We start from the raw sequence: 54,745 nt of genomic DNA on the forward strand, positions 1-54,745 counted from the left end.
GCAGTGACGAGCAGAAGCAGCAGTGGCTGCCGGACCTGGTGGCCGGCCGGGCGCTGGCCGGGTTCGGGCTGACCGAACCGGATTCGGGATCGGACGCCGGCGCGACCAGGACCCGGGCCGTGCTCGACGGCGACGAGTGGGTGATCGACGGCGCGAAGCAGTTCATCACCAACTCGGGGTCCAGCATCACCTCGTGTGTGACGGTGACCGCGCGGACCGGCGAGAGGCCGGACGGGAAGGCCGAGATCTCCGCGATCATCGTCCCGAGTGGTACGCCGGGCTTCGTGGCCGAAGCGGCGTACGACAAGCTCGGCTGGCACGCCTCCGACACGCACCCGCTGTCGTTCACCGGCTGCCGCGTGCCGGCGGCGAACCTGCTGGGTGAGCGGGGCAAGGGGTTCGCGCAGTTCCTCGCCACCCTGGACGACGGCCGGGTCGCGATCGCGGCCGTCGCGCTCGGGTGCATCCGGGCCTGCCTGGAGATGTCGATCCAGTACGCCGGTGAGCGCAGGACGTTCGGGGTTCCGATCGGGCAGAAGCAGGGGGTGGCGTTCCAGATCGCCGACCTGAAGGTGATGGCGGACGCGGCCGAGCTGCTGGTCTACCGGGCCGCGGCGCTGAAGGACGCGGGCGCGCCGAGGCAGGAGTTCAAGCAGGCGGCGTCGGTGGCGAAGTTGTACGTGACCGAGTCCGCGGTGACCGCTACCCGGATCGCGACCCAGGTGTTTGGCGGCTACGGCTTCATGGAGGAGTACCCGGTGACCCGGTTCTACCGGGACGCCAAGATCCTCGAGATCGGCGAGGGCACCTCGGAAGTCCAGCGCATGCTGATCGCCCGGGCCCTCGGCCTCCCAGTGGAATGATGGCCGCATGACCGTACTGATGCCACGCCTCCGGCGCGGCGGGTCATGGGGCTCTGGCTCCCGGCCTTCCCTCGTCGCATCGCTCCTCAGTCCAGGCCGGGAGGCCCCATGACCGGCGACCACTGGACCGAGGTCAAGGTTGCCCGGGAAGCGACATTGGCTCCGCCGGAGAAGGCGGCGGCGAAGCTCGCGGCGCAGAACAAGCTCTACGTGCGGGACCGGATCGCGCTGCTCGTCGACGAGGGCAGTTTCGTCGAGGACGCCCAGCTCGCGAACGCGCTGAAACCCGGCCTGCCGGCCGACGGCGTGGTCACCGGCCGCGCCCTGGTCGACGGCCGCCCGGCGCTGATCGTGGCCAACGACCCGACCGTGAAGGCCGGCTCGTGGGGTGCCCGGACGGTGGAGAAGATGGTCCGGATCACCGAGGTGGCGATCCGCGACGAGCTGCCGATCTTCTGGCTGATCGACTCCGCCGGCGCGCGGATCACCGACCAGGTGGAGCTTTTCCCCGGTCGTCGCGGCGCCGGGCGGATCTTCCACAACCAGGTCGCGCTGTCCGGCAAGGTGCCGCAGATCTGCTGCCTGTTCGGCCCGTCCGCCGCCGGCGGGGCGTACATCCCGGCGTTCTGCGACGTCGTGATCATGGTCGACGGCAACGCCTCGATGTACTTGGGGTCGCCGCGGATGGCCGAGATGGTGGTCGGCGAGAAGGTGACACTGGAGGAGATGGGCGGCGCCCGGATGCACACCACGGTGTCCGGCTGCGGCGACCTGCTCGCGGCCGACGACACCGAGGCGATCGAGCTGGCCAAGCAGTACTTCTCCTACCTGCCCGGTTCGTGGCAGTCGCGGCCGCCGTCGTACGACGCCTCGCCGCCGGCCCGGGACTTCACCCGGGACCTGGTGCCGGCCGAGGAGAGTGTCGGGTTCGACATCCACGACGTGATCGACGCGATCGTCGACGCGGACACGTTCTTCGAGGTCAAGCCGTCGTACGCGCCGGAGATCGTCACCGGGTTCGGGTTGCTGGCCGGTCAGGTGATCGGGATCGTGGCGAACCAGCCGGCCGTCAAAGGCGGTGTGCTGTTCGTCGACTCGGCGGACAAGGCGGCCCGGTTCATCTGGTTGTGCGACGCGTTCAACGTGCCGCTGGTGTACCTGTGCGACGTACCGGGGTTCATGATCGGCAGCGAGGTCGAACGGGCCGGGATCATCCGGCACGGCGCGAAGATGATCACCGCGGTGTCGGAGGCGACGGTACCGACGGTCTCGGTGATCGTGCGGAAGGCGTACGGCGCGGGGCTCTACGCGATGTGTGGACCCGGCTTCTCGCCGGACGCCTGTGTCGCGCTGCCGACCGCGAAGATCGCGGTGATGGGTCCGGAGGCGGCGATCAACGCCGTGTACTACAACAAGATCCAGGAGATCGCGGACGACACCGAGCGGGTCGAGTACGTCTCCCGGTTGCGCGAGGAGTACGAGACCGACATCGACATCCTGCGCCTGGCCGCCGACCTGGTCATCGACGCCATCGTCGAACCGGAAGACCTTCGCACCGACCTGATCGCCCGCCTCGCCGCCGCCCAGTCCAAAGACCGCCACTTCAGCACCCGCCGCCACGGCGTTCCCCCGGTCTGAGCCGCCCGCGCTCCGGCCACGGCGGCGTTCGAGGGGGTTGATGACGCCGCTGCAGTTCCGTAGGTGGTCACGGACCGCTATCTTGTGTTGTCACAGTCCGCCGGGCGGCAGCGACTCTGTGCGATGGGCGCTGGTGCTCGGCCGCCGAGCGTTGTCTGCCGTTTCACACCGAGGAGTTCGCCATATGACCGAGGACGTCATCCCGAAGATCCGCACCGACATTCCCCACTCGGCCCGGATCTGGAACTACTGGATGGGCGGCAAGGATCACTACGAGGCCGACCGCGTCGCCGGCGACGCCGGATCGGCCGTCGACCCCGACATCTCCGCGATGGCGATCGAGTCGCGGAAGTTCCTCGTGCGGGCTGTGCGCTACGTGGCCGGCGAGGCCGGCGTCCGCCAGTTCCTGGACATCGGCACCGGTCTGCCGACGATGCAGAACACTCACGAGGTGGCCCAGAGCGTCCACCCCGACGCCAGGATCGTGTACGTCGACAACGACCCGATGGTGCTGACGCACGCTCGCGCACTGCTGGTCAACACCACCCCCGAGGGCGTGACGAGCTACGTCGACTGCGACTACCACGAGACCGAGCAGCTCGTCGCCGACGCCCGGAACGTGCTGAACTTCAACGAACCGATCGGCGTCATGTTCATGGGCGTGCTCGGCCACGCGCGCACGTACGACGACATGCGCCGGATCGTCTCCACGGTGATGGACGCGGTGCCGTCCGGCAGCCACCTCACCCTGTGGGACGGCACGATCGACAGCCCCTACTACGTGAAGATGTGCGAGAACTACGCGAAGACCGGCGGCACTCCCTACATCCCGCGGCCGCAGGAGGAGATCAAGGCGGTCTTCGACGGCCTCGAACTGGTGGACCCGGGCTTCGTCGCGATCACCGAGTGGCGCCCGGATGCCGACAAGGTGGAGTACCCGCGGCCGATCGCGGCCTACGGCGCCGTCGCCCGGAAGCCTTAGGGTGGTGCCGAAGGAGAACGTGTGAGCGCACAGGAGTTCGCCGGCAGGATCCGGGCGCGGGAGAAGCTGGTCGGGTATTGGGTCGTGCTGGATGCGCCGGTGGCGACCGAGCGGATCGCGCGGGTCGGGTACGACTACGTCGTGCTGGACGGGCAGCACGGGCTGATCGGGTATCAGGGCCTGCTGACCGGGTTGCTCGCTGTGGACGCGGGCGCCGCGCTCGGGAGCGGGTCGGTCGGGCTCGTGCGGGTCGAGGCGAACCACCCGACGCCGATCGGCCGGGCGCTGGACGCCGGAGCGGCCGGGGTGATCGTTCCGCTGGTGGACACCTCCGAGGACGTGACGCGGGCGGTGCAGGCGGCCAAGTACCCGCCGACCGGTGTTCGCTCGTACGGCCCGATGCGGTCGGCCCTGCGGGTCGGTCCGGTCCCGGCCGACGCCGACGCGGCGACCGTCGTACTCGCGATGATCGAGACCCCGCTCGGGTTGAAGAACGTCGCGGAGATCTGTGCGACGCCCGGTCTGGACGGCGTGTACGTCGGCCCGTCGGACCTCGGCCTGTCGGTCGGGGCGCGGTACCCGGGCGATCCGGACGTCGCCGGGCCGTTCGAGGAGGCGGTGGAGTTGATCGCGCGGACGGCGCGGGAGACCGGGATCGCGGCCGGGATCCACACTCCCGACGGCGAGACGGCACAACGCCGGCTGAGCCAGGGTTACACCTTCGCCACCGTCTCCTCCGACCTCACCCACCTCGAGGCCGCCGCGGCCTCGCACCTCGACATCGCCCGCTCGTAGGAACACACCGGACCGTTCTCGGGTTACGTTCGGAGAGGAGCGCGGACCGAGGAGGGTGGTATGAGGGCGCCCGAGCGAGGAGCACTGCCGCTGCAGTTGGCTGCGACGCTGGGTCGGACGTACGGCCGGATCACCGAGACCGTGCACGGCCTGAACGATGCCGACTTCGACCGCCCCACCCGCTGCCCGGAGATGGCCGTCGGGCCGCTCCTGGTCCATCTCCTGTACGACGCCCAGCGCGCGCTGGTGGGGTTCGCCAGCCCCGCCGCCGCACCGCCCGACCGGGACTTCGTGACCTACTGGCAGGATTTCCCGCCAGGAAGGCATGGTGACACCCGCTTCGTCCGGACCGTCGCGTCGGCGTACCGGAAACCGGCTCTGCTCGTGCAGCACTGGCGTGAGCTGTCCGAGGCCGCCGTCCGCGCGGCCACCGCGGGCTTGGTGGACAAGGGCCGGCGAGTCGAGACGCAGGGGCACGTGCTGCGCGCGCGCGACTTCGTCGCGACGTTGGTGCTGGAGGCAACGGTTCACCACCTCGACCTGATCGTCGACCTGCCGGGCGCGCCGGAACCGGATCCCGAAGCGCTGCAGGTCACCGCGCGGACGCTGGACGGTCTGTTCGGCCCGGAGGCGTGGGACGTGATCGCCTGGGACACCACGACGTACGTGCTGAAGGCGACCGGCCGGCTGCCGCTCGACGAGGACGACCTCGACATGCTGGGCCCGTACGCGGACCGCCTTCCACTGCTCGGCTAAAGCACGCCCGCGAACGGGTCGTCGAGGTCCTGCCAGTTCAGGGTGGCCAGCTCGGACTCGGTCAGCAGGCAGGCGTCCAGGATCGCCTGCAGCCGCGCCGGGTCCAGCCCCATCCCGGTCGCGACCACGGTGCACTCGGCGAGGTGCTCGGTGTCGGCCCACTCGCCGATTGTGCCGAGCGAGGCGCTGTACCCGGCGGACTCCCACCGCACCCGCTGGGTAGGCCGGTTCGCCAGCCAGACGACACCACGACTCCGTACGACGCCGTCCACGATGTCCTCGAGTGCGTCGTTCAGCCGGGTCGGGTGCAGCGGCCGAGTCGACCGCCACAGCACTGTCGTCACACCGTCCCCGCTGGGCTGCAACCGGTCCGACGTGGCGAGCTCGCCGGCCCACGCCTCGGCCCCTTCGAAGTCGAAGAGCCCGGTGCGCGCGACCGGACTGTTCGGCACACCACCCGGATCGGCTGGGACGACCGTCGTACGCGGGTTCAGATGCACCAGCAGGTTGTGCAGCCGCTCCGGCGCCTTGCTGCGGTGTGCGTTGGCCAGCACGCACACGTCGGCGTACTCGATCTGCCGTGCGGTCAACTCGGCCACGTTGCGTCGATCCGGCGCACCGAGGGCCAGGCCGCGCTCGTCCAGGAGTTCGTCACCGGAGAGTTGCTCGACCAGCAGTACGGCGTCGACCACACAGGTGACCGTGTCGACCGCGATCTCGGGCATCGACGTCACCAGGGTGGTCACCAGTGGCCGCGCCTCCATCGCCGGTGGAGCAGCCAGTACGACGTGATCCCAGTGCCGGCGTGCGACCAGGGTCTCGAGCAACGGCAGCAGCGACTCGATCAGCTGGCAGGCACCACAGTCGTCGCCCACGGTGAACTCACCGGAGTCGATCGGGCCGGACGCGTCGGACACCCGCCAGGACAGCACACCCCGCCCGGGCAGCTCGTCCTGGTCCACCACGACGGCCACGGTGGTGGCGTCCACCATCGCCTCGAGCACGGGTTCGCGCAGCGTCGTCGACAGGCCGACCAGCAGCGACAACGACGTTCTCGGTTGGGCGGTCATGGGGACGAGTATATGAAAACGGTTTTCATCAGTCCAGGCAAAGGGGAGGTGCTGGGCCCTGGTCGTCTGGTAGGCAAGGGGGATGGCGATCGAGATCGGGCGGTTCGAAGGTGACTGGGGTGAGCTCGTGGAGCTCGTCGACCTGGCGTTCGCAGCGCCCTGGAACGAGGCTCAGCTGGAGGCCGAGCGCCAGGTGTGGGAGCCGGAGCGAAGTACGGTCGCGGTCGACGAGAAGCAGCTCGTCGGACACACCGGCACCTTCTCGTTGGCGATGACCGTGCCGGGTGCGCAGATCCCGGTGGCCGGGGTGACGCTGGTCGGCGTCCGGCCGACCCACCGGCGCCGCGGCATCCTGCGTGACCTGATACGCGCCCAGCTGACCGAGATCCACGAGGCCGGCGCCGAGCCGATCGCCGCGCTGACCGCGAGCGAGCCGGTCATCTACGGCCGGTTCGGGTACGGTCTCGCCTCGGACCACCAGGCGATCGTCGTACCGAAGGCCTCGCGCGAGTTGCGGCCGGTGGCCGGGGTGGACGACGTACGGATCAGATCCGTCGACCTGCGCGAGACGCTCGGGTTGTGCTCGGACCTGCGGAACCGGTTGGCAGCGAACCGGCCGGGGATGTTCCAGCACGACGAGCGGTGGCAGGCGTACGTGAGTGGCGACAATGTCACGACCGGCCCGGCGAACGCGTCCGCGCTGCGTTGTGTGCTCGCCGAACGCGACGGCGAGGTGACCGGCTACGCGCACTATCGGAGCAAGCGGGAGGACAAGGGCTACATCCAGGTCAGGCGCGTTCATGCGGCAGATCTCGCCTCCCATGCCGCGCTCTGGCGATTCCTCCTGGAGCCGGACCTCCTGGTCGAGACGCGGTACGAGCAGTTGCCGTCGGACGATCCGCTCCTGGACCTGCTGCTCGATCCCCGGGCGCCGTCGCCGATCACGCGGGACGGGCTCTGGGTCCGGCCGGTCGACGTCCGCCGAGCCCTCGCGGCCCGGACGTACGCGCGGGACATCGACCTGGTGCTCGCGGTGACCGACGGCTTCCTGCCCTGGAACGACGGGAGTTGGCATCTGGCCGGTGGACCTGACGGAGCGACCTGTGAGCTGACCTCGCGGCCGGCTGACATCACCATCGACGTACGCGAGTTGGGGGCCGTCTACCTCGGCAAACCCTCGCTGGTCCGGCTCGGGGCCGCAGGCCTGGTGCAGGAGCACACGTCCGGGGCGCTGGCCGCCGCGTCGGAAGCGTTTTCCGCCGGCCGCCTTCCGTGGCTCGACACGGGCTTCTGATCGGCTAGCCTTCCGGGATGCAGCGGAGCCGCCGGGGAGCGCTGACGCTGGCTGTCGTGCTCTTGCTTGGGCTCGCGGCGGCCGGATTCGTGGTGCTCGCTTCCGCCGGCGGTCCGGTACGGCCGGTCAGCGAGAGCACCCTGCGCTCGACGCCAAGGCCGGAGCCGACCGAGGCGCCCAGCGAGACCGTGTCGGCGCCGAACCCGAGTCCTCCGCCGCCCTCCCGGGAGCCCGAGCAGCGGCCGTTCCCGGAGTGGCTGAGTGCGCTGTGGCAGGCGCTGATCTGGTTGGTCATCGCGTCCTGCGCGCTGTTCCTCGGCTGGTTGATCTATCGGGTCCTCAGCAGGGTCAAGCTGCCAACGGCCGAGACCGAGGACACCGACTGGGAGCGTGTGAAGGCCGACCGGCTCGCGGAGGCGGTCGACACCGGACTGTCCAGGATCGAGTCCGGTACGGCGACCGACGCGGTGATCGCGTGCTGGGTCGCCCTCGAGGAGGCGGCTGCGTCGGCCGGTGTGGCACGCGATCCGTCGGAGACACCGGCCGAGTTCACCGTCCGTGTGCTCGGCATCGGCGGAATCTCCGAGCCGCAACTCGTCCGCCTCGGCGAGCTGTACCGCGAGGCGCGCTACTCGACCCACGGCTCGACCGAGCAGGCTCGCACCGAAGCCCGATCGGCCCTGCTGCGCCTGCGCGACGAGCTGGCCGCGGCTCAGGCACCCAGCGGGGTGGGCGGATGACGTCGTACCGGTGGACGCCGTTGGAGGAGTCGGAACGGCGGGGTGAAGGACAGCCGCGGGGCCGGTCGATCCGGCTCGACAAGATGCTCGTGCAGCACGTCGGGATCACTGTGCTGGTGAGTCTGCTGCTGGTCGGCGTGTTCGCTGCGGCCGGGATGGCGCCGCGGCCGCTGTGGTTCGTCGCGACGGCGCTGGCCATCGGGTTCGGGTCGCTGGCGATCCGGTTGATCATGCCGCAGGTGCTGGAGACCCACTGGCCGGGCCGGCACGACGAGAAGCTGGCCTCGCTGCGGACCCGGAACAACGACAACCGGACCCAGTTCATCGCGACCTGGTTGCTGGAGGCCGGCCGGGAGCGCCGCGCGGGGGAGGGCTCCCGGACGTTCGTCCGCCGGATCCAGCCGCTGCTGCTGGAGCTGACCACCGACCGTTTGGTACGTCGTTACGGGATCGACCCGGTCCGCGAGCCGGACCGGGCGCGCGAGATCACCGGCGACCAACTGTGGGACCTGATCACCGGCGACGACAAGCTCACCGCGTCCTTCGACGAGATCGAGTACGCCGTCCAGACCATCGAGAAGCTGTGAGGAACCGTGACTGACCCAGGACTGCATCCGGTCGAGCCGGTCGGCGCCACCGAGGACGCCGGGCGGGAGCTGCGGGTGGAGGAGGTCTCCGCGCTCAGCCGCGAGGTGCTCAACCGGGTGAGCGAGGCGGTGGTCGGGAAGTCCGGTGCGCTGGAGTTGGTGCTGGCCGGGATTCTGGCCGGCGGCCATGTGCTGCTGGAGGACTATCCCGGGTTGGCGAAGACGCTGGCCGCCCGGTCGTTCGCGCAGGCGCTGGGGCTGGAGTTCCGCCGGGTGCAGTTCACGCCGGACCTGTTGCCGTCCGATGTGACCGGCGCCTTCGTGTACGACCAGAAGGAGTCCGAGTTCGCCTTCCGGCCGGGCCCGATCTTCACCGGCCTGCTGCTCGCCGACGAGATCAACCGGACCCCGCCGAAGACGCAGGCGGCGCTACTGGAGTCGATGCAGGAACACCAGGTCACCGTCGAGGGCCAGACGTTCCCGCTGCCCACGCCGTTCCACGTCCTCGCGACCGCGAATCCGGTCGAGTACGAAGGCACCTACCCGCTGCCCGAGGCCCAGCTCGACCGCTTCATGCTCCGCATCGGCTTCGGCTACCCGACCGCCGACGAGGAGTGGGAGGTGCTGCGCCGCCGGATGAGCCGCCGCCAGGAGGACCAGACCGTCGAGGCCGTCACCGATGCGGCCGGTCTGCTCGCCGCCCAACGCGCGATCGAGACGGTCACCGTCGACGACACCGTCGGTCAGTACTGCGTTGACCTCGCAGCCGCGACCCGTCGCGACTCGCAGGTCCTCGTCGGTGCGTCCCCGCGGGGTTCACTGGCGCTGTTGCTGACGTCCCGCGCGTACGCCGTGATCCAGGGCCGGGACTACGTCGTACCGGAGGATGTGAAGGCGGTCGCCGTGCCGGCGCTGGCGCATCGCATCACGGTCCGCCCGGAGCTGTGGCTGCACGAGGTGACCGGCGCGACCGTCGTACGCACGGTCCTCGGCTCGGTCCCGACCCCGCCCACCGTCGCCGGTACACGCAGGTGAATTCGCAAGGGCGGTGGCGGCCGACGCACGCGCAGATCCGGGCGGTCTGCGCGGCGGGGCTCTTGCTGCTCGTAGCGGTGCTGGTCCGGAGGCCGGATGCCGCCGTACTCGGGCTGCCGCTGGCGTTCGTCGCCGTGTGGGGCCGGTACTTCCGGCCGCGCGAAGAGCCGGACCTGCACACCGAGCTGGACTCGGACGTGCTGTTCGAGGGGCAGGCGACGACGTACCGGCTGCGGGTGGCCGGGACGATCGATCCGGACATCGACCTGATCGTGGCGGCGTTGCCGCGGAGCCAGTGGTTCCAGTACGACCCGGCGCAGGCCGCGGTCGCGGAGCCGGTGACCGACGGCGTGGTGACGCTCGAGGTCGGGCTGCGGTCGAAGCGGTGGGGGATGCGCGCGCTGGAGCGGCCGACCGTGGTCGCGACCTCGGTCCTCGGTGCGTATCGGGTCCCGGTGACCTCGGCCGAGCCGCTGTCCGTGACCACACTGCCGTTGCGGGAAGGCTTCGAGGCGGTCGACGCCGTACCGCGGCCGGCCGGCCTGGTCGGGTTGCACCGGTCGCGGCGGCCGGGTGAGGGGACCGAGTTGGCCGGCGTGCGGCCGTTCCGGACCGGCGACCGGCTGCGGCGGATCAACTGGGCGGTCTCGGCGCGCACCCGCGAACTGCACGTCACGTCGACGTGGTCGGATCGCGACACCGAGGTGGTGATCCTGCTCGACACCGGTGGCGAGATCGGTGTCAGCGAAGGGATCGACGGACGGTCGAGCAGTCTCGACACCGGCGTCCGGGCGGCCGCGTCGATCGCCGAGCACTATCTGCGCCACGGCGACCGCGTCCGGCTGATCGACACCGGGAACCTGGTGCGCGGCGTACGGTCCGGCAGCGGCCGTGGCCACCTGCGCAGGATCCTCGACGCGCTCGTCCACGCGGACCGTCGCGGCCGGCAGCAGGACGAGCGGCAACTCGTCCGCCGCAACCGGATCCGGTCCGACAGCCTCGTCGTCGTACTCAGTCCACTGCTCCGGCAGGTGATTCTCGGGTACGTCGTGACCCTCGTGCACTCCGGATGCACGGTCATCGCCGTGGACACGCTGCCACCGGACGTGGAGTCCGTGATCGACGTGGCCGAGCACGACGTCCGCGCCTGGCCGCTCGCGTGGCGGCTGCGGATGCTGGAGCGGCGGCGTGAGCTCGACCGGCTGGGTGACCTGGGGGTTCCGACCGTTCCGTGGCGCGGTGCCGGGACGCTCGACGAGGTACTGCGGGACGCATCGCGACTGTCCGCCGCGCCGAGGATCCGTTCATGACCCTGTCCGAGAAGATCAGCTTGTGGCTCGCGCAGCTGCGGGCTTCGGGACGGGCCGTGGTGATCGCGCGGCTGACCATCGCGGCTGCGGGAGCCGTGGCGTTGCTGGTCTCGGCGGTGCAGTCGTGGGATCAACTGGACCTGGTCCCGCTGGTGACGATTCCGATGCTGTTGGCAACCGTCGTGCTCCCGGACTCGCTGGCGGGACTGATCTTCCTGGTCGTGGTCGCGGGCGGGTGGCTGATGCGAGCGCCCGCCGAGGTGAGCTGGAGTCTGGTGCTGACCGGGATCGCGTTGACGGTGGTGCACCTGGCGACCGCGTTCAGCGCGCAACTGCCGTCGTACGCGACCGTCCACCGGCAGGCGCTGCGGCGCTGGTTGTTGCCTGGAGCAATCGCCTTGCTCGCCGGACCGGTGGTCGCGATCGCGGCCGCGCTGATCCAGGGCGCCGGAATCGCGGGGTCGATGTACGTCACCGCCGCCGCACTGGCGCTGTCCACGGCAACCGTCTGGTTCGCCGCCGGCCAGAAGATCGGCCGGGACTAGGTTCCCAGCGTCGAGACGAGTTCCTCGGCCCAGGGGGCGTGGATCGCGGTGGGGCCGAGGACCTGCATGGCGGTCATGACGGTGAGGAGCATGCCGGTGGAGAGGAACTCGCGGGTCTCCGTGGGGGACGCGCCGGTGAGGTCGCGGACCAGGCGGTAGATGCCGCCGAAGCGTTCGCGGACCACGTCGCCGATCGCGGGGTCACTGCTGGCCGAGAAGCCGTGCAGCAGGACCAGGAGGAGCTCCCGCTCGGACAGGAACCGCTCGTAGCGGCCGCCCAGGCTGGCGAGTGTGGGTTCCTCCGCGGCGGCCTCCCGGAAGGTCTGCTCGATCCGGTCGCACACCGTCTGCAACACGGCCAGGAACAACTGCTGTTTGGTGCCGAACAGGCGGATCACGTACGGCTGCGAGACGCCCGCCAGCCGGGCGATCTCGTCCGTCTTCGTGCCCGCGTAGCCGGATGCCCCGAACGCCTGCACCGCCGCCTGCAGGACCTCCTCCCCACGCTCCGCCGCCGTCAGCCGCACTCGCGCGCCCATGCTTCTCCTTCCGCCGTCCCTTGACATGTTATCAGTCGATGCATACTTTATGTCCCAGGACTTGTTATCAGTGAATTACAACTAGGAGCTCATGATGTCGTCGACCGCTCTCGAGGAGAGGCGCGAACCTGCTGGATCACCGGCTCGCCGGGCCGGGCTCGGCGCCGTACTGACGGCGGTGGGGATACCCACCTTCATGGTCACGCTGGACAACCTGGTCGTGACGAACGCACTGCCGGTGATCAAGGCCGAGCTGGGCGCGACCCTGTCCGACCTGCAGTGGTTCGTGAACGCGTACACCCTGGCGTTCGCGGCGCTGCTGCTGACCGCGGCCGCGATCGGCGACCGGCTCGGCCGCCGGCGGATCTTCCTGGCCGGGATCGTGCTGTTCACGCTGGCCTCGGCTGCTTGTGCGCTGGCCACCGAGCCGTGGATCCTGATCGCCGCCCGGGCGATTCAGGGCATCGGTGCGGCCGCGGTCATGCCGTTGTCGCTGACCTTGCTGGCCGGTGCCGTACCCGACCGCGCCCGCAGTGCCGCGATCGGCGCGTGGGGCGGCATCTCCGGGCTGGGCGTGGCCGTCGGTCCGGTCGTCGGCGGCGCCGTCGTCGACGGGCTGAACTGGCAATGGATCTTCTGGCTGAACGTGCCGATCGGTGTGGTCGCCGTACTGCTCGCCTCGCGCGTCCTGAGTGAGTCCCGGGGTACGGCGAAACGGCTGGACCTGACCGGTCTGGCGCTGGCGACTGCCGGCGTACTGGCGATCGTCTGGGGTGTCGTGCACGGCGCCGACGACGGCTGGACGTCGGGCGGCGTCCTCGGGTCGCTGATCGCCGGCGTGGCGCTGCTCGCCGTGTTCGTGGCGTGGGAGCGTCGTACGACGGAACCGATGCTGCCGCTGCGGTTGTTCTCGGTCCGGGCGTTCAGCGTCGGGAACTTCACCTCGTTCACCTTCTCGGTCGGCGTGTTCGGCGCGGTGTTCCTGCTGGCCCAGTTCTTCCAGGTGGTGCAGGGCTACAGTCCGCTGGAGTCGGGCGTCCGGACGATGCCGTGGACGATGGCGCCGATGGTGGTCGCGCCGATCGCCGGCATGATCGTCGACCGCGTCGGCCCGCGGATCCTGATCGCGACCGGGCAGGTGTTCCTCGCTGCGGCCCTCGGCTGGATGGCGTTGATCACCACGGCTTCGACGCAGTACGGCGAACTCGTGCTGCCGTTCCTGCTGGCCGGTGTGGGGATGGGCCTGACGTTCGCACCCGCGGCCAGTGTCGTGATGGCAAGCGCACCGGACGCCGACCGGGGTGTGGCGTCCGGCACGAACAACACGATCCGCGAAGTCGGCGTGGCGATGGGAGTCGCCGTCCTGGCCTCGGTCTTCGCCTCGGCCGGCTCGTACGAGTCCCCCGCCAGCTACGCCGAGGGTCTCGTCCCCGCGGTCTGGACCGGCGCCGCCATCGTCGCCGTGGGCGCGGTCGCCGCCCTGCTCCTGCCAGGTCGTCGGCGTTGACCGGCCGACCTGGTCATGTGTGCTCGGTACGGCGGAAGCGGACCAACGGGTAGAGCGGAGAGCGGTCGGTGTTGCGAGGTGGGCCGGGGAAGGTGGTGGCGGCGTCGAGGGTGAGGCCGTAGCGGGCGGCGGTGGCCACCAGGTGGGAGAGGGCGTCCTGGGAGCGGGTCTCGCTCGGGCCGCGACCGTCGGCGTAGCGGCCGGCGTCGGACTTCTCGGTGGTGGTGACGAAGACGCCGTCCGGGCGGAGGACCCGGGCGGCCTCGGCGATGATCGGTTCGCTGTCGTCGAGCAGGTGCAGCAGCCAGACGGCGACCACCGCATCGCAGCGACGGTCGGCGATCGGCAGCCGGGCCGCGTCGGCCGCGGCGACGTGACCGGGGAGCCGGATCCGCGCGTGCCGCAGCATCGCGGTGGACACGTCGACGCCGTGCACAAGATTGCCCAAGGCAACAAGCTCGGCTCCGACGATCCCGGTCCCCACCGCGAGCTCCAGCACCCGACCGCCCGGTGGCAGGAGCGAGTGGACGGCGCGGGCGGCGGCCTGGGCTCGGGCCGGGCCGCCGCGGGTGTCGTCGTACCGGGCGGCCTCGGTCTCGTCGTACTCGATCCGCGCGGACGAGCGCCACAACTCCGGCCAGCTGATGCCGACCTCGGCCAGCATCCGGCGCAGCAACGGCAGCGACACCCCGACCACGTTGTGGTAGTCGCCCTCGATCCCGGTGACGAACGGACCACCGAGCCCGTCGACCGTGAAGGACCCCGCCACCACGAGCGGTTCGCCGGTGGCGACGTACGCGTCGATCTCCTCGTCGGTGAGGTCGGCGAAGTACACCGTGGTCGACTCGAGTTCACGCAGTTCCTGCTTCGACGCGGTGTCGAACAGGCAGTGTCCGGTGTGCAGTACGCCGGACCGGCCGCGCATCGCGCGGAGCCGGTCGCGGGCCGCGTCCGGCGTACCGGGTTTGCCGTAGGCGACCCCGTCGATCTCCAGCACCGAGTCGCAGCCGAGCACGGTCGCGTGCTCGGTCAGGTTCGCGACCACGGCCCGCGCCTTCAGCGTCGCCAGCAGGCGGGCCAGCTCGCCCGGGCTCTCCGCGGTGACGTTCTCCTCGTCGACACCGGAGACGATCACCTCCGGTTCGACCCCGGCGCCGCGCAACGTCTTCAGCCGCGCCGGTGACGCCGACGCGAGCACGAACCGGACGCTCACAGCTTGGCGAGGGCGCGCCGCAGCGGGTCGAGCCCGATCGAGCCGAGGTTCAGTGCCTCGGAGTGGAACGCGCGCAGGTCGAACGCGGATCCCTGCCGTTGCTTTGCCTCGTCCCGGGCCTGCAGCCAGATCCGCTCGCCGACCTTGTACGACGGTGCCTGCCCCGGCCAGCCGAGATAGCGGTTGAGCTCGGCGCGCAGGAACTCGGTCTCCATCCGGCAGTGCGCACGGAGGAACTCGAACCCGAGCTCGGCGTTCCACCGCTCGCCCCGCCGCCAGCCGAACGGGTTGTCCCGCGGGATCTCCAGCTCCAGGTGCATGCCGATGTCGACGATCACCCGGGCCGCCCGGAACCCCTGCGCGTCCAGCATGCCGAACCGGGCGCCGGGGTCGTCGAGGTACCCGAGCTCCTCCATCAGGCGCTCGGCGTACAGGGCCCAGCCCTCGCCGTGGCCGGACACCCAGCAGGCGATCCGCTGCCAGCGGTTCAGCAGGTCGGTGCGCAGCATGGTCTGCGCGCACTGGAGGTGATGGCCGGGCACGCCCTCGTGGTAGACGGTGGTGACCTCACGCCAGGTGGCGAAGTCCTCGACGCCGTTCGGCACCGCCCACCACATCCGGCCGGGCCGGGTGGTCAGGTCCTCGCTCGGCGGCGTGTAGTAGATCGAGCCGTCCGAGGTCGGCGCGATCATGCACTCCAGCGTGCGGATCTCGTCCGGGATGTCGAAGTGCGTGCCACCCAGCTCGGCCACGGCCCGGTCGGACATCTGCTGCATCCAGTCCCGGAACGCCTCCTTGCCGTGGATCTTGCGGCCCGGGTCCGCGTCCAGCAGCGCGGCGGCCGCCTCGATGCTGCGGTCGCCGTGGTTCAGGCCGCCCGCGATCGCCTGCATGTCCGCCTCGATCCGGGCCAGTTCCTCCCAGCCCCAGGCGTAGGTCTCCTCCAGGTCGATGGTGGCGCCGAGGAAGTTGCGCGAGGCAAGCTCGTACACCTCGCGGCCGCAGGCGTCCTGCTCCGGTGCCCGCGGCGCGAGCTCGGACGTCAGCCAGGCGCCGAACTGCTCGTAGGCCTTCCGGGCCGACGCGGCCGCCGCCTCGACGGTCGCCTTCACCGGGCTGTCCGGCGCCTGCGCGGCGAGGCCGGCGAAGAAGTCGTCGCCGTCGGCACCGGTCCAGCTGGCGATCCGCCCGGCCAGGTCGTTCACCTGCCGCAGCGCCGACACCCGGCCCTTGCCGGCCTGCTCGAGCAGCGTCTCGCGGTAACCGTCCAGCGTCGTACCGACCTGGTTGAGCCGGATCGCGATGATCTCCCAGTCCTGCTCGGTCGCGGTCGGCATCAGGTCGAAGACCTGCCGGATCTCGGCGGGGACGGAGGCGATCGCGTTCAGCTGGTGCTGCGGAACGCCGGCCTCGTACGTCTCCAGCTCCAACCCGAGCCGCTCCAGGAACGCGTCCTTGGCGACCTCCTCCCGCGGGCTGCCGGCCGGGATCGCCTCGGCCTCGGCGACGGACCGCCGGGTCAGGTCGATCAGTGCCTCGAACCCGGACGGGGTGTAGTCCGGCAGTTCGTGGTCGTGGCCCTCGATCCCCATGAACGTCGCCGCGGTCGGCGACAGCGCGACGTACTCCTCGAGGTATCGCTCGGAGAGCTGGTCGATCGGGCTGTTCGGTGTGGTGGCATCGGTCACCTGGCCGACCCTACCCCGCAGGCCCCCGGCAGGGCTGACCTGTTTCTGCCGATACTGTGGCCGTCGCTGTCGAAGAAAGGAACGGGTTGAGCCAGACACCGTTCGGCGGTCCACAGGGCCAGAATCCGCCGTACCCGCCGTACCAGCAGCCCCTGCCGCCGCAGCCTTACGGACCGCCACCCGGCCAGTACGGCGGGCAGCCGCAGTACGGGCCGGTGCCACCGGCGCCGCAGCAGGGACCGGGGTTCGGTTGGGGACCCAGCTTCGGCCCGCCCGGGCCGGGTGGCCCTGGATTTCAGCCTGGTTGGCAACCGCAGCAGCCGAAGAAGAAGTCCAAGGGCCTCGCGGTCCTGATGCTCGGGGTGCTCGCGGTGGCGGTCGCCGGCGTGGTCGTCTGGAGCGAGGTCGGCAACAACGCCGCCGACGACTACACCCCGCCGGTCAGCTCGGGTCGCTACACGCCGACCCCGACCACCACCTCGGAGCCGACCGCCGAGCCCACGTCGGAGCCGACCGAGGAGCCGACCAGCACCACCACGACGGCGCCGGGGCCGAAGGCCATCGACGTGGTCGCGAAGAACCGGCTCTACCGGGCCGGCCAGATGGCGGCGACGAACTGCCGGGAGCCGCGGGTGCGCCCGACGACCAACCGCAACGCCGCCGCGTACTGGGCCGCGATCAAGCCCTGCCTGGACCGCGGCTGGGCTCCCCTGGTCGCGAAGGCCGGCTACCGGTTCGAGCCCCCGAGGATGACGTACTGGGCGGGCACCAGCACCAGCACGCCGTGCGGCAACGGACCGGTCTCGGTGCCGTTCTACTGCCCGTCGAACCAGATGATGTACATGAAGGTCGACGTCTTCGTGAAGACCTACCAGGAGTACCCGGACGCGGAGTCCAAGGCGTACTCGCGGATGTGGTACACCCGCTCGATCGCGCACGAGTACGGTCACCACATCCAGGAGCTGACCGGCATCCTCCAGGCCGCCCACGAACTGGAGTACGACGCCGGGTCGTACGACGACCGGCTCCGGATGAACCGCCGGACCGAACTCCAGGCGAACTGTTTCGCCGGGGTCTTCCTGGCCGTGAACAGGCGCAGCTACCCGATCAATGGGCTGATGCTGCAGGTGTGGAACAAGTGGGTCGTCACCGCCGGCGACAAGCCGAACCAGGGCACCCACGGCAGCGCGGCGAGCCAGGCACGCTTCATGGGTCAGTCCTTCCGGACCGGCAACCCGGCGACCTGCAACACCTTCACCGCGTCGCCGAACAACGTCAGCTGAGGCGGCGTCACCCAAGTTCCGGCGGCGCGACCTGCCGCCAGGAGTCGATCAGGATGTCGTGCAACTCGTCGGCGTCCTCGAGGGCGGCGAGGCGGGCCCGGACCCAGTTCGACCCCGCCTCGTGCGGCGGGACCCAGAATTTGTCCGGTTCCGCCGCGATCAGCTCGTCGCGTTCCAGCCGCGGGCACCGGACGGCGAACGACGTCTGGTCGTCCGGGATGGTGATGAACATCCGCCCGGCCACGTCGAAGGTCGGGTGCCCCCAGCGCTCCTTCTCCACCGTCTCCGGGAGGGACAGCGCGATCCGTCGTACGTCGTCAGCGTCCAGCACGCAGACACTCTAAGCGGCCTACCGGACAGACGGTGCCGAACCGGACGGGCTAGCGTTCGGCTGGTGAGTGAGTACATCGACGGCGTCCGGGTGCTGCGGCACAGCGGTACGCAGAACCACACAGACGTCACGCTGACCTTCGCCGTCGGTGCCCGGGACGAGACGCTGCGGACCGTCGGCGTGGCGCACGCGCTGGAGCACCTGGCGATGGGCGCCGTTCGCCGGCTGCCGATCGAGATGAACGCCGAGGTCGACCTGATGACGACCACGTTCGTCGCCTCCGGGTCGGCGGCGCGGGTCGGGGAATTCCTCGAGCAGTTGTGCCGTGCCCTCGCCGAGCCGCCGGTCGAGCGGCTGGCGTTGGAGGCCGGCGTACTCGCGGCTGAAGACGGTCACGCCGCGCATCCGGTCGTGGCGCAGCTGCTGTACGTGCGGTACGGCGCCCAGGGTCCCGGACTGGCGTGGCTGGAGGGGCCGGGGTACGACGGCCTGACACCGGAGCACGTGACCACCTTCGCCCGGACCTGGTTCGTGCCCTCGAACGCCGTACTGCAGGTGACCGGTCCCATGCCGGAAGGACTGCGGCTCGGGTTGCCCGGCGGTTCGGCGCCGACCCGGGTTCTTCCGGTCGGCCGGTCCTTCGACGGTCCGACCGTGGTCGGGGGCGGCATGCCGGCGGCCGGTGTCCTGCTCACGGTGCCGCCGGACGACGCCGTACGGCTGTCCACCCTGACGATCGACGTACTGCGGCATCGGGTCGAAGAGCAGTGCCGTCACGTCGGCGGGCACAGCTACGACGTCGGCGCCGACCTGGTCGCCGGTCCAGGTGGCAGCAGCGACTGGGTGGTGTACGCCGAGGCACGAGAGGGCAGCGAGGAGGCGGTGGCTCGCGCGTTCGTCGAAGCGCTGATCGATCTGACCGCGAACGGTCCGACCGAGGCGGAGCTCGCGTATCAGATCGCCCGCTGTCAGGAACGGCTCGATGCGGACGAGCCCGAACTGCGGCGGGCCTTCGGCAACACGATGGGACGGATGTTCGGCGAACCCGAGCTCGAGCCGGTCGACCGGGAACGGCTGGCGGGCCTGCAGCCTGCTGAGATCGCCGCCGTACTGAAGGACGCTCTTCCCGGTGCGGTCGGGTACGTCTACGAGGACGCGACGCAGGTGTGGGAAGAGTTCGGTTTCCGCCGGGGGTCGCTGTGTCCGGTGATCCCGGAGGTGCCGGCCGGCCGGACCTTCAAGCCGCCGCTCACGGCGCGGGCCTTCGTCAAGGAAGCCCGCTCGATGCTGTGGGTCCGGACCGACGAGGCGCTGGTCCTGCGGGACGAGGACGGCGTTCACGAGATCCGCTGGGACAAGATCGCCGGCGTGATGCGCAGCACCGACGGCCCGACGGTCGTCCTCGGTCTGAACGGGTGCGCGATCCCCGTCGACGACGACATGTTCCGGGGCGCCGCCACCCTGCTGGCGGAGCTGACCGACCGGGTTCCGCCGGAGCTCTGGTTCGACGAGACGAAGCTCCTCGAGGGCTAGTCAGGCGGTCAGACCCGTCTTGGCGTCGAGCAACTGCAGCAGGTCATGGGCGGCCAGTTCGATCGCCTTGTGGCGCCATTCGGAGGCGCGGTAGACGGAGGCGATCAGCGCGGTGCGGTGGATGCGGCGGAAGTCGCCGATGACGAAGGCGTAGCGGGCCTTGGTCTCGTCGTTCGCGCCCACGGTCAGTCCCAGGTGCCAGGCGGCGTACTCCTCCCAGCTGTGCTTCTCCAGGAACGCGTTCTGCTGCTCCGCCCGGGGCTGCACCTCGCCCCAGTCGCTGTCCAGCACGTACTGCCGCGCGTCGATCAGCCGCTTCGCCTGCTCGACGGCCGCGGGGTTGACCTCGTACTTGGCCATACCCCCAGTGTCACGGGTGAGCGGACGCCCGCCAACGACCCGGGCCCGGATGGAAGGGCTGCCGGGCGTGTCGCCAGTACGTCGCCCAGTCCGACGCCCGGTCCGGTTCGGCCGGTACGGCGGGCGCCGACGAGCGGGCCGCGATGACCGCGACCAGCGCGGCGAGCTCCTCCGGAGTCGGATCGCCTTTGACCACCTGCACGATCGGCTCACTCCTCACAGTGGGATGTTCCCATGCTTCTTGGGCGGCAGGGTGTCGCGCTTGGTGCGGAGCAACCGCAGCGCCCGGATGATCTCGGCGCGGGTCTCGCTCGGCTTGATCACGGCGTCGACGTAACCACGCTCGGCGGCGACGTACGGATTGGCCAGGTGGTCCTCGTACTCGGTGATCAGCTGCTGACGGCGGACCTCCGGGTCCTCGGCGGCGGCCAGTTCCCGGCGGTACAGGATGTTGACCGCACCCTGCGCGCCCATCACCGCGATCTGCGCGGTCGGCCAGGCGATGTTCATGTCCGCGCCCAGGTGCTTCGACCCCATCACGTCGTACGCGCCGCCGTACGCCTTGCGGGTGATCACGGTGATCATCGGCACGGTCGCCTCGGCGTAGGCGTAGATCAGCTTGGCGCCGCGGCGGATGATGCCGTTCCACTCCTGGTCGGTGCCGGGCAGGAAGCCGGGCACGTCCACGAAGGTCAGGATCGGCAGGTTGAACGCGTCGCAGGTGCGGACGAACCGGGCCGCCTTCTCGGACGCGTCGATGTCCAGGGTGCCGGCGAACTGCAGCGGCTGGTTCGCCACCACGCCGACCGGGCGACCCTCGACCCGGCCGAAGCCGACGATGATGTTCGGAGCGAACAGCGCCTGCACCTCGAGGAAGTCGCCGTCGTCCAGCACCGCCTCGATCGCGGTGTGCATGTCGTACGGCTGGTTCGGCGAGTCCGGGATCAGCGTGTCCAGCGCCAGGTCGGTCTCGGTCGGCTCCAGGTCCGCCGCCGCGTCGTAGACCGGCGGGTCCTCCAGGTTGTTCTGCGGCAGGTGAGCGACCAGGGCCTTCACCCACTCGATCGCGTCCTCCTCGTCGCTGCCGAGGTAGTGCGCGTTCCCGGACTTGGTGTTGTGCGTCCGGGCGCCGCCGAGCTCCTCCTGGGTGACGTCCTCGCCGGTGACGGTCTTGATCACGTCCGGCCCGGTGATGAACATGTACGACGACTCGTCCACCATCACGGTGAAGTCGGTGACCGCGGGGGAGTAGACCGCGCCGCCGGCACACGGGCCCATGATCAGCGAGATCTGCGGGATCACCCCCGACGCGCGGACATTGCGGCGGAAGATCTCGCCGTACAGGCCGAGACTCACCACACCCTCCTGGATCCGGGCGCCGCCGGAGTCGTTGATACCGATCAGCGGGCAGCCGATCTTCATCGCCAGGTCCATCACCTTGACGATCTTCTCGCCGAACACCTCGCCGAGGCTGCCGCCGAAGACGGTGAAGTCCTGGGCGAACACGCACACCTGCCGGCCGTCGATGGTGCCGAACCCGGTCACCACGCCGTCGCCGTACGGGCGGTTGGCGTCCAGGCCGAAGCTGGTCGAGCGGTGCCGGGCGAACTCGTCCAGCTCGGAGAACGAGCCCTCGTCCAGCAGCAGCGCGATCCGCTCCCGGGCGGTCTTCTTCCCGCGCGCGTGCTGCTTCTCCACCGCGCGCTCCGACCCGGCGTGCACGGCCTCGTCGAGCCGCTGCTCGAGGTCCGCGATCTTCCCGGCGGTGGTGTGGATGTTCACGGTCTTTCCCATAACCGGACAGGCTACGCGCCGGTACGCCGGACCGCCTGTGACGTTGACCGCAACGCCTGCGGTGAACCGGGTCACCGGTAGCTTCGGCGCGGCCGATCAGGCCGGGCCGACGGCGAAGATCTTGGTCAGACGGGCGGCCAGCGCCAGGTCGCCGCGGACCGAGAGGCGTTGTTTCAGCACGGCGAGGACCGGGTCCTCGTTGCCGGTGACGACGCGCAGCAGCGTGGCCGGGTCGGTGCGGATGGAGATGTCGGCGCTGCCGGGCCGTTCGTCGAGCAACGCGCAGCGGCTGTCGCGGATCCGGATCCAGAACTCGTCCACGTCACCGTGAGGACCGGGCCCGCCCGCCCCCGTGATCTGCCAGGCGACGACCGCGTCGAACCCGGCGGCGCGGGCGGGTCGCAGGTACTCCGGCATCCGGCGAAAGATCTCGCGCAACGCGACCTCTCGCACGCCCCCGGTGAGCCGATGCCGAAGCTCCCGCTCCGAGGTCCGGTCGACCAGCCGGGCCAGCTCACACGCATCCAGCGAGGCCAGCCCGTCGGACTCCAGCCACCCGGCGCCGCCTCGCTCGGTCATGGCGACCTCCCCGAAGGTGACGGAAACCGGACCGGAGGCGCAGCCGGAGCGGGTTCCTACCAGACCGTAGGAATTTCCTACGATCTGGTAGCTTTGTCAAGTGGTCGGGGACCGAGAACCGCGCCGCCGGGCGGCCCATCTGGGTCCGGAGCGCCGGCGCCCGATGATCCTGGACGCTGCCCTCGAGGTCTTCTCCGAGAAGGGCTACGCCGGTACGACGATGCAGTCGGTGGCCGACGCCGCCGGGGTGACCAAGCCGGTCGTCTACGACTGCTTCGCCAACCGCGACGAGCTCCTGCTGGCCCTGCTCGCCCGCGAGGAGCAGCACCTGGTCATCTCGATCGTCTCCGCGCTGCCGGCCGACCCGAGCGTCGGGACCCCTGAGGAGCACGTCCTCGAAGGCCTCACCGCCTTCCTCAGCACCGCCGCGAAGAACCCGCGGTCGTGGCGGATCGTCTTCGGGGCCCAGTACGGCGCCGCGCCGGTGGTCGCCGAACGGGTCCGGGCCGCCCGGGCGTTCCTGGTCGAGGGGCTGCGGCTGACCCTGATGAAGTCCCTGCCCGGCGTGACCGACCCGGAGGCGAACCTGCCGGTGCTGGCCGAGTTGCTCGCCTCGATGACCGAGGCGTGTGCCCGGATGCTCGTTGTCGACGGCACCGAACGCACCCCGGCCGAACTGGCGAAGGTGGTCTCCCGGGTGGTCGGCGGCGGGTTCGGCAACGTCTGAGCCGCCGTACTGCGGAGTAGCTGAAAGTGCGGTCACGATTCGGCCTTCCAGCAAGCGGACGATGCGGCGTCGGCGTGCGGCCGCCGATAGGGTGGGCGAACGTGACCGAGACCGGTAGTGAGACCCGTACCCGCGCGCGGTTCGAGGTGCCCGAGGAGCTGCGGGCCGACGTGCGTCTGCTCGGCGAGATCCTCGGCAAGGTGCTGGTCGAGTACGCCGGGCAGCCGCTGCTCGACGATGTCGAGAAACTCCGTGAGCTCACCATCGCCGGTGACGGCGAGGCGGCCGAGCAACTGGTCGCGTCCTGGCCGCACGAGCGGGCCGAGGACGTCGCCCGCGCGTTCACCTGCTACTTCCACCTGACCAACCTCAGTGAGGAGCTGCACCGCACCCGGGTGCTGCGCGAGCGCGACCGGGCCGGCAGTGCGCCGGCGGTGTCCGAGCTGGCCCAGGCCGTCGAGCAGATCTCCGCAGACAGCGGCGAGCAGCAGGCCCGGGCGTTGCTGAACGGACTCGAGTTCCGCCCGGTGCTGACCGCGCACCCGACCGAGGCCCGGCGGCGGGCCGTCCTCGCGACGATCCGGCGCATCTCGTCGCTGCTGCAGGAGCGGTCCGACCCGCGGGCCGGCGACAGCGAACTCGCCGAGAACCGGCGCCGCCTGATCGAGCAGGTCGACATCCTCTGGCGTACGTCGCAACTGCGCACCAGCCGGCCGTCGCCGCTGGACGAGGTGCGGTCCGCGATGGCCGTGTTCGAGGAGACCCTGTTCGATGTCGTCGGCAACGTCTACCGGCGGCTCGACGACGCGCTGGCCGGTGACGCGGCCGGGACCAAGCTGCCGGTGGTGGCGCCGTTCGTGCGTCTCGGCTCGTGGATCGGCGGCGACCGCGACGGCAACCCGAACGTCACCGCGGCGATCACCCGCGAGGCCATGCAGATCCAGGCCGACCACGTGCTGCGCGCGTTGGAGCGGGCCACCGACGCCCTCGGCCGGGCGCTGACCCTGGACGCGGCGACCACTCCGCCGTCCGCGCCGGTCCGCCGGATCCTGGAGGACGCCCGCGCGGTCAACCCGGACCTGATCGCCGACATCGAGACCCGCTCGCCCTCCGAGCCACACCGCCAGCTCCTGCTGCTCGCAGCGCGCCGGCTGGCCGCGACGCGGGCCCGCGACGCCGACTTCGGCTACCCGCGAGCCTCCGATTTCCTGCACGAGCTGAAGGTGCTGCAGGACTCGTTGGTGACCGCTGGAGCTCCGCGGCAGGCGTACGGCGAGCTGCAGCAGCTCATCTGGCAGGTGCAGTCGTTCGGCTTCCACTTGGCCGAGTTGGAGGTCCGTCAGCACTCGTCGGTCCACACCAAGGCGCTGGAAGAGGTGCTGAGTGGTGGCGAGCTCTCCGACCAGACCGAAGAGGTGCTCGCGACGCTCCGCGTGATCGGTCAGATCCAGCAGCGCTTCGGCCCCCAGGCCTGCCGCCGGTACGTCGTTTCGTTCACCCGCAACGCAGGTGACCTGGCGGCCGTCTACGAGCTGGCGGATGCGGCGATGGACGGCCGTCCGATCGAGCTGGACGTCGTACCGCTGTTCGAGACCGGTGAAGACCTGCAGAACTCGGTGGAAGTGCTGGACAACGCCATTCAGCTCACCCGGGTCCGGCACCGGCTCACCGCCAACGACAGGCGCTTCGAGGTCATGCTCGGGTACTCCGACTCCGCCAAGGACGTCGGCCCGGTGTCGGCGACTCTCGCCCTGTACGACGCACAGGCCCGGATCACTGCCTGGGCGCAGCGCAATGCGATCCGTTTGACTCTCTTCCACGGCCGCGGCGGGGCTCTGGGCCGTGGCGGTGGTCCTGCGAACCGCGCCGTACTGGCCCAGGCCCCTGGATCTGTGGGCGGGCGTTTCAAGCTCACTGAGCAAGGTGAGGCGATCCCCGCGCGCTACGGCAACGCCGCGATCGCTCAGCGGCACATCGAGCAGGTGACCGCGGCAACGTTGCTGGCGTCCACTCCGGCTGTCGAGGAGCGGGCGGCCGCTGCGGCGGAGCGGTTCGCCGTGGTGGAGAAGACACTCGACGAGGCTGCGCGTACGGCGTACCACCGGCTGGTGAAGGCGGACGGGTTCGCGGAGTGGTTCGGCCGGGTGACGCCGCTGGAGGAGCTCGGACAGTTGCCGCTCGGGTCGCGTCCCGCACGTCGTGGTGTGGCGGTGTCGTCGCTGGAGGACCTGCGGGCGATCCCGTGGGTGTTCGCCTGGTCGCAGGCCCGCGTGAACGCTCCCGGCTGGTACGGACTGGGTTCGGCGCTCGCCGCGGTCGGCGACCTCGCCGTACTGCGTGATGCGAACCAGAACTGGCCGCTGTTCCAGGTGATGCTGGAGAACGCGGAGATGTCGCTGGCGAAGACCGACCGGCGCATTCTCGGCCGCTACCTCGAGCTGGGCGACCGGCCGGACCTGACGCAGCTGATGCTGGACGAGCACGCGCTGACGACCGAGTGGGTGCTGAAGGTCCTCGACCAGGACCGCCTGCTCGCCGGACGCCGTGTGCTGGGCCGTGCGGTGGAGTTGCGCAACCCGTACGTCGACGCCCTCAGCTACCTGCAGTTGCGGGCACTGCGGACCTTGCGGACGGACGACTCGCTGGACGAGGAGCAGATCGTCCGCACCAGGCGGCTGCTGTTGCTGACCGTCTCCGGTGTTGCCGCCGGCCTGCAGAACACCGGCTGATGTACAGCGACCTCGAGCGGCCGCCGCTCGATGAACGGTTCCTCCGCGGGCGGCTGATCCGACCGGGCTCGTTGTGGACGCAGATCGACGTACTGAACGAGACAGAGTCGACCAACGCAGTCGTAGCGGCTGCAGCGCTGGCTGGCGCGTCTGAAGGGCTGGTGGTCACTGCAGAGCACCAGTCGTCGGGGCGTGGACGGCTTGGGCGCACCTGGACCACACCGCCGCGGTCTGCTCTGCTGACGTCTGTTCTGCTGCGTCCCACGGCCGTGCCCGCGGCGCGGTGGCCGTGGCTGGGCTTACTGGTGCCGTTGGCGGTTGCCGCCGCCGTACGACGGGTGGGGGAGATCCCGGCCCAGGTGAAGTGGCCGAACGACGTACTGGTCGAGGACCGGAAGCTCGCCGGGATCCTGCTCGAGCGAGTGGACGGACCTGCCGCCGTGGTCGGTTTCGGACTGAACGTGACGCTGCGGGAGTCGGAGAAGCCGCATCCCGCTGCCACGTCCCTGGCGCTCGAGGGTGCGGCGACGACCGACCGGGTCACGGTGCTGGCCGCCGTACTGCGTGAGCTTGCTACCCGCTACCAGACATGGGTGGACGCCGACGGGGATCCGTCGACGATCCTGCCGGAGTACCGCCAACACTCCGCGACTCTCGGCCGTCTGGTCCGGGTTGAGCTACCGGACGGCACGTTCCTCGAGGGCAGGGCGCGTGACCTGGACGACGACGGACGGCTGATCGTGGACTCGCCCAGCGGCCCGCGCCCGCTGGCCGCCGGGGATGTCACGCATCTGCGGACCCGTTAGCTGGTGAAGATCTTCGCCGCGGTGATGAGCGTCTGGACGATGCCGTAGCCGAGCAGCACGGCGACCAGCAGCCAGGACACCACCAGGCGCGCGGTCTGGTTCATTTCGCTGCCTCCATCGTCGACTCGGAGCGCTCGTGGAACCGGTCCGCGACCGGCCGGATCAGCAGGTTCGCGACGAAGCCGACCGCCAGCACGCCGACCATCGTGAACAAGGCCGGCCGGTACGCCGCCGCGGTCAGCGTGCCCGGTTTGCCTTCCCGGTCGAGGAATCCGTTGATGATCAGCGGCCCGGCGATCCCGGCCGCCGACCACGCGGTCAGCAACCGGCCGTGGATCGCGCCCACCTGGTAGGTCCCGAACAGATCCCGCAGGTACGCCGGCACGGTCGCGAACCCGCCGCCGTAGAAGGACAGGATCACCGCGGCCAGCAGGACGAAGACCACCGTGCTGGTGTGCCCCGCCGTGGCCAGCAGGAAGTAGGCGACGATGCCGACACCCAGGTACATCGCGTAGATCGGCTTGCGGCCGATCACGTCCGACGTACTGGACCAGCCGAACCGGCCGGCCATGTTGAAGATCGACAGCAGCCCGACGAACCCGGACGCCGCCGCGACCGCGACACCGGACGTGCCGTCGGCACCGCGGAAGAAGTCCTGGATCATCGGGCTGGCCTGCTCGAGGATGCCGATCCCGGCGGTCACGTTGCAGAACAGCACCACCCACAGGCACCAGAACTGGGGCGTCCTGATCGCGTTCGCGGCCGACACGTTGTTCGTGGTGACGAGGGCCTTCCGCTTCACGGTCGCCGGGTCGAAGCCGTCCGGCGTCCAGCCTTCGGCGGGGACGCGGATGTTCACGACGCCGAACATCATGATCATGAAGTAGCCGAGGCCCAGGGTGAGGAACAACGCCACCAGAGCACCGCCGCCGGCCACCGACGCACTGTTGCCCGGGTCGTAGCCGTCGTCGTACAGGCTGAGCAGTTGCCGCGACAGCGGGCTGGCCACCAGCGCGCCGCCGCCGAAACCCATGATCGCCAGGCCGGTGGCGAGACCGGGCCGGTCCGGGAACCACTTGATCAGTGTGGAGACCGGGGAGATGTAGCCGATGCCGAGCCCGATGCCGCCGATGACGCCGTACCCGAGGTAGACGATCCAGAGCTGGCCGGTGCCGATGCCGAGCGCGCCGACACCGAATCCGGTGGCCCAGAAACAGGCCGACACGAACATTGCCTTGCGCGGGCCGTTGCGTTCCACCCAGGTGCCGCCGACCGCGGCGGACAGGCCCAGCATCACGATCGCGATGCTGAAGATCACCCCGATCGCGGTCTGACTGGTGTCGAAGTGTTTCACCAGTGACGTCTTGTAGACGCTGGTCGCGTACGCCTGGCCGATGCACAGGTGGACGGCGAGCGCGGCCGGTGGGATCAGCCAGCGGCTGTACCCGGGTGGGGCGACGGTGTGCTCCCGGTCGAGAAACGACAAGATGCCTCCTTCTCTCGTCCCCCACTGGTAGCCCTTCGCGCATACTGGCTCACTGTATGCAATTTGTGAAGGGTTCAATCAGTTGTCTGCCCCGGTGGGGGCGGCCGTGTCGGGACGGGACAAGGGAACCCGGGAACTGTGACACTTGGGGTATGGCGATCTCGGCGAAGTTGTTGGGTGACGACGAGTACGTCGTGGTCAGCACCCGGACGCACTGGAAGGCGTTGGTCTTCCCGGTGTTCGTGCTGCTCCTGGTGGCGGGCGCGGGCGGATTCCTGGCCGCGATCGTGCCGACCGGCAGCATGCAGACGCCGCTGCGGATCGCCATTCTCGCGGTCGGTGTGGTGGTGCTGCTGACGTTCGCGGCGAAGCCGTTCCTGAACTGGTTCTTCTCCACGTACACGCTGACCAACCGCCGCCTGATCACTCGCCACGGCGTCCTCACCCGCACCGGCCGGGACATCCCGCTGATGCGGATCAACGACGTCTCCTACGAGCACGGCCTGATCGACCGGATCCTCGGCTGCGGCACCCTGCACATCGAGTCCGCCGGCGAACGCGGCCAGGTCGTCCTGCCCGACGTACCGCATGTCGAGCACGTCCACCTGCAGATGTCCGACCTGCTCTTCGGCGGCCCCGAGGGCAGACCCGGCGACGGCGTCCTGGACGACGAGCAACCCCCCGAACACCTCCGCCGCCGCCCCCAACCCGCCACCGACGACGGCGAAACCCTCTTCAGCTCCGACGACAACCGCTAGGAAGGCCGGCCGTGGCGAGGCCGCGGCGCCACCCGGAGCAACGGGTGACGCCGGTGGACCTCAGCTGCCCTCGACGACCTCGTAGATGTGATCCGCGAGCAGCCCGTGCGCTTCGCGGTGTACGGCGATGGCCGCTTCGGCGTTCGGGGCTTCGGCGAGGCAGAACACCTTCTGGCTGTCCTCGTCGACCCAGTAGCGCAGGTACTTGACGCCGTAGCTGTCCTGCACCGCCATGTCGGCCTTGTGCGCCTCGGCGACGTCCTTGGCGGTCGCGCCTTCCGGCAGGCTCTCGTGAACGTCCATGAACAGGGCCATGGCCGCCTCCTAACGGTTCCGCCGGGCCCCTCCCACGACCCCGGCTCTGATACGGCCAGTGTCATGCCGGGGCCGGCGGTGGGCCATGCCTGCGCCGGCTCCGTAAGCGACCGGAAAGCCGCCCGGCGAGTGGGTCAGCGGACGACCGGGAGGTCGCCGGTGGACTCGCCGTCGAGGGCGGCGGGGGAGTCGGGGGCCGGGGTGTGCTCGGCCTCCTCGAGGGCGATCTCCTCGCGGAAGACGAACTTGCGGTACGACCAGAACCGGAACAGCGTGCCCAGGCCGAGGCCGATCACGTTCGCGGAGATGTTGTCGGCCAGCCAGCTGTGCAGGTCCAGCACGTAGCGGGAGAACGCGAGGCAGCCGGCCGCGATCAGCAGGCCGATGCCGTTCAGCACGAAGAACAGCACGTACTCACGGCGCAGGCCGCTGCGCTCGCGGTGCTTCCAGGTCCAGTGCCGGTTGCCCAGGTACGTCGCGATGGTCGCGGCCGTGACCGAGATGACCTTCGCGGTCAGCGGCTTGTGGTGCAGCATGCCGACGCCGGAGTCGCCGAGCACCAGCGGGTTGTTGAACACCAGCCAGTTGTAGATCGGCAGGTCGACGACCATGCCGAGCAGACCGACCAGACCGAACTTGGCCACTTCGTGCACCAGGTGCTCGACCCGGGCATACAGCGTGGTGACGAACTTCAACGGTCTCCGGAACCTTCTGTGATCACAGCGCGACGGCAGGGCAGCTTCCCACGGTACCCGGCGACCGGGCCGACACCGAAATCCGCCGCGTGCCGCAGCGCGTCACCGTGGCCGCCGCGAACCCGGTGTTGTATGGACATTAGGCTCCTGCCTGTGAAGTTCGATCGAAACGACCTCCCCCTCGGTACGCCGGTGGTCGGCATGGTCGGCGGCGGGCAGCTGGCCCGGATGACGCAGGAGGCCGCGGTCGCGCTCGGCGTCCAGCTGCGGGTGCTGGCCGAAGGCCCGGCGGTGTCGGCGGCCCAGGCGGTGGCGGACGCGCCCGTCGGCGACTACCGGGACCCCGAGACGGTACGGCGCTTCGCCGCCGAGTGTGACGTGGTCACCTTCGACCACGAGCACGTGCCGACCGACCTGCTGCACGCCCTCGAGTCGGACGGTGTGAAGGTCCGCCCCGGCCCGGACGCCTTGGTGCACGCGCAGGACAAGGCGGTTATGCGCCGCCGCCTGGACACCTTCGACGCGCCCTCGCCCGCCCACCAGGTGGTCGAGTCACCGGCCGACGTCGACGACTTCGCCAAGCGGGTCGGCGGCTTCCCGGTCATCCTGAAGACCACCCGCGGCGGGTACGACGGCAAGGGTGTCTGGTTCGTGAACGGCCCGGACGACGAGGCGATCGCGGCCGCGTTCGGCGCCGGCGTACCGATCCTGGCCGAGGAGAAGGTCGACTTCGTCCGCGAACTGTCCGCGATCGTGGCCCGGTCGCCGCACGGCCAGGCGGTCGCCTACCCGATCGTCGAGTCGGTGCAGAAGGACGGCATCTGCGTCGAGGTCACCGCGCCGGCGCCCGGCCTGGCCCCGGACAAGGCCGCACTGGCCCAGCAGACCGCGCTGAAGATCGCCGGTGAGCTCGGCGTGGTCGGCATCCTCGCGGTGGAGATGTTCGAGGCCCGCGACGGCCGCCTGCTGGTCAACGAACTCGCGATGCGCCCGCACAACACCGGCCACTGGTCGATCGACGGAGCGGTCACCTCCCAGTTCGAGAACCACCTCCGGGCGGTACTCGACCTGCCGCTCGGGTCGCCGGCCGCGCGGGCGCCGTACACGGTGATGGTCAACGTGCTCGGCGGTGACGTCCAGGACATGCACCGCGGGCTGCTGCACTGCATGGCCCGCGACCCTGGGCTGAAGGTCCACTTCTACGGCAAGTCCGTGAAATCCGGCCGCAAGGTCGGTCACGTCACGGCGTACGGCGACGACCTCGAGGACGTCCGCGAGCGCGCCCGGCACGCGGCCGCGTACCTGACCGGCACCATCGACGAGTAAGGCGGCGGCATGACTGTTGGAATCGTGATGGGGTCGGACTCGGACTGGCCGACGATGAAGGCCGCGGCCGAGGTCTGCACCGAGTTCGACGTGCCCTTTGAGGCAGATGTGATATCGGCGCACCGGATGCCCACGGAGATGATCGACTACGGACGGTCAGCGCACGAGCGGGGTCTCAAGGTGCTGATCGCGGGCGCCGGCGGTGCCGCGCACCTGCCGGGGATGCTGGCGTCGGTGACTCCGCTGCCGGTGATCGGCGTCCCGGTGCCGCTGAAGTACCTGGACGGGATGGACTCGCTGCTGTCCATCGTGCAGATGCCGGCCGGGGTGCCGGTGGCAACGGTGTCGATCGGGAACGCCCGCAACGCCGGTCTGCTCGCGGTCCGGATCCTGGCCGCGTCGGACGAGAAGCTGCGGGACCGGATGGTCGCTTTCCAGGAGTCGCTGGCGGACCTGGCCCGGGCCAAGGGGAGTACCGTCCGTGACAGCGCGGCAGAGCTCCGTAAAGGCTGACCACAGCCTGTTTTCCACAAGCTGCAGCCGGGTAGCCGTGAGATCCCCACCGATGTCGTCTAAGGTCGTCGATCGTGACTCCGCCCGCTGAATCGGATACGCAGCGCATCCCGGTCCGCTATTGGATCTGGTTGTTCGGCGCTGCCGTGTCCCTGCTCGGCGACCTGACGATGACGTTCGCGATCGGATGGTCGGCCAGCCAACACGGCGGTCGGGTCGCAGGTCTCGTGCTCCTGCTCGCCGCCGCGCCGCGGGCCGCCCTGCTGCTGGTCGGCGGCGCCGTCGGCGACCGGTTCGGCGCACCCCGCGTCCTGCTGGTCAGCTGTACGGCGATGTTCGTCGTGACGGCCGCGCTGGTCCCGGCCACGATGGCGGCCGGCGAGCCGGTCTGGCTGCTGCTCGGCCTGGCCTTGGTGGTCGGGGTCATCGACGCGTTCTTCCTGCCGTCGTCACGCTCGATGCCACGCCTGCTCGTCCCACCGGAGCAGGTTCCACGAGCGCTGGCGAGCTTCCAGGTCACCGGCGTCGTCTTCGCCGTCAGCGGTACGGCGGTCGGCGGTGTCCTGGTCAGCTGGGCCGGGCTCACCGCCGCGGCCGGGTTCGACGCGCTCACCTTCGGCGTGATGATCGTCGTCCTGATCCTGCTGCGGAAGACGATCGCCCCGCCGGGGGAGATGCCGACCGGGATGGTCCGGTCGATCGTGGCCGGGATCAAGGTCGCCTTCGGCCGGCCGCTGACCCGTGCGCTGCTGATCACGATGACGGTCGCCGCCGGGCTGCTGATGCCGTTGGACGCGTTGCTGTTCCCGTTGCTGGCCAGGGCGCACGGCTGGGACGCGGCGACCGCGGGACTGCTGGTGGCCAGCCGGAGTCTTGGCGTGGGGGTGATCGCGCTGCGCATCCTGATGCGCGGAGCGTTTCCGCGGCCGGGTGTGTTCGCCGCGCTCGGTCTGCTGGTGGCAGCCGCGGGGCTGCTCGGGCTGTCCGTCCTCGACCCGCTCCCGCTCGCCTTCGCGGCCGGTGTGCTCAGCGGGATCGGCGTCGGGACCTTCACCGGTCACGTGCTGCCGCTGCTGATGAACTCGGTCGACCGTGAGTACCAGTCCCGGCTGCAGTCGGTCGTCGTCCTGTGCCAGAGCCTGGCGCTCGTGGTGATGAACCCGGTCCTCGGCACCCTCTCCGACGTCGAGGGTGTGGGCATCACCGGGGTCTGCTTCGGCATCTCGATCGCCGCGGCGCTGACGGGCCTCGTCGTACTGACCCGACCCGTCCTGCGCGCGGCGACCGTTACCTAGGGCCCTACGGCTTGCCGGGGGCGCGGTAGGACCAGCCCGCCGCACGCCACCGCGCCGCGTCCAGAAGCAGCCGGGCGTCGACGACGGCAGGCGTCGCGACGACCTCCTTCAGGGCCACCGGATCGAGCGCACGGAACTCGGGCCACTCGGTCAGGTGGAGTACGACGTGCGCATCCTGGCAGGCCTCGACGGCCGAACCGGCGTACCGCAGCGTCGGGCGGACCTTGCGGGCGTTCTCCATCGCCTCCGGGTCGTAGACCGTGACCGTGGCGCCGTGCAACTGGATCCGGCCGGCCACGTCCAGCGCGGGCGAGTCGCGGACGTCGTCGGTGCCCGCCTTGAACGCGGCGCCGAGGACGGTCACGTTCCGGCCGACCCACTCCGCCCCGAGCATCTCGTGGGTCAGGTCGACGATCCGGGCCCGGCGGTGGTGGTTGATGTCGTCCACCTCGCGCAGCAGCGTGATGACCTCCTCGACGCCGAGCTCACCGGCCCGGGCCATGAAGGCGCGCAGGTCCTTCGGCAGGCAGCCGCCGCCGTACCCGGGACCCGCGTTCAGCATGCCGCGGCCGATCCGCTTGTCGTACCCGAGCGCGTCCGCCAGCTGGGTGACGTCGGCGCCGGTCGCGTCGGCCATCTCGGCGAGTGCGTTGATGAACGAGATCTTCGTGGCCAGGAAGGCGTTCGCACCGGCCTTCACCAGCTCCGCCGTCGGCCGGTTGCAGACGACCACCGGCGTACCCGCGGCGATCGGGGTGGCGAACACCTCACGCAGCCGGGCCTCCGCGGTCTCCGACTCGACGCCGAACACCAGCCGGTCCGGGTGCAGGGTGTCCTCGACGCCGTGCGCCTCCCGGAGGAACTCGGGCTGCCAGGCGACCTCGACCGCCGTACCGGCCGGGGACTCGGCGTGGAAGCGCTGCTCGATGATCGCCGACGTACCGACCGGGACCGTCGAGCGGCCGACCACCAGGGTCGGCCTGGTCAGCAGCGGCGCCAGCATGTCGACGACCGAGTGCACCTGGGACAGGTCGGCCGCCTCGTTGCCCTCCTGCTGCGGCGTGCCGACGGCGATGAAGTGCACGTCGGCCCAGTCCGCGATCTGCCGGTAGTCCTTGGTGAACCGCAGCCGGCCGGACTCGGTGTGCTTCTTCAGCAGCGGGTCCAGCCCCGGCTCGTACAGCGGAGCCTTGCCGTCGTTCAGCAGCTTCAGCCGGTGCTCGTCGATCTCGACCCCGATCACGTCGAAGCCGAACTCGGCCATCCCGGCCGCGGTGTTGGCGCCGAGGTAGCTGGTGCCGATCACGGAGATCCGGAGCGGACGGGGCGTCGCTTCAGTCATGCCCGGGACTCTACCGACCGCGGTTATCAACCGGTGACCGGCTCATGTCTGCGACCTCTCCTGGCCGTGCGCTCTTGGTCACTTTCGGCGTACGACGGCTGCCCGCGCGCGGGTCCGCGTCGTACAGTGCAACTCGTGAGTAACTCTTTCGAGCTGTACACGCTGTCCGAGGAGCACCAGGCGATCCGGGACGCGGTCCGCGACGTCTGTGACGCCAAGGTCGCCCCGCACGCCGGTGACGTGGACGAGCTGGCCGAGTTCCCCAAGGCGTCGTACGACGCGCTGAAGGCGTCCGACTTCCACGCCCCGCACATCCCGGAGGAGTACGGCGGCGCCGGGGCGGACGCGCTCGCCACGGTGATCGTGATCGAGGAGGTCGCCCGGGCCTGCGCCTCGACCTCACTGATCCCGGCCGTGAACAAGCTCGGCTCGCTGCCGCTGCTGCTGTCCGGCTCGGACCAGGTCAAGCAGCGGTACCTGCCGCCGGTGGCTGCGGGCGACTCGATGTTCTCCTACTGCCTGTCCGAGCCCGAGGCCGGCTCGGACGCCGCCTCGATGAGGACGCGCGCGGTGCGCGACGGTGAGGACTTCGTGCTGAACGGCGTGAAGCGGTGGATCACCAACGCCGGCGTCAGCGACTTCTACACCGTGTTCGCGGTCACCGACCCGGAGAAGCGCTCGAAGGGGATCAGCGCGTTCGTGGTGGAGAAGGCCGACGAGGGGGTCTCGTTCGGCGCACCCGAGAAGAAGCTCGGCATCAAGGGCTCGCCGACCCGCGAGGTGTACTTCGACAACGTCCGGATCCCGGCGTCCCGGATGATCGGCGCGGAGGGAACCGGCTTCGCCACCGCGATGGCGACACTCGACCACACCCGGGTGACGATCGCCGCGCAGGCGCTCGGGATCGCCCAGGGGGCGCTCGACTACGCCCTCGGCTACGTCAAGGAGCGCAAGCAGTTCGGCAAGGCGATCGCGGAGTTCCAGGGCCTGCAGTTCATGCTCGCCGACATGGGCATGAAGATCGAGGCGGCCCGGCAGCTCACGTACGCCGCCGCCGCTCGATCGGAGCGTGGTGACGCCGACCTGACCTACTTCGGCGCCGCCGCCAAGTGCTTCGCCTCCGACATCGCGATGGCCGTCACCACCGACGCCGTACAACTCCTCGGCGGCTACGGCTACACCCACGACTACCCGGTCGAACGCATGATGCGCGACGCCAAGATCACCCAGATCTACGAAGGCACCAACCAGGTCCAGCGCATAGTCATGGCCCGCCAACTCCTCAAAGGCCTCGCCTGAACACCTTCCCGCAGGTCAGAGGCATCCTCACTGCACCGGCAACCAATCGTCCGCCCGGACCCACACCGCACCACTCGCTCGCGGTCGCCAGGCTCCCGGAGGTCTCTGGCTGGTAGTCAGACCTGGCCGGCCTTTTCCAGGGCGGTGCAGCAGGTGTTTACGAGGAGGCGGGTGACGTTGTAGGGGTCGATGTTGGCGTTGGGGCGGCGGTCCTCGATGTAGCCCTTTTTGTCTACCGCTACCTGCCAGGGGATGCGGACCGAGGCGCCGCGGTCGGAGACGCCGTAGCTGTACACGTCGTGCGGGGCGGTCTCGTGGGCGCCGGTCAGGCGCTCTTCGATGCCGTCGCCGTAGCCGGCGATGTGCTCCTCGACCTTGCCCGGGGCACCGAGGGACTCGCAGGCGGTGATGATCGCGTCGTAGCCCTCGCGCATAGCCCGGGTGGAGAAGTTGGTGTGCGCACCGGCGCCGTTCCAGTCACCCTTGGCCGGCTTGGCGTCCAGGGTCGCGGCGACGTCGTACTCCTCGGCGATGCGGTAGAGCAGCCAGCGGGCCACCCACAGGTGGTCGGCGACCTCGACCGGACCCGCCGGGCCGATCTGGAACTCCCACTGGCCGGGCATGACCTCGGCGTTGATGCCGGAGATCTTCAGGCCCGCCTCGATACAGGCGTCCAGATGCTTCTCGACGATCTCGCGGCCGAAGACCTCGTCGGCACCGACGCCGCAGTAGTAGGGGCCCTGCGGGGCGGGGAAGCCGACGGCCGGGAAGCCGAGCGGGCGCCCCTCCCGGAAGAAGGTGTACTCCTGCTCGATGCCGAACCAGGAATCCTGCTCGGCGTACCGTTCGGCGATCGGGAGGAGCTTGGCCCGGTTGTTCGTCGGGTGCGGAGTGCCGTCGACGAGGTAGACCTCGCACAGCACCAGCTTGTGGTCGCCGCCGCGGATCGGGTCCGGACACGAGAAGACCGGCTTGAGGACGCAGTCCGAGTTGTCACCCGGTGCCTGGTTGGTGCTCGAACCGTCGAAGCCCCACTCCGGCAGCTCGGCGCCGTCGGGGAGGATCTTCGTCTTCGAGCGAAGCCGCGCGCTCGGCTCGGTACCGTCGATCCAGATGTACTCGGCCTTGTAGGTCAACCGTCTGTCCCTTCGTCACGGCCGTTCTCGGGTGTTCCTGAACCGACCGATGTCGACAGTGTCAATTGGCCATTACGGACCTGTTGCCCGAGTGTGAACAGCGTATTAACCGGCCCTCTGACCGAGTGTCTTCGTGGTGCAATCAACAGACGAGGGTGCTTCGGTGCCGACCACGTCGCAAGTCGTCGAACGGCAGTGTTGCCTCAGGCAACAGTTGGAAAGCCGGCCGGACCGACCGCGGCCATCGCGCGGACGAAGTCGCTCGAGTACCGCCGGGCCGCCGACGTACAGGGTGGGCGCTTCTTCAGCCACCAGTCCTTACTGTACGGCGTCCTCGGCCGCCGCGAAGTGGGCTCGCGCCGGACGAGGACACCGATCACGGCGGTTGTTACACCTCGAAGCCTTTGCGCCAGGTGGAATGTGCCGGGTGCCAGCCCAGCTCGCGCTTGGCCTTGGCGTTGGATGCGCCGCGCAGTTCGGTCATGAGCACGACACCGGCCTCTCCGGCGGCCAGCCGTCCGATGAACCGCGGTACGCGCATCGGCTTCTTGGCGCCCAGCATCGCCGCGAGTTCCGGCAGCCATTCGGCGACCGGGGCGGGATCGTCGTCGACGATGTTGTAGACACCGCGGCCACCGTTCTCGACGGCTGCGACCGTGGCCTCGGCGGCGTCGGCGATGTGGACGAACGACCACACCCCGCCGCCGTCGCCGACGACCGGGAACTTGCGTTTGCGGATCATCTCAAACTGCTCGGACCCTGGCGCCATGGAGGTGCCGGGTCCGTAGAAGGCGCCGTAGCGCAGCACGATCCCTTCGGTCCAGGTGGCGCCGAGCACGGCGTTCTCCAAGTGCTTGACCGCGGCGATCATCTGGCCCATCTGGCGGACCGGCGAGGGATCCAGGGGATCTTCTTCGGTCTTGACCGGCCCGCCGGTCCGGGCGTAGGTGAACGCGCCGTTGCTCTGGGCGACGAACCGTCGTACTCCGACGGCGCGGGCGGCCGCGAGCAGGTTGTCGGTGCCCTCGATCCGCAGCCGGTCGGTGGCGGCGAAGCTGCGGTCGAAATGGCGGGTGTCGATGTGCCCGATGGCGGTCAGCTGGTGAACGACCACCTCCGGCGCCGCCTCGCGCACGGCGGCCTCGACCTGGGCGCGATCGAGCGCATCGGCGATGACCGGCACCGCGCCCAGCTGTGATGTCCTGGCCTTGTCCGACTCCCTGCGGATCATGGCGAACACCTCGTGTCCCGCATCGACCAAACGCGGCACCAGCTGCTTACCCATCGCTCCAGTCGCTCCTGCAACCAGCACTCTCATCGTCAGCTCCTGTTCGGTTCGGATCTGCCACTTGAACCGGACGGCCTGCCGTTTCCTGACAGGAGCCACGCGTGATACATGTCACATGGACTAGTTGCTGGCTGCGGAATGGCTTACCGGGTGACGGTCGGGGGACGGGGCTTGATGGGTCGGGAACGAGCGGACCGGGGTCGGGACGGTGAGGCCGACCGTGTCGCCCGGTTGAGGGACGAGGTGACCCGGGACCCGGGCCACGATCCGGGTCGAGGTGCCGGCCAGGTTCAGGCGGACGACGGCGTCCGGGCCGTGGTAGGCGATCGACACCACGTCGGCCACCGAACCGGACGGCTCGCCAAGGACGACCTGCTCGGGCCGGACCATCACCAGTACGTCGCCGGTGTCACCTTCGGCGAGTTCGAGGGTGCCGAGTGCACACTCGACGACGCGCCCGTCAGCCCGACCGGAGAGCAGCATCGTGTCGCCGAGGAAGCTGCCGACCTCGGGCGTGGCCGGGGTGTCGTACACCTCGGCCGGGCTTCCGACCTGGGCGAACCGGCCGTCGAACATCACCGCCACCTGGTCGGCGAACGAGAGCGCCTCGGCCTGATCGTGGGTGACCAGCACGGTGGTGGCGCCGCGTTCGGCGAGGGCGGTCAGCGTCGCTTCGCGGGTCGCGGCGCGCAGCGCGGTGTCGAGGGACGAGAACGGTTCGTCGAGGAGTACGACCGCGGGCTCGCGGGCGAGCGCTCGGGCCAGCGCGACCCGCTGCTGTTGGCCGCCTGACAGCTGATCCGGGCGGCGCCGCGCCAGGTCCGGCGACAGTCCGACGAGCTCGAGCAGGGGCCCGACCTGGGTCGCCCGGCGGCGTTCGGCCCGGGGAAGGCCGAACAGGATGTTGCCGGTGACATCGAGATGCGGGAACAGTGCACCGTCCTGCCGGACGTAGCCGATCCCGCGCCGCTCCGGCGCGACCATGCTCTGTTCACCGGTGAGCACTTTGCCGTCCACCTCGATCCGGCCGTGCGCCGGGCGCACGAACCCGGCCAGTGCCCGCAGCAGCGTGGTCTTGCCGCTGCCGGACGGGCCGAGCACTGCAGTCGTGCCACCCGGCCTCACCGTCAGGCTGACCCGGTCGAGCACCGGCGGACCGCCGTACCCGACGGTCAGATCGGTGATGACGATGCCGGCGCTGCTCATCGCTGCTCCATGATGTGCCGACGCAGCAGCAGGGTCAGAGGGGCCGACAGTGCGATCATCGCCGCTGCGTACGGCGCACTCGCAACGTAGTCGAGCTGGTCGCTCGCCGACCAGAACGCGGTTGCGAGCGTCTCGGTGCCGGTCGGGGCGAGCAACAGCGTCGCGGTCAACTCGGTCACGGTGGCGAGGAAGACCAACACGAATCCGGTCAGCGCCGAGGGAAGGACAAGCGGGAGCACCACGCGCGCGAAGGTACCCGAGCCGGAGACCCCGAGCGACCGCGACGCCTCGATCAGCTCGGTCGGCGCGGCGGCCAACCCGGACCGCCAGGCCACCATGGCCCGCGGCAAGAACAGGACGGTGTACGCCGCCACCGCCAGGCCGGCGGTCTGGTACACCGGGCGGGCCCACTGGACGGCCAGGGTCACCAGCGCCAGCCCGATCACCACGCCGGGCAGGGCACTTGCGACATAGGTGACCCGCTCGAGGCCGGCCGCCAGCCGGGACGGGTAACGGTGCAGCAGCCAGGCCCCGGGTAGCGCGGCGAGGGTAGCGGCCAGGCCGGCGAGCACGGCCAACCCGATACTCGAACCTGTTGCCGAGAGCAACGGTCCCGCCTCCGTCGCGCCCGTGTCGATCGACCGCGCCAGCCAGCGCAGCACGATCACCGCGGGCACCATCACAGCCAGCCCGACCAGGACCGCGAGTGCACCGAGTGCCGGCGCGGTCCACGCCCCAAGGTGGTGGGCGACGGGCCGCTGCCCGGATCCAGGGCCGAGCCGGGCGATACGGGCCCTGCCGCGCAGTGGCACCTCTGCGACCAGGAAGCCCAGACACAGCACCGCGAGTACAGCGGCAAGCAGGCTGCCGGCCGCGTTACTGAATCCAACGGCGAACTGCTGCAGGATCGAGGTCGTGAACGTCGGGTACCGCATCATTTGCAGTACGCCGAACTCGGCGAGCAGATGCAGCGCCACCAGCAAGGCACCGCCTGCCACAGCGGGCCGCAACTGAGGCACCACCACCCGCAGCACCGCGCCGGGGCCCGACAGCCCCAGTGAGCGAGCGGCGTCGAGGTGGCCTTGGTCGAGCGCGCGAAGCAGTGCCGCCGCCGGGAGGAACACGAACGGGTAGTAGGCCAGCGCGGTGACGAAGACGGCGCCGCCGAGCCCCTGCACCGAGGGCAGCACCGATGTCCAGGCATAGCTGCTCACGAACGCCGGGATGGCCAGCGGAGCCAGCAGCAGAGCGCGCCAGACGCCGGCGGCGGGCAGCGTCGTCCGCTCCACCAACCAGGCCGCACCGCACCCCAGCACAACGGTCACGGGGACGGTGAGCGTAACGAGCAGCAGAGTATTGCGAAGCAGTTCGGCGGTCCGAGGCCGGAACAGCAACCTCCACACCTCCGCCGTGCCCGCCGACGTCGCCTGACCGAATACCACGACGACCGGGGCGATCATCAGTACGGCGATCAGCACCGCGGCCACCACCAAGAGCCGCGGAGTGCGGGTGGTCCGGACGACGGGCGATGCCACCGCCGGTTCGTCGTACCGGACGAGGGCGCCGGGAGGAAGGTCAGAGAATGTCGGCATCGGTCATCAACGCTGTGACTTTGTCGGAGTTCAGCGTGAACGGGTCGACCGGAGGTGCCTGCAGGGTGTTCAGCGGCGGCAGCGCGGGATCGGAGGCGACGCCGGTCCCGACGGCGTACTCCATCGACTTCGAGTCGACCAGCACCTTCTGGCCGGCCTTGCTGGTGATGAACGCCAGGAACTTGCGCGCCTCGGCGGGCTTCTTGGACCCAGCCAGCACCGCACCGCCGGACAGCGACACGAACGCACCCGGGTCCCGGTTGCGGAAGTAGTGCAGGGCTGTGTTGCCGCTGCCCTCCTTGGTGCCGGCCTGGTCGCGGTACCAGTAGTAGTGGTAGATCACGCCGCACGGGATCTCGCCCGCGTTGACCGACTTCATCGTGGCGATGTTGTTCTGCAGTGCGCGGGCGTTGGCCTTCAGCCCCTGCAACCAGTCCTTCGTCTTCTGTTCGCCCTGACCGGCGAGCATGCCGGCCACGATCGCCTGGAAGTCCGCGCCGCCGGGCGCGCATCCCCAGCGGTCCTTCCACTCCGGTTCGGCCAGATCCATCAACGACTTCGGCAGTTCGGCCTTGGGGAGTTTGCCCGGGTTGTACACCAGCACCGTCGACCGCGCGGCGATCGAGGTCCACGCTTTCGACGACGGGATCAGGGTGGCGGGGACCTGCTTCCGGATCGATTCCTCGAGCGGCGCGAGCAGGTCGTTCCGCTCGACCAGCGTCATCGCCGGGCTGTTCTCGGTCAGGAACACGTCGGCGGGCGACTCGGACCCCTCGGCCACGATCTGGTGACCCATCGAGGCGTCGTTGCCCTTGCGAATCTGCACCTTGATCCCGGTCGCAGCGGTGAACGCCTCCGCCCAGGCCTTGGTCAGATTCTCGTGCTGGGCCGAGTACACCTGCAGGGCGCCGGGGTCCGCGACGTACCCGTTCTCGGACTTGGACCCACACCCCACCAGGCTCATCGTGCCCAGGGCCCCGAGGCCGGTCAGGAACGTACGTCGACGCATGGTCGGTCCTTTCTCACAAGGTGCATCGCCGTGGTGCGACGACGGATCGGGTTGCCGCCGGTTGGATCCGGCAGCGGCAGCCGGCGCAGCACGGCGGTGCTGACGGCGCAGAAGACGAGACCGGCGACGAGTGCGACGGCGAACTCGACGATCGGCGTGTCGAAGAACGACAGCACCTGGAACTGCACCAGGTACACATGCAGCGAGGCGGCGGCCAGTACGCCGAGCGGCCGGACGAGTAGCCCCGGAACCGGCACGGTGGGCAGCAGGGCCAGCAGCACGAGCCCGCCCATGATGGTCAGGTTGCGCTCCCACTCGGGGAAGAAGCCGAACGTCGCAGCGGCCGCGACGACAGCCGCGATCACACGACGCTTCCGGGTATCCGCGACCGCCATCGCGAGTCCGGCGACGAACAGCCATGCCACCGTCCCCGGCAGCCCTCGCAGTGGCCCGTCGAAGATCGCAAGCACCAGGTAGCGAGGCACCAGCAACACTGCCAGTGCCGCCATCGCCGTACGCCACGGATCCGCGGCGTAGGCGGCCCGTACCCGAGGTACGGCGAGCACCGCCGTCGTGGCGGCCGAGATGAGGAGCAGGGCTTCGACGAACCAGAAGATGTTGATGTCCTGCGGCCGTACCAGCCAGTGCAGCAGCGCCAGATTGGACCAGTGGATCGACCTGAATCCGAACACCATCGCGGCTGCCACGACCGTCGCCGGTACGACGATCGCGATCGCCAACCGTGCGGTACGCCGCACCCGGTCGGCTGTTGCCGGAGCGACGAGTACGTACCTGGCGAACAGGAAGCCGGCGACCGCGAGCAGGATGTGCGCTCCGCCGGCCAGCCGGAACAGGCCGACGTGGCTGCCGCAGATCGTCAGCACGGCGACACCACGCAGGAGGACGGTCGTCTCCACCGGGCGGATCAGCGAACGCCGTACAGGCTGACGGTCGCGGCCCCGGGCGGCCGACGCGACGAGATCGCGGACCGGCCGGTGATGCCAGTCGGGTGGCAGGTCACCGAGCAGCCGGGTCAGCCGGAGGGACGCTGTGACGTGGTTGAAGGAGTCACCGCCGAGCTCGGCGAAGGACCGGTCCGGGTCGATCGTGTCGCGGCCGATCAGCGGTGCGAGGGCGCTGGTGACCGCGGCGAGCGAGTCGGTCGCGTTGTCCGCGTCGGCGCGGGCGGAATCCGCAGTGTGCAGCGCGGCGCAACCGCGGCGGTCGGGTTTGCCGTTGGGCAGGAGCGGAAGGTCGGCGACCTCCCGCACCGAAACCACCGACGCGCCCAGGCCGGCGGCGGCTGCCGCTTGGTCGCGGACCGCTGCGGGTTGCCGGCCGCACGCCGTGTAGGTGACCTGCAACTGCTCGTCGGTGCCGGTGACACAGCACCGGATCCCGTCTGCGCGCAGCGCACGCTCGACCTGCCCGAGGTCGATCCGGATCCCCATGATCTTCACGTGCTCGGACCGGCGGCCCACGATCCGAACCATGCCGTCGGCGTCGATCCGGGCAAGATCGCCGGTGCGCAGTTCGGAGTGCATCCGGCCGAGCGCCAGGTCGTCGGGGTGTTCGGCGTACCCGAGCATGACGCCGGGCCCGGTGAACACCAGCTCGCCGACCGGGCCGTCCTGGGGATCGCCGGCGGGCTGTTCGACACCGGTCGTGTCGAGCCGGAACGCCGATCCGGCGATCGGCCAGCCCACCGCGTCCGAGTACCGGCCCGCCAGTTCCGGCGGGAGCACCGCCATCCGGGCCGTGGCCTCGGTCTGGCCGTACATCACGGCGAGGCCCCAGCCGGCGGATCGGCCCCGCTCGGCGAGTTCACTGACCCGTGCGGCCGGCAGCGCGCCACCCGCCTGGGCAAGCAGACGCAGGGAGGGCAGGTCGTCCAGCATTCCCTGTACGTCGAGCAGGTCGACCACGTGTGGCGTCGCCGGCAACAGGCTGACCCGGTTCCTACGCAGCTCGATGCCGAAGCTCGGGTCCGTCACCGACCCACGCCAGAGCACCGCGGTCGCCCCCGCCCGCAGTTGTGCGTGCAGGACCGACAGGCCGAAGCAGTAGTGCAGCGGCAGCGAGGTGATCGCCCGGTCCGCGGGTGTGATCGACAGCGCCGCGGCGATGGCGTCCGCGTTGCTGATCAGGTTCGTGTGGCTGAGCCGCACCAGCTTGGGCGACCCGGTGCTTCCCGAAGTACTCAGCAGCAGCGCGAGATCCGGGTGCAGCAGGTGCCGCGGCTCGGCATCCTGGCTCCCCGGCGCCGCGGCGAATGTCCCGTCCTCTCGGAGCCAGATGTCCGGCGGATAGGCGGCCGTGATCGAGGCGTGTTCGAGTGGGGCGACCAACGCGACGTGCCCGGCCCGCAGTACGGCGAGGTAGCCGAGCACCAGGTCCAGCTCCGCGGCGAGCGGGACATGCACCAGTCGGCGTCCCGTCCGGACGGCGGGAAGCCTGGCGGCGAGTGCGTCGACCCGATCGGCCAGGGCTCCGTAGCTGAGGGAGCCGGCCGCGTCGACGAGGGCAGGATGGTGGGCATCGGCCGTGTCGGACACCAGATATACGGCAGGGGCCCGCCGGAGGTGCGGCGGAAACACGATGGTTAGGCTAACCTAAGGCACCGTGAGGGTCCAGTCGCCTTCCGTCGCGACCATCAGGGTGCACACCGTCGACCTGACGGCGGCCGACATCCGATGGCTGGACCTGCTCGACGATCGGGAACGGGATCGCATCGGCCGCTGCGTCGTCGAAGCGGATCGTGCCCGGATGCTGCTCGGCGCCGCCCTGCTGCGAGTCGCCGCGGGCGCGGCGCTCGGCGTACCGCCCGCAGCGCTGACCGTGGACCGCACCTGCTCCGAGTGCGGGGGTTGGCACGGACGCCCGACGGTCCCCGGTGCGGACCTCGACGTCTCGGTCTCCCACAGCGGCAGGGTCGTGGCGGTCGCCATGCTCGTCGGCCGCGGCCGGGTAGGCGTCGACGTCCAGAACGCGGGGGACCGGCCGGTACCGGAGGTGGTCGCATGGACGATCGCCGAGGCCCGATTCAAAGCAGGCGACGGATCAGACCTCACGGTTCACCGGCTTCCGTCCCCAGCGCCCGGCCACGTGCTGACACTCGCCACCGACCGCCCGGAAGCCACGGTCCACCTGCTCGACGGCACCTCCCTGCTCAGTTCGCCGTCGGCACGATCAACCTCCTTGGGCTGACCAGGGCGCCTCAGGAGTTCCGATCGCCGGCGTAGAAGGTCACCTGGGTCGTGGTCTGGTCGGTGTCGGTGATCAGTAGCGTGGGTGGCTGGGCCGTGGTGTCGACCAGGATCTTCGCCGGCTCGTCGATCAGATGGCGCAGTACGACGGGGAATCGGGACGTCGCACCGCCGACGGCGATCACGACGGTGTCGGCCTTACGGTCGTAGGCCAGATAGGCGAACGGGAGTCGCTCGACCTCGAGCTGCTCACCGAGGGCCGGATCCAGGACCTCGATGGTGACGTAGTCGCCCTCGTGCTGGTGGGTCAGATAGTCGAGTTCGCTCTCCCAGTGGCGGCGGTCGATCTGCTGCCCGGCAACAGTCATGGCTGTCGTCCTCCTCATCTCGAAGGCTCGCTGCTCGAATGCTTCGCCATGGCGCGCCGGCCGCTTCTCGACCGGCGCCACGGCGCGAGAGATCGGCCCGGGCTGGTCAGGGCGGTGATCTGGTGGCGGTCATTCGTCGGCCTCCGCCGGCGCGTATCTCATCGGGGTCTCCTCGGATCGAACATGGAGTCCTTGGCCAATTTCTCGAAAAGCCGTTCCTCCTCGGGGGTCAGGATGGCCGGCACCATCAGTTTCACCTCGGCGTACAGGTCACCGGGCGTACCGCGCGGGTTGGGCAGACCGCGGCCCTTCAGCCGCAGCCTGCGACCGGTCGAGGTGCCCTTCGGCACCTTCACCGTGACGTCACCGCCGGGTGTCCGGAGGCTCACGGACGCGCCCAGGGCACCCTCCCAGGCCGCGAGCGGAAGCTCGACCGAGACATCCCGGCCGTCGACGCGGTACCGCGGATGGTCGGCGATCCGCGTGGTCAGGTACAGGTCCCCGGCCGGAGCGCCTCCGCTGCCCCGACCGCCCTGACCGGCCAGCCGGATCCGCTGTCCGTCGACCACGCCGGCCGGGATCCTGACGTCCAGCGTCCGGCTTCCGGCCGGTCCCTGCAGGGTCAGCGTCCGGGTGGCGCCGTGGTAAGCCTCCTCGAGCGTGATCTCGACGTCGACCTCCTGGTCCGGGCCCGGCACACGCTCCCGGCGGTGCCGGCCGCCGAACATGCCACCGAGGAGGTCGTCGACGTCGATGCCTCCCACTCCGGTGTCGAACCCGAAGCCGCCGGTGTCGTACCGGATGCCGCCCCTGCCGGACCGGATGCCGCCGGTGCCGGACCGGATGCCGCCGGTGTCGTACCGGGTGCCGTTGCCGAATCCGAATCCGCCACCGAACCCGGAGTCCCAGCCGCCCTGCTGCCGACCGCCCGCGGTCGCACCCGCGCCCGCCCAGGCCCACTCGTCGGCGCCTTCGGGAACCTGACGGAAGGCGGCACCGAAGGCGTCGTAGCGCTTCCTGGTCTGCGGATCGGACAAGACGTCGTACGCCTCGGAAATCTGTTTGAACCGCTCTTCCGCTCCGGGATCCTTGTTCACGTCGGGGTGGTACTTGCGCGCCAGCTTGCGATAGGCGCGCTGGATCTCGCCGCTGCTCGCGTCCCGCGACACGCCCAGAATCGTGTAGAAGTCCTCGGCCGGCATTCTCGCTCACCACCTGAAGCCTCTGTCAGGCCGCGCGGCCGCGTCGGCGACCACGCCGTCCTACCACCATAATTAGCACTCTCGTCAAGAGAGTGCTAGCCCGATCGCCTGCCGGCGACATGCTCGATCGGAGCCGACGGGACTTGTCGGTGGGGCGTGTGATGATGCGCAGATGACCGGAATCGACATTCGTACGGCGGTGGCCGAGGACTACGAGGCGTTTTACGCCCTGTTCGGCGGGGCGATGATGTTCGACATGGGGGCCGACGAGCTCGGCCGGCAGCTGTTCGAGCCGGACCGGGCGCTGGTTGCCGTCGACGGTGATCAGCTGGTCGGGACGGCCAAGGCGTTGACGCGGGATCTGTCCGTGCCGGGTGCGGTGGTGCCGGCCGCGCACGTGACCGCGGTGGGCGTGCGGCCGACGCATCGCCGCCGGGGCATCCTGTCCACACTGATGCAGCGGCAGCTGACCGGGGTTCCGGAGGCGATCGCGGTGCTGTGGGCCAGCGAACCCGGCATCTACGGCCGGTTCGGGTACGGCGCTGCCGCCTGGGGGATGTCGTACGAGATCGATCTGCACCGGATCGGCCCACCGGCCGTGCGGACCCGGCCCGGCGAGCTGACCGAGTTGACCCCGGACGAGGCCGCGAAGGAGTTGGCGCCGCTGCTGCGGAGCCTGCAGGAACGCCGGCCGGGAGTCTCCGGCCGATCCGAGCTGGGCTGGCAGAAACGTCTGCAGGACAAGCCGGAGGACCGCGGCGGGAAGACGGCCCGCCGGATCCTGGTGCACCGGGACGAGACCGGGTCGATCGACGGCTACGCGCTGTGGCGCGGCAAGCTGCACTGGGGGCCGACCGGTCCGGCCAACGAGGTGTCGCTCGAGGAGTTGGTCGCGCTCGACCCGGCGGCGTACCAGGCCTTGTGGCATCACCTGCTGACCATGGACCTCGCCGCCACGCTGGAGTTCGGCCACGCCGCGGTGGACGAGCCGCTGCAGCACCTCGTCACCACCCCGACCGCCCTGGGGCGGCGGATGAACGAGTCGCTCTGGCTGCGGGTGACGGACGTCGCCCGGGCGCTCAGTGACCGCCGGTACGCCGTTCCGGTCGACCTGGTGCTCGAGGTGACCGACGACCTGATCCCGGCGAACTCCGGCCGCTACCGGTTGACGGCCGACGGCCCGTCCGCCCCGGCACGCTGCGAACGCACCGAGGACCTGGCCGACCTGACGCTGTCGGTCACCGACCTCGGCGCGGCGTACCTCGGCGGTCGTCCGCTGGCCGAGTTCGCCGCCACCGGCCGGATCACCGAACACACCCCGGGCATCCTGACCACTGCCACCGCCGCCTTCCACTGGCCGATCCAGCCGGCGAGTATCGAGGTCTTCTGACGTTCAGATCGCGGTCACGCCTATCGCGACGCCGATCGGATAGGTGCCAACGGCACCGACACCACGCAGCGGTCCGTGGGATGCGAGCGTCATCGACGTGAGCATCCCCACCGCGTGCACCGTTCCGACGACGAAACCCGCCACGGCCAGCACATCGACGACCCGGCTGTCGGCTCACTCCCAGCCTTTCGGGTGGTCGCGCTGGGGTTATCGTCGGATGTGGGACCTGGGGGATGGGGAGGTCCGATGGTCACGCGGGAGTTGTCGCAGTCGAGGCGGGCAACCGTGGCCGGCCCGGCCGGGTTGGTGAGCCTCGGCGGGCTGTGCGGCCTGGCTTGGGCGTCCGGGCTGCGAGGGTTCATGGCGCAGGTAGCCGGTGACGAGGCGAGCGTCGGCTGGGTCGGAACCTTCGCCTGGATCCTCTTGCCGGGTGTGCTGATCGGCATGCTGCTGGCGTGGGCCGAGTACCTCCGGCGGACCGGCGGGCGTCCTCACTGGCGGTGGCTGGCCCTGTCCCCGTTGCTCTTCGCGGCGGTGCTGGCACCTGACCCACTAGGCGTCCTGGAGGATGGCATCGGGGGTGGTGCCATCGGGGTGCCCGTGTTCGGCATGCTGGGCGGGTATGCGATCGCCGGTCGTGGACGCAGGGCACCACGCGTGATCGCGGGCCTCTTGGCGTTCAGCGTCGTACCGATCTGGGCGCTGACGGTCGAGTCGTTCGCGCCGCATCTCGCCCTCGACACGCCCGCCGGTCTGTGGGTCGCGTTGTACTACTACTCCTTCATGGCCGTCCTCATGCTGGCCTGCGCGATCCCGCACCGGCCGGTGGCTCAGTCGTCCTGAGGTGGGGGGAGGGTCGGGTAGTCGAGGATGGGGTAGAGGCCGACGGTGAAGCCGTAGGTGGTGGGGCCGGAGCGGGGGAGTTGGTCGAACTCGTGGATGAGGTGGTCGACCTTGTCCCAGAACTCGGCGGCACGTTCCTCCGGGATGCGGGCGTGCCGGATGAACGACCGGAGCTGGCCGGCGTCGTACGCCGCTGTGGACTCCTTCGCGGCGACCTCGAAGTCGTTGAAGTCGGGCGGTAGCTGCTCGCCGTCCGGGCCGGAGCGACCGAGACCGACGTAGAACATCCGGGCGGCGCGGCCGTAGAAGCGTTCCTCGATGGCCCGGACGCGGCGGGTCCGGACCACCCGCAGGATGCCGGCGTCCGTCAGCACCTTCACGTGGTGGGCGACCGTGCTCTTCGGCCGCTTGACCGCGGTGGCGAGTTCGGTGACGGTCGCGGCCCGCTCGTGCAACAGGCCGAGGATGGTGGTCCGGAGCGGATCGCTGATCGCGCGGACCTGCTCGGCGGTGGTGAGCTCGATGGTGTCCTCGAGCTGGTAATCCGGCACCGGCGTATTGATCGACATGGTTGGATCAGACTAACATCGCCAATTGTTCGAGATATTTGGATCATTGGAGCGGATCATGACCGACGTCGTGCTGTACCACCACTCGCAGGGCCTCACCGACGGGGTGAAGGCCTTCGCCGACGAACTACGGCAGGCCGGTCATACCGTCCACCTGCCCGACCTGTACGACGGACACACCTTCGGCACCCTCGAGGAAGGGATGGAGTACGCGCGAAGCATCGGTTTCGGCGTCGTCAAGGACCGCGGAATCGCGGCGGCCGAGAGTCTTCCGGCGTCGGTCGTCTACGCGGGTTTCTCGCTCGGCGTGGTGCCGGCGCAGGAACTGGCCCAGACCCGCCCGGGTGCGAAAGGCGGGTTGTTCTACTACTCGTGCCTGCCGGTCGAGGAGTTCGGCACCTGGCCCGACGGTGTGCCGGTCCAGATCCACGGCATGGACGAGGACCCGTTCTTCACCGAGGAAGGCGGCGACCTCGACGCGGCCCGCGCCCTCGTCGCCTCCACCGACCGGGCCGAGTTGTTCCTCTACCCGGGCAAGGAGCACCTCTTCGCCGACTCGTCTCTACCCGGGTACGACGAGGCCGCCGCCACCCTCCTGATGCAACGAACCCTGGCCTTCCTGGCCGATTGAGGTCAGGACGGATGAGGGCATCTGGGGAGCGGGCGGCGGGAACACCGCGATCGTCGGGTCAGAGAGCGTGCAGTTTGGGGAACGGGGCGAGGACCCGGATCAGTTTGCCCGCGCCGAAGTCGACGACGACCGCGTGACCGCCGTCGACCGAGCTGATCTTGCCCAGGCCTTCCTTGTCGTGGGACACACGCTGGCCGACCTCGAAGACCTTGACCGGGTCCGGCACGCGGGGTTTGAAAGGACTCGTGGAGAGGTGACGACGCGTCGTCGCGCGGTTGGCATCCATCAGACCCCCAGTATGCGCCACATTCGCGCCGCGAGCCTTCTCGGTCAGGAAATGGCCGTGGCGCCGGCGTGAGTGAGCGTTGCCGTCGCGCCGTCGGCCGTGAGGAACGGTCAGATCAGGAACACCGTGTCCACATCCTGGAGCGGCTCGGCCGTCTGAGGTCGGCGCCCGAGCCGCGATCAGGGCCGCGTAGTTTCGGCTTATGCGAGAGTTCAGGATCGAGGTCCCGGACGCGGCTGTGGACGAGCTGGACGAGCGGCTGCGGCGGACCCGCTGGCCTCGGCAGCTTCCTGAGGTCGGCTGGAAGCGTGGTGTCCCGGTCGACTATCTGAGGTACGTCGTGGAGCGGTGGAAGGCGTACGACTGGCGGGCGTGGGAGGCGCGGCTCAACAGGTATCCGCAGTTCACCACCCGGATCGACAACCAGACGATCCACTTCCTGCACGTCCGCTCGCGCGAGCCCGACGCGTTGCCGTTGATCATCACGCACGGCTGGCCCGGTTCGGTCGCCGAGTTCCTGCCGATCCTCGGGCCGCTCACCGATCCGGCGTCGTACGGCGGGGACCCGCGCGATGCCTTCCACGTCGTCGCGCCGTCGGTCCCCGGCCATGGGTTCTCGGTGCCGCTGGAGTCGGCGGGCTGGAACCACCAGCGGATCGCGCACGCCTGGGCCGAGTTGATGCGTCGCTTGGGCTATCAGCGGTACGGCGCTCAAGGCGGCGACACCGGGTCCGTCGTGTCGCCGCTGCTCGGCCACGTCGATCCGGCGCATGTCGTCGGCGTACATATCAACGGGGGACTCGCGTTTCCGCAGCTCGAGCCCGGCGACGTCGAGGCACTGAACGAGGCAGAACGCGCTCGGCTCGCGGCGGCCGAACAGTTGCGTGAGGTCGGGACCGGGTACGCCGTACTGCAGGGAACCCGGCCGCAGACGGTCTCGTTCGGGTTGAGCGACTCGCCGGTCGGTCAGCTGGCCTGGATCGTCGAGAAGTTCTGGGAGTGGACCGATCCCGCGCGCGCGTTGCCCGAGGACGCGGTCGACGTCGACCACCTGCTCACCGACGCGTCGATCTACTGGTTCACCAACACGAGTGCGTCGTCGGCGAACCTGTACTACGAGAACCGGGTCGCGGCCGGTGATCCGGCGGAGCCGTCGGGGGTGCCGACCGGGATCGCGGTGTTCCCGACCGATCCCGCGATCCGCCGGGTACTAGAGCGCCGGCACCGCATCGTCCACTGGTCGGAGTTCACCCGCGGCGGTCACTTCGCCGCCCTCGAGGCGCCGGACCTGTTGGTCGACGACATCCGCGCGTTCTTCCGGAAGCTTCGCTGACACGAGGAAGTTGAGCAGGGTTCCGTCCCGCTCGACCGTCGCGTCGGGCCAGCGGCGGCGGATCATCCGCGCGGTCAGCTCGTTCGCCGGGCTGACCACGAAGAGGAGCCGCGTCGCGCCGGCCGCGATGGCGTCGGCGGCCGCGGTCGACAGCATCCGTACGCCGAGACCGCGCCGCTGCTCGGGTTCGCTGATGATCGCGGCGAGTTCGGCGGTCGGATCGCCGGCCCCGGTCGCCCAGGCCCACATGGAGTGGCCGACGATCCGGTCGCCGCGGGTGGCGACCCAGGCCTGCCCGGACGGGCAGAGCATCCGGAGCACCAGCGCGGGCCGCGGTGGGCGGCCGATCGCGGTCTGGAACCGGAAGTAGAGGCTGAGGTCCGTCAGCCCGGCCAGCATTGCCGTCAACGCGTCCGCATCGGGTTCACCGGCGGGGCGGATCATCGGTGCCTGAGTCTGGTTCACGGATTCAGCCTTCCCTGGCTTGGCTGAGTCTGTCAAGCGGACTTATCCTCGGAGTATGAACGAGCAGGTGCCCGAGGCAATGCGCTGGTCCACCGAGAACTGCACGATCTCGCGGACGATGCAGGTCCTCGGCGACAAGTGGACGTTCCACGTGCTGCGGGAGCTGTTCGTCGGCGTCCGGCGGTTCGAGGACATCCGGGCCCGGTCCGGGATCCCGCGGCAGGTGCTGACCGAGCGCCTGGCCGCGCTGATCGAGCGCGGCCTGCTCCGGCGCCATCCGTACCGCGTGCCCGGCCAGCGCGAGCGATACGAGTACCGGCTGACCCAGGCCGGGCTGGACCTCTACCCGGTGCTGGTGGCCATCATCCAGTGGGGCGATCAGTACCTGCCGCTCGACGGCGGTCCGCCGATCGTTCCCCGGCATCGCGACTGCGAGGAAGAGGTCGGCGTCGTACTGCGCTGTGCGGCCGGCCACGAGCCCGACGCCCGTGAGATCGCGATCCGCCCCGGCCCCACGGCCAAACCCAGGGCCCTGGCCGGCTGACCCGGGCCGCGCCCGAGTGCGGGAGATCAGAGGAGGTCGAGGGCGTTGCGGATCAGGCGTTCGGTCTCGCGGGGTTGGGCGGCGGAGATGGACAGGGTGTCCATGGTGAGGGTGTAGGCGTCCACCTCGTCGCGCTTGTCGACGTACACCGCACTGGTGAGGTGTTCGATGTAGACGATGTCCGGCAGGTCGGCGTCGTTGAAGCGCAGCAGGGTGAACGCGCCGCCGGTCGCGCAGTATCCGCCCTTGTCGAACGGGATGACCTGCAGCGTCACGTTGTGCCGCGTAGAGGCCACGATGAGGTGCTCGAGCTGCGCCCGGAGGATCTGCTTGTCGCCGATCGGCCGGCGCAGCACGGCCTCGTCGATGACGGCCCACAACCGGGCCGGGCGTTGCCGGGTGAGCACCTGCTGACGCGACATCCGCAGTGTGACCAGGCGGTCCTGTTCCTTCGCGGGCATCGGCTTGTCCCGGCCGAGCTGGATCACGGCCCGGGCGTACTCCGGTGTCTGCAGCAGACCGGGGACGAACTGGAGCTCGAAGGTACGGATCAGGTCGGCCGCCATCTCCAGGCCGAGGTAGGAGTGGAACCAGGTCGGCGTCAGGTCGTCGTACCGCTGCCACCAGCCGGGGTTGTTCGCCTGCCTGGCCAGTTCGAGCAGCCGCTCGCGCTCGGCGTCGTCGTCGAGTTTGTAGAGCGTGAGCAGGTCGTCGACGTCGCGGACCTTGAAGCCGACCCGGCCGAGTTCCAGCCGGCTGATCTTCGACTCCGAGCCGCGGATCGCCCAGCCGGCGTCGGTGCGGCTGATCCCGGCCTCCTCGCGGAGCCGGCGCAGGTGGGCGCCGAGCATGATGCGCAGGGCGGTCGGCCCGCCGTACGCGCCTGGCTCAGTCACGCTCGCCTCCCCAGAAGACACCGTGCGGCCATCGATCATTTCACAACAGCCGGTGACGGCGTCCAACCCGGCGCGCGTGCACGCCGTGTCACGAGACCCTACGGTCAGTAGAGTCGTCGCACAGACATCCCGACTCCTGCGAGGTTCGCCGATGCCCGATGCCACCAAGGCACCCAGTTCGATTCCGGTGGGCGTGGACACCACCAGGGCCAGCATCGCCCGGGTGTACGACGCCGCGCTGAACGGCAAGGACAACTACGAGATCGACCGTGAAGTGCTGCGGCAGGTCGCCACGGTGGCTCCGCAGGTCAACGATCTGGCCTGGTCCAACCGCAACTTCCTGATCCGGGCCTGCCGTTTCCTGGCCGGACAGGCGGGGATCACGCAGTACCTCGACTGCGGATCCGGTCTGCCGACGGCGGAGAACACCCACCAGGTGGTTCAGCGGCTGAAGCCCGAAGCCAGGGTGCTCTATGTCGACAACGACCCGGTGGTGCTGGCGCACGGCCGCGCGTTGCTCGAGGAGAACGAGAACACGCTGTTCGTCAACGCCGACATCTTCGAGCCCGACGACGTGCTCGGCAAACCCGAGGTGCGGGAGTTCCTCGACTTCAGCCAGCCGATCGCGGTGATCCAGAACGGCACGCTGCACCACTACGTCGGCGACGACGCGCCCGCGATCATGCAGAAGTACGTCGACGCCGTCGTACCCGGCTCGTACACCGTGATCGCCCACTTCTTCGACCCGGAGACGCCGGAGCACTCCGAGATCGCGCGGAAGATGGAGGAGAAGTTCACCCACAGCCCGATGGGCAGCGGCGTGTTCCGCACCCGTGACCAACTGCTGGCGATGTTCCCGGACCAGGAACTCGTCCCGCCGGGCCTGGTCCTGTGCGACGACTGGTGGCCGGACGGCCCGCGGGTCAAGCCGCTCAGCCAGGTCGAGGAGTGCATCGCCGGGGCGGTCGGCCGCAAACTCTGACATCCCGGGAGTTGCCCGGAGCATCTGTTGCTCCGGGCAACTTTTATGGTCAGACGTGCTCGGAGA

Annotated in this window: 56 protein-coding genes and 1 pseudogene (2 of these 57 running past the window's edge); 29 read left to right on the plus strand and 28 right to left on the minus strand. The window is 69.9% G+C overall.

The genetic code is table 11. From position 1 onward, the window contains the following. The 5 genes from ACYVOK_RS15595 to ACYVOK_RS15615 all read left to right on the plus strand — a co-directional run. A protein-coding gene (locus tag ACYVOK_RS15595; protein WP_460663127.1) for an acyl-CoA dehydrogenase family protein crosses the window boundary here: on the plus strand, positions 1 to 863 show its 3' portion. It extends 301 nt beyond the left edge of the window; the window shows 863 of its 1,164 coding nt (coding positions 302-1,164); its start codon lies beyond the left edge, outside the window; it ends in the stop codon at positions 861 to 863. A 108-nt stretch (positions 864 to 971) separates the two neighbouring features. Next, positions 972 to 2,501, plus strand: coding sequence for an acyl-CoA carboxylase subunit beta (locus ACYVOK_RS15600; protein WP_460663128.1), 1,530 nt, complete (start codon positions 972 to 974; stop codon positions 2,499 to 2,501). Between the two features lie 184 nt (positions 2,502 to 2,685). Further along, on the plus strand, positions 2,686 to 3,483 hold the full coding sequence (locus ACYVOK_RS15605; RefSeq protein ID WP_460663129.1) for an SAM-dependent methyltransferase: 798 nt from the start codon (positions 2,686 to 2,688) through the stop codon (positions 3,481 to 3,483). Between the two features lie 21 nt (positions 3,484 to 3,504). Further along, on the plus strand, positions 3,505 to 4,278 hold the full coding sequence (locus ACYVOK_RS15610; protein ID WP_460663130.1) for an HpcH/HpaI aldolase family protein: 774 nt from the start codon (positions 3,505 to 3,507) through the stop codon (positions 4,276 to 4,278). A gap of 60 nt (positions 4,279 to 4,338) precedes the next feature. After that, positions 4,339 to 5,034 carry a maleylpyruvate isomerase N-terminal domain-containing protein gene (locus tag ACYVOK_RS15615; RefSeq protein ID WP_460663131.1) on the plus strand — a complete coding sequence of 232 codons (696 nt, stop codon included), beginning with the start codon at positions 4,339 to 4,341 and terminating at the stop codon, positions 5,032 to 5,034. On the opposite strand, the gene ACYVOK_RS15620 is transcribed toward ACYVOK_RS15615, so the two are convergent. Then, the gene (locus ACYVOK_RS15620; protein ID WP_460663132.1) at positions 5,031 to 6,104 is read right to left on the minus strand and encodes a CobW family GTP-binding protein; all 1,074 of its coding nucleotides are present in this window, start codon (positions 6,102 to 6,104) and stop codon (positions 5,031 to 5,033) included. The two genes, ACYVOK_RS15615 and ACYVOK_RS15620, sit on opposite strands and share 4 nt — an antisense overlap. 82 nt (positions 6,105 to 6,186) lie before the next feature. On the opposite strand from ACYVOK_RS15620, the gene ACYVOK_RS15625 reads away from it, so the two are divergent. From ACYVOK_RS15625 to ACYVOK_RS15650, 6 genes are read left to right on the plus strand one after another with little or no spacing between them, the layout of a single operon-like run. Further along, entirely contained in the window at positions 6,187 to 7,398 is a 1,212-nt protein-coding gene (locus ACYVOK_RS15625; protein WP_460663133.1) for a GNAT family N-acetyltransferase, read from the plus strand. Positions 7,399 to 7,415: 17 nt separating this feature from the next. Continuing rightward, complete coding sequence (locus tag ACYVOK_RS15630) at positions 7,416 to 8,138, plus strand: DUF4129 domain-containing protein (protein ID WP_460663134.1); 723 nt, start codon at positions 7,416 to 7,418, stop codon at positions 8,136 to 8,138. Next, positions 8,135 to 8,725: a hypothetical protein gene (locus ACYVOK_RS15635; RefSeq protein ID WP_460663135.1), complete on the plus strand. Its 591-nt coding sequence runs from the start codon at positions 8,135 to 8,137 to the stop codon at positions 8,723 to 8,725. Before ACYVOK_RS15630 ends, ACYVOK_RS15635 begins: the two co-directional genes overlap by 4 nt. Positions 8,726 to 8,731: 6 nt before the next feature. Then, positions 8,732 to 9,760: an AAA family ATPase gene (locus tag ACYVOK_RS15640; RefSeq protein ID WP_460663136.1), complete on the plus strand. Its 1,029-nt coding sequence runs from the start codon at positions 8,732 to 8,734 to the stop codon at positions 9,758 to 9,760. After that, the gene (locus ACYVOK_RS15645; protein WP_460663137.1) at positions 9,757 to 11,070 is read left to right on the plus strand and encodes a DUF58 domain-containing protein; all 1,314 of its coding nucleotides are present in this window, start codon (positions 9,757 to 9,759) and stop codon (positions 11,068 to 11,070) included. The genes ACYVOK_RS15640 and ACYVOK_RS15645 overlap by 4 nt, the downstream gene beginning before the upstream one ends. After that, positions 11,067 to 11,615 (plus strand): hypothetical protein, encoded by a 549-nt coding sequence (locus tag ACYVOK_RS15650; RefSeq protein WP_460663138.1) that lies wholly within the window; start codon positions 11,067 to 11,069, stop codon positions 11,613 to 11,615. Before ACYVOK_RS15645 ends, ACYVOK_RS15650 begins: the two co-directional genes overlap by 4 nt. Here ACYVOK_RS15650 and ACYVOK_RS15655 read toward each other — a convergent pair. Continuing rightward, positions 11,612 to 12,154, minus strand: coding sequence for a TetR/AcrR family transcriptional regulator (locus tag ACYVOK_RS15655; protein WP_460663139.1), 543 nt, complete (start codon positions 12,152 to 12,154; stop codon positions 11,612 to 11,614). The two genes, ACYVOK_RS15650 and ACYVOK_RS15655, sit on opposite strands and share 4 nt — an antisense overlap. Before the next feature lie 94 nt (positions 12,155 to 12,248). On the opposite strand from ACYVOK_RS15655, the gene ACYVOK_RS15660 reads away from it, so the two are divergent. Continuing rightward, the gene (locus ACYVOK_RS15660) at positions 12,249 to 13,661 is read left to right on the plus strand and encodes a DHA2 family efflux MFS transporter permease subunit (protein WP_460663140.1); all 1,413 of its coding nucleotides are present in this window, start codon (positions 12,249 to 12,251) and stop codon (positions 13,659 to 13,661) included. Positions 13,662 to 13,674: 13 nt separating this feature from the next. Here the strand turns inward: ACYVOK_RS15660 and ACYVOK_RS15665 are convergent, their stop codons facing one another. Next, entirely contained in the window at positions 13,675 to 14,874 is a 1,200-nt protein-coding gene (locus ACYVOK_RS15665; RefSeq protein WP_460663141.1) for a Maf family nucleotide pyrophosphatase, read from the minus strand. Further along, the gene (locus ACYVOK_RS15670) at positions 14,871 to 16,562 is read right to left on the minus strand and encodes a DUF885 domain-containing protein (protein WP_460663142.1); all 1,692 of its coding nucleotides are present in this window, start codon (positions 16,560 to 16,562) and stop codon (positions 14,871 to 14,873) included. The genes ACYVOK_RS15665 and ACYVOK_RS15670 overlap by 4 nt, the downstream gene beginning before the upstream one ends. A gap of 86 nt (positions 16,563 to 16,648) precedes the next feature. On the opposite strand from ACYVOK_RS15670, the gene ACYVOK_RS15675 reads away from it, so the two are divergent. After that, positions 16,649 to 17,845 (plus strand): neutral zinc metallopeptidase, encoded by a 1,197-nt coding sequence (locus tag ACYVOK_RS15675; RefSeq protein WP_460663143.1) that lies wholly within the window; start codon positions 16,649 to 16,651, stop codon positions 17,843 to 17,845. Between the two features lie 7 nt (positions 17,846 to 17,852). Here the strand turns inward: ACYVOK_RS15675 and ACYVOK_RS15680 are convergent, their stop codons facing one another. Then, a complete protein-coding gene (locus tag ACYVOK_RS15680; protein WP_460663144.1) occupies positions 17,853 to 18,176 on the minus strand; it encodes an MmcQ/YjbR family DNA-binding protein in 324 nt (107 codons plus the stop codon). A gap of 63 nt (positions 18,177 to 18,239) precedes the next feature. Here ACYVOK_RS15680 and ACYVOK_RS15685 point away from each other — a divergent pair, with 63 nt between their 5' ends. After that, on the plus strand, positions 18,240 to 19,709 hold the full coding sequence (locus tag ACYVOK_RS15685) for a peptidase M16 family protein (RefSeq protein ID WP_460663145.1): 1,470 nt from the start codon (positions 18,240 to 18,242) through the stop codon (positions 19,707 to 19,709). Here the strand turns inward: ACYVOK_RS15685 and ACYVOK_RS15690 are convergent, their stop codons facing one another. From ACYVOK_RS15690 to ACYVOK_RS15705, 4 genes are all read right to left on the minus strand, one after another. After that, positions 19,710 to 20,069, minus strand: a complete 360-nt coding sequence (locus ACYVOK_RS15690; RefSeq protein WP_460663146.1) for a hypothetical protein — start codon at positions 20,067 to 20,069, stop codon at positions 19,710 to 19,712. It lies immediately after the preceding gene. Positions 20,070 to 20,079: 10 nt separating this feature from the next. Beyond that, positions 20,080 to 20,289: an acyl-CoA carboxylase subunit epsilon gene (locus ACYVOK_RS15695; protein ID WP_460663147.1), complete on the minus strand. Its 210-nt coding sequence runs from the start codon at positions 20,287 to 20,289 to the stop codon at positions 20,080 to 20,082. Further along, on the minus strand, positions 20,286 to 21,863 hold the full coding sequence (locus tag ACYVOK_RS15700; protein WP_460663148.1) for an acyl-CoA carboxylase subunit beta: 1,578 nt from the start codon (positions 21,861 to 21,863) through the stop codon (positions 20,286 to 20,288). The genes ACYVOK_RS15695 and ACYVOK_RS15700 overlap by 4 nt, the downstream gene beginning before the upstream one ends. 96 nt (positions 21,864 to 21,959) lie before the next feature. Further along, the gene (locus tag ACYVOK_RS15705) at positions 21,960 to 22,442 is read right to left on the minus strand and encodes an SCP2 sterol-binding domain-containing protein (protein ID WP_460663149.1); all 483 of its coding nucleotides are present in this window, start codon (positions 22,440 to 22,442) and stop codon (positions 21,960 to 21,962) included. 100 nt (positions 22,443 to 22,542) lie between these two features. On the opposite strand from ACYVOK_RS15705, the gene ACYVOK_RS15710 reads away from it, so the two are divergent. The 3 genes from ACYVOK_RS15710 to ACYVOK_RS15720 all read left to right on the plus strand — a co-directional run bounded on the left by ACYVOK_RS15710 (position 22,543) and on the right by ACYVOK_RS15720 (position 26,704). Further along, on the plus strand, positions 22,543 to 23,169 hold the full coding sequence (locus ACYVOK_RS15710; RefSeq protein ID WP_460663150.1) for a TetR/AcrR family transcriptional regulator: 627 nt from the start codon (positions 22,543 to 22,545) through the stop codon (positions 23,167 to 23,169). Between the two features lie 101 nt (positions 23,170 to 23,270). Then, positions 23,271 to 25,898, plus strand: coding sequence for a phosphoenolpyruvate carboxylase (locus ACYVOK_RS15715; protein WP_460663151.1), 2,628 nt, complete (start codon positions 23,271 to 23,273; stop codon positions 25,896 to 25,898). Then, complete coding sequence (locus ACYVOK_RS15720; RefSeq protein WP_460663152.1) at positions 25,898 to 26,704, plus strand: biotin--[acetyl-CoA-carboxylase] ligase; 807 nt, start codon at positions 25,898 to 25,900, stop codon at positions 26,702 to 26,704. Before ACYVOK_RS15715 ends, ACYVOK_RS15720 begins: the two co-directional genes overlap by 1 nt. Here the strand turns inward: ACYVOK_RS15720 and ACYVOK_RS15725 are convergent. Continuing rightward, the gene (locus ACYVOK_RS15725) at positions 26,701 to 26,808 is read right to left on the minus strand and encodes an MFS transporter small subunit (protein ID WP_460663153.1); all 108 of its coding nucleotides are present in this window, start codon (positions 26,806 to 26,808) and stop codon (positions 26,701 to 26,703) included. The two genes, ACYVOK_RS15720 and ACYVOK_RS15725, sit on opposite strands and share 4 nt — an antisense overlap. Continuing rightward, positions 26,805 to 28,190, minus strand: a complete 1,386-nt coding sequence (locus ACYVOK_RS15730) for an OFA family MFS transporter (RefSeq protein WP_460663154.1) — start codon at positions 28,188 to 28,190, stop codon at positions 26,805 to 26,807. The genes ACYVOK_RS15725 and ACYVOK_RS15730 overlap by 4 nt, the downstream gene beginning before the upstream one ends. 152 nt (positions 28,191 to 28,342) lie before the next feature. Here ACYVOK_RS15730 and ACYVOK_RS15735 point away from each other — a divergent pair, with 152 nt between their 5' ends. After that, a complete protein-coding gene (locus tag ACYVOK_RS15735; protein WP_460663155.1) occupies positions 28,343 to 28,948 on the plus strand; it encodes a PH domain-containing protein in 606 nt (201 codons plus the stop codon). 60 nt (positions 28,949 to 29,008) lie between these two features. Here the strand turns inward: ACYVOK_RS15735 and ACYVOK_RS15740 are convergent, their stop codons facing one another. Together ACYVOK_RS15740 and ACYVOK_RS15745 are read right to left on the minus strand one after the other, a co-directional pair. Continuing rightward, the gene (locus ACYVOK_RS15740) at positions 29,009 to 29,263 is read right to left on the minus strand and encodes a DUF4242 domain-containing protein (RefSeq protein ID WP_460663156.1); all 255 of its coding nucleotides are present in this window, start codon (positions 29,261 to 29,263) and stop codon (positions 29,009 to 29,011) included. A 134-nt stretch (positions 29,264 to 29,397) separates the two neighbouring features. Further along, complete coding sequence (locus tag ACYVOK_RS15745) at positions 29,398 to 29,958, minus strand: GtrA family protein (protein ID WP_460663157.1); 561 nt, start codon at positions 29,956 to 29,958, stop codon at positions 29,398 to 29,400. Between the two features lie 153 nt (positions 29,959 to 30,111). Between ACYVOK_RS15745 and ACYVOK_RS15750 the strand changes: the two genes are divergently transcribed. From ACYVOK_RS15750 to ACYVOK_RS15760, 3 genes are all read left to right on the plus strand, one after another. Continuing rightward, the gene (locus tag ACYVOK_RS15750; protein WP_460663158.1) at positions 30,112 to 31,284 is read left to right on the plus strand and encodes a 5-(carboxyamino)imidazole ribonucleotide synthase; all 1,173 of its coding nucleotides are present in this window, start codon (positions 30,112 to 30,114) and stop codon (positions 31,282 to 31,284) included. A gap of 9 nt (positions 31,285 to 31,293) precedes the next feature. Beyond that, positions 31,294 to 31,797: a 5-(carboxyamino)imidazole ribonucleotide mutase gene (gene purE, locus ACYVOK_RS15755; RefSeq protein ID WP_460663159.1), complete on the plus strand. Its 504-nt coding sequence runs from the start codon at positions 31,294 to 31,296 to the stop codon at positions 31,795 to 31,797. A 74-nt stretch (positions 31,798 to 31,871) separates the two neighbouring features. Further along, on the plus strand, positions 31,872 to 33,092 hold the full coding sequence (locus ACYVOK_RS15760; protein WP_460663160.1) for an MFS transporter: 1,221 nt from the start codon (positions 31,872 to 31,874) through the stop codon (positions 33,090 to 33,092). A 4-nt stretch (positions 33,093 to 33,096) separates the two neighbouring features. Here the strand turns inward: ACYVOK_RS15760 and ACYVOK_RS15765 are convergent, their stop codons facing one another. Then, positions 33,097 to 34,434, minus strand: a complete 1,338-nt coding sequence (locus ACYVOK_RS15765) for a UDP-glucose dehydrogenase family protein (RefSeq protein ID WP_460663161.1) — start codon at positions 34,432 to 34,434, stop codon at positions 33,097 to 33,099. Positions 34,435 to 34,569: 135 nt separating this feature from the next. Between ACYVOK_RS15765 and ACYVOK_RS15770 the strand changes: the two genes are divergently transcribed. Continuing rightward, entirely contained in the window at positions 34,570 to 35,733 is a 1,164-nt protein-coding gene (locus tag ACYVOK_RS15770; protein WP_460663162.1) for an acyl-CoA dehydrogenase family protein, read from the plus strand. Positions 35,734 to 35,849: 116 nt separating this feature from the next. Here the strand turns inward: ACYVOK_RS15770 and glnII are convergent, their stop codons facing one another. The 6 genes from glnII to ACYVOK_RS15800 form a co-directional block, all read right to left on the minus strand. Beyond that, positions 35,850 to 36,869: a glutamine synthetase gene (glnII, locus tag ACYVOK_RS15775; RefSeq protein WP_460663163.1), complete on the minus strand. Its 1,020-nt coding sequence runs from the start codon at positions 36,867 to 36,869 to the stop codon at positions 35,850 to 35,852. A gap of 388 nt (positions 36,870 to 37,257) precedes the next feature. After that, positions 37,258 to 38,187 carry an NAD-dependent epimerase/dehydratase family protein gene (locus ACYVOK_RS15780; protein ID WP_460663164.1) on the minus strand — a complete coding sequence of 310 codons (930 nt, stop codon included), beginning with the start codon at positions 38,185 to 38,187 and terminating at the stop codon, positions 37,258 to 37,260. Between the two features lie 90 nt (positions 38,188 to 38,277). After that, positions 38,278 to 39,363: an ABC transporter ATP-binding protein gene (locus tag ACYVOK_RS15785; protein ID WP_460663165.1), complete on the minus strand. Its 1,086-nt coding sequence runs from the start codon at positions 39,361 to 39,363 to the stop codon at positions 38,278 to 38,280. Beyond that, on the minus strand, positions 39,360 to 40,955 hold the full coding sequence (locus tag ACYVOK_RS15790) for an ABC transporter permease (protein WP_460663166.1): 1,596 nt from the start codon (positions 40,953 to 40,955) through the stop codon (positions 39,360 to 39,362). The genes ACYVOK_RS15785 and ACYVOK_RS15790 overlap by 4 nt, the downstream gene beginning before the upstream one ends. After that, entirely contained in the window at positions 40,939 to 41,964 is a 1,026-nt protein-coding gene (locus ACYVOK_RS15795) for an iron ABC transporter substrate-binding protein (RefSeq protein ID WP_460663167.1), read from the minus strand. The genes ACYVOK_RS15790 and ACYVOK_RS15795 overlap by 17 nt, the downstream gene beginning before the upstream one ends. After that, positions 41,943 to 44,519 (minus strand): AMP-binding protein, encoded by a 2,577-nt coding sequence (locus ACYVOK_RS15800; protein WP_460663168.1) that lies wholly within the window; start codon positions 44,517 to 44,519, stop codon positions 41,943 to 41,945. The genes ACYVOK_RS15795 and ACYVOK_RS15800 overlap by 22 nt, the downstream gene beginning before the upstream one ends. A gap of 67 nt (positions 44,520 to 44,586) precedes the next feature. On the opposite strand from ACYVOK_RS15800, the gene ACYVOK_RS15805 reads away from it, so the two are divergent. Beyond that, positions 44,587 to 45,171 (plus strand): 4'-phosphopantetheinyl transferase family protein, encoded by a 585-nt coding sequence (locus ACYVOK_RS15805; RefSeq protein ID WP_460663169.1) that lies wholly within the window; start codon positions 44,587 to 44,589, stop codon positions 45,169 to 45,171. Between the two features lie 10 nt (positions 45,172 to 45,181). Here ACYVOK_RS15805 and ACYVOK_RS15810 read toward each other — a convergent pair whose 3' ends face one another. Both ACYVOK_RS15810 and ACYVOK_RS15815 read right to left on the minus strand, forming a co-directional pair. Next, entirely contained in the window at positions 45,182 to 45,538 is a 357-nt protein-coding gene (locus ACYVOK_RS15810) for a DUF5335 family protein (protein ID WP_460663170.1), read from the minus strand. Positions 45,539 to 45,696: 158 nt separating this feature from the next. Beyond that, positions 45,697 to 46,740, minus strand: coding sequence for a DnaJ C-terminal domain-containing protein (locus ACYVOK_RS15815; RefSeq protein ID WP_460663171.1), 1,044 nt, complete (start codon positions 46,738 to 46,740; stop codon positions 45,697 to 45,699). Between the two features lie 172 nt (positions 46,741 to 46,912). On the opposite strand from ACYVOK_RS15815, the gene ACYVOK_RS15820 reads away from it, so the two are divergent. Continuing rightward, positions 46,913 to 48,130, plus strand: coding sequence for a GNAT family N-acetyltransferase (locus ACYVOK_RS15820; protein ID WP_460663172.1), 1,218 nt, complete (start codon positions 46,913 to 46,915; stop codon positions 48,128 to 48,130). A 3-nt stretch (positions 48,131 to 48,133) separates the two neighbouring features. Here the strand turns inward: ACYVOK_RS15820 and ACYVOK_RS15825 are convergent, their stop codons facing one another. Beyond that, the gene (locus ACYVOK_RS15825) at positions 48,134 to 48,274 is read right to left on the minus strand and encodes a hypothetical protein (RefSeq protein WP_460663173.1); all 141 of its coding nucleotides are present in this window, start codon (positions 48,272 to 48,274) and stop codon (positions 48,134 to 48,136) included. Between the two features lie 102 nt (positions 48,275 to 48,376). Between ACYVOK_RS15825 and ACYVOK_RS15830 the strand changes: the two genes are divergently transcribed. Then, positions 48,377 to 48,973, plus strand: coding sequence for a hypothetical protein (locus ACYVOK_RS15830; protein WP_460663174.1), 597 nt, complete (start codon positions 48,377 to 48,379; stop codon positions 48,971 to 48,973). On the opposite strand, the gene ACYVOK_RS15835 is transcribed toward ACYVOK_RS15830, so the two are convergent. Next, positions 48,961 to 49,542: an ArsR/SmtB family transcription factor gene (locus ACYVOK_RS15835; protein WP_460663175.1), complete on the minus strand. Its 582-nt coding sequence runs from the start codon at positions 49,540 to 49,542 to the stop codon at positions 48,961 to 48,963. The two genes, ACYVOK_RS15830 and ACYVOK_RS15835, sit on opposite strands and share 13 nt — an antisense overlap. A gap of 58 nt (positions 49,543 to 49,600) precedes the next feature. Between ACYVOK_RS15835 and ACYVOK_RS15840 the strand changes: the two genes are divergently transcribed. Continuing rightward, positions 49,601 to 50,173 (plus strand): dienelactone hydrolase family protein, encoded by a 573-nt coding sequence (locus ACYVOK_RS15840; protein WP_460663176.1) that lies wholly within the window; start codon positions 49,601 to 49,603, stop codon positions 50,171 to 50,173. Positions 50,174 to 50,231: 58 nt separating this feature from the next. On the opposite strand, the gene ACYVOK_RS15845 is transcribed toward ACYVOK_RS15840, so the two are convergent. Next, positions 50,232 to 50,459, minus strand: a complete 228-nt coding sequence (locus ACYVOK_RS15845; protein WP_460663177.1) for a hypothetical protein — start codon at positions 50,457 to 50,459, stop codon at positions 50,232 to 50,234. A gap of 202 nt (positions 50,460 to 50,661) precedes the next feature. Between ACYVOK_RS15845 and ACYVOK_RS15850 the strand changes: the two genes are divergently transcribed. Further along, positions 50,662 to 51,792 carry an epoxide hydrolase family protein gene (locus ACYVOK_RS15850; RefSeq protein ID WP_460663178.1) on the plus strand — a complete coding sequence of 377 codons (1,131 nt, stop codon included), beginning with the start codon at positions 50,662 to 50,664 and terminating at the stop codon, positions 51,790 to 51,792. Between the two features lie 72 nt (positions 51,793 to 51,864). Here ACYVOK_RS15850 and ACYVOK_RS15855 read toward each other — a convergent pair. Next, positions 51,865 to 52,236, minus strand: a pseudogene (locus ACYVOK_RS15855) (GNAT family N-acetyltransferase); the annotation flags it as partial. Positions 52,237 to 52,312: 76 nt separating this feature from the next. Between ACYVOK_RS15855 and ACYVOK_RS15860 the strand changes: the two are divergent. Then, the gene (locus tag ACYVOK_RS15860; protein WP_460663179.1) at positions 52,313 to 52,801 is read left to right on the plus strand and encodes a winged helix-turn-helix transcriptional regulator; all 489 of its coding nucleotides are present in this window, start codon (positions 52,313 to 52,315) and stop codon (positions 52,799 to 52,801) included. 26 nt (positions 52,802 to 52,827) lie between these two features. On the opposite strand, the gene ACYVOK_RS15865 is transcribed toward ACYVOK_RS15860, so the two are convergent. Continuing rightward, the gene (locus tag ACYVOK_RS15865; RefSeq protein ID WP_460663180.1) at positions 52,828 to 53,697 is read right to left on the minus strand and encodes a helix-turn-helix domain-containing protein; all 870 of its coding nucleotides are present in this window, start codon (positions 53,695 to 53,697) and stop codon (positions 52,828 to 52,830) included. Positions 53,698 to 53,848: 151 nt separating this feature from the next. Between ACYVOK_RS15865 and ACYVOK_RS15870 the strand changes: the two genes are divergently transcribed. After that, positions 53,849 to 54,679: an SAM-dependent methyltransferase gene (locus ACYVOK_RS15870; RefSeq protein ID WP_460663181.1), complete on the plus strand. Its 831-nt coding sequence runs from the start codon at positions 53,849 to 53,851 to the stop codon at positions 54,677 to 54,679. Positions 54,680 to 54,728: 49 nt separating this feature from the next. On the opposite strand, the gene ACYVOK_RS15875 is transcribed toward ACYVOK_RS15870, so the two are convergent. Continuing rightward, on the minus strand, positions 54,729 to 54,745 hold the 3' end of the coding sequence (locus tag ACYVOK_RS15875) for a helix-turn-helix domain-containing protein (RefSeq protein WP_460663182.1). It continues 538 nt past the right edge of the window; 17 of the gene's 555 nt are visible here — the last part of the coding sequence; its start codon lies off the right edge, out of view; the stop codon is at positions 54,729 to 54,731.

This window comes from Kribbella swartbergensis, from assembly GCF_054784135.1.

Excerpts from the sequence above, each read along its gene's own strand:
- ACYVOK_RS15780 (WP_460663164.1), bottom strand. The coding sequence starts at position 38,187 with ATGAGAGTGCTGGTTGCAGGAGCGACTGGAGCGATGGGTAAGCAGCTG.
- ACYVOK_RS15740 (WP_460663156.1), bottom strand. The coding sequence starts at position 29,263 with ATGGCCCTGTTCATGGACGTTCACGAGAGCCTGCCGGAAGGCGCGACC.
- ACYVOK_RS15870 (WP_460663181.1), top strand. The coding sequence starts at position 53,849 with ATGCCCGATGCCACCAAGGCACCCAGTTCGATTCCGGTGGGCGTGGAC.
- ACYVOK_RS15830 (WP_460663174.1), top strand. The coding sequence starts at position 48,377 with ATGGTCACGCGGGAGTTGTCGCAGTCGAGGCGGGCAACCGTGGCCGGC.
- ACYVOK_RS15705 (WP_460663149.1), bottom strand. The coding sequence starts at position 22,442 with ATGACCGAGCGAGGCGGCGCCGGGTGGCTGGAGTCCGACGGGCTGGCC.
- ACYVOK_RS15810 (WP_460663170.1), bottom strand. The coding sequence starts at position 45,538 with ATGACTGTTGCCGGGCAGCAGATCGACCGCCGCCACTGGGAGAGCGAA.
- ACYVOK_RS15700 (WP_460663148.1), bottom strand. The coding sequence starts at position 21,863 with ATGGGAAAGACCGTGAACATCCACACCACCGCCGGGAAGATCGCGGAC.
- ACYVOK_RS15635 (WP_460663135.1), top strand. The coding sequence starts at position 8,135 with ATGACGTCGTACCGGTGGACGCCGTTGGAGGAGTCGGAACGGCGGGGT.
- ACYVOK_RS15820 (WP_460663172.1), top strand. The coding sequence starts at position 46,913 with ATGACCGGAATCGACATTCGTACGGCGGTGGCCGAGGACTACGAGGCG.
- ACYVOK_RS15795 (WP_460663167.1), bottom strand. The coding sequence starts at position 41,964 with ATGCGTCGACGTACGTTCCTGACCGGCCTCGGGGCCCTGGGCACGATG.
- ACYVOK_RS15600 (WP_460663128.1), top strand. The coding sequence starts at position 972 with ATGACCGGCGACCACTGGACCGAGGTCAAGGTTGCCCGGGAAGCGACA.
- ACYVOK_RS15840 (WP_460663176.1), top strand. The coding sequence starts at position 49,601 with ATGACCGACGTCGTGCTGTACCACCACTCGCAGGGCCTCACCGACGGG.
- ACYVOK_RS15630 (WP_460663134.1), top strand. The coding sequence starts at position 7,416 with ATGCAGCGGAGCCGCCGGGGAGCGCTGACGCTGGCTGTCGTGCTCTTG.
- ACYVOK_RS15860 (WP_460663179.1), top strand. The coding sequence starts at position 52,313 with ATGAACGAGCAGGTGCCCGAGGCAATGCGCTGGTCCACCGAGAACTGC.
- ACYVOK_RS15785 (WP_460663165.1), bottom strand. The coding sequence starts at position 39,363 with ATGAGCAGCGCCGGCATCGTCATCACCGATCTGACCGTCGGGTACGGC.
- purE (WP_460663159.1), top strand. The coding sequence starts at position 31,294 with ATGACTGTTGGAATCGTGATGGGGTCGGACTCGGACTGGCCGACGATG.
- ACYVOK_RS15765 (WP_460663161.1), bottom strand. The coding sequence starts at position 34,434 with ATGACTGAAGCGACGCCCCGTCCGCTCCGGATCTCCGTGATCGGCACC.
- ACYVOK_RS15850 (WP_460663178.1), top strand. The coding sequence starts at position 50,662 with ATGCGAGAGTTCAGGATCGAGGTCCCGGACGCGGCTGTGGACGAGCTG.
- ACYVOK_RS15625 (WP_460663133.1), top strand. The coding sequence starts at position 6,187 with ATGGCGATCGAGATCGGGCGGTTCGAAGGTGACTGGGGTGAGCTCGTG.
- ACYVOK_RS15815 (WP_460663171.1), bottom strand. The coding sequence starts at position 46,740 with ATGCCGGCCGAGGACTTCTACACGATTCTGGGCGTGTCGCGGGACGCG.
- ACYVOK_RS15615 (WP_460663131.1), top strand. The coding sequence starts at position 4,339 with ATGAGGGCGCCCGAGCGAGGAGCACTGCCGCTGCAGTTGGCTGCGACG.
- ACYVOK_RS15650 (WP_460663138.1), top strand. The coding sequence starts at position 11,067 with ATGACCCTGTCCGAGAAGATCAGCTTGTGGCTCGCGCAGCTGCGGGCT.
- ACYVOK_RS15725 (WP_460663153.1), bottom strand. The coding sequence starts at position 26,808 with ATGAACCAGACCGCGCGCCTGGTGGTGTCCTGGCTGCTGGTCGCCGTG.
- ACYVOK_RS15845 (WP_460663177.1), bottom strand. The coding sequence starts at position 50,459 with ATGGATGCCAACCGCGCGACGACGCGTCGTCACCTCTCCACGAGTCCT.
- ACYVOK_RS15620 (WP_460663132.1), bottom strand. The coding sequence starts at position 6,104 with ATGACCGCCCAACCGAGAACGTCGTTGTCGCTGCTGGTCGGCCTGTCG.
- ACYVOK_RS15720 (WP_460663152.1), top strand. The coding sequence starts at position 25,898 with ATGTACAGCGACCTCGAGCGGCCGCCGCTCGATGAACGGTTCCTCCGC.
- ACYVOK_RS15660 (WP_460663140.1), top strand. The coding sequence starts at position 12,249 with ATGTCGTCGACCGCTCTCGAGGAGAGGCGCGAACCTGCTGGATCACCG.
- ACYVOK_RS15835 (WP_460663175.1), bottom strand. The coding sequence starts at position 49,542 with ATGTCGATCAATACGCCGGTGCCGGATTACCAGCTCGAGGACACCATC.
- ACYVOK_RS15735 (WP_460663155.1), top strand. The coding sequence starts at position 28,343 with ATGGCGATCTCGGCGAAGTTGTTGGGTGACGACGAGTACGTCGTGGTC.
- ACYVOK_RS15655 (WP_460663139.1), bottom strand. The coding sequence starts at position 12,154 with ATGGGCGCGCGAGTGCGGCTGACGGCGGCGGAGCGTGGGGAGGAGGTC.
- ACYVOK_RS15690 (WP_460663146.1), bottom strand. The coding sequence starts at position 20,069 with ATGGCCAAGTACGAGGTCAACCCCGCGGCCGTCGAGCAGGCGAAGCGG.
- ACYVOK_RS15605 (WP_460663129.1), top strand. The coding sequence starts at position 2,686 with ATGACCGAGGACGTCATCCCGAAGATCCGCACCGACATTCCCCACTCG.
- ACYVOK_RS15790 (WP_460663166.1), bottom strand. The coding sequence starts at position 40,955 with ATGCCGACATTCTCTGACCTTCCTCCCGGCGCCCTCGTCCGGTACGAC.